General features: G+C 57.3%; 85 protein-coding genes (2 of these 85 cut by a window edge). 58 read left to right on the forward strand and 27 right to left on the reverse strand.

What is annotated here, in order from left to right; translation table 11 throughout:
- The 24 genes from GNZ13_RS31945 to GNZ13_RS32060 form a co-directional block, all read right to left on the reverse strand.
- Nucleotides 1-175 carry the 5' portion of a hypothetical protein gene (locus tag GNZ13_RS31945; protein ID WP_172172019.1) on the reverse strand. The gene continues 53 nt to the left of window position 1, outside the view, so the window shows 175 of its 228 coding nt (coding positions 1-175); the start codon lies at nucleotides 173-175; the stop codon falls past the left edge of the window.
- Nucleotides 172-462 carry a hypothetical protein gene (locus GNZ13_RS31950; RefSeq protein ID WP_172172021.1) on the reverse strand — a complete coding sequence of 97 codons (291 nt, stop codon included), beginning with the start codon at nucleotides 460-462 and terminating at the stop codon, nucleotides 172-174. The genes GNZ13_RS31945 and GNZ13_RS31950 overlap by 4 nt, the downstream gene beginning before the upstream one ends.
- 295 nt (nucleotides 463-757) lie before the next feature.
- On the reverse strand, nucleotides 758-1,594 hold the full coding sequence (locus GNZ13_RS31955) for a prohibitin family protein (protein WP_172172023.1): 837 nt from the start codon (nucleotides 1,592-1,594) through the stop codon (nucleotides 758-760).
- A gap of 107 nt (nucleotides 1,595-1,701) precedes the next feature.
- Nucleotides 1,702-2,451 (reverse strand): 3'-5' exonuclease family protein, encoded by a 750-nt coding sequence (locus GNZ13_RS31960; protein ID WP_172172025.1) that lies wholly within the window; start codon nucleotides 2,449-2,451, stop codon nucleotides 1,702-1,704.
- Nucleotides 2,405-3,337, reverse strand: coding sequence for an ATP-binding protein (locus tag GNZ13_RS31965; RefSeq protein WP_172172027.1), 933 nt, complete (start codon nucleotides 3,335-3,337; stop codon nucleotides 2,405-2,407). The genes GNZ13_RS31960 and GNZ13_RS31965 overlap by 47 nt, the downstream gene beginning before the upstream one ends.
- Nucleotides 3,338-3,463: 126 nt before the next feature.
- On the reverse strand, nucleotides 3,464-4,861 hold the full coding sequence (locus GNZ13_RS31970) for a coiled-coil domain-containing protein (protein ID WP_172172029.1): 1,398 nt from the start codon (nucleotides 4,859-4,861) through the stop codon (nucleotides 3,464-3,466).
- A complete protein-coding gene (locus GNZ13_RS31975) occupies nucleotides 4,858-5,052 on the reverse strand; it encodes a hypothetical protein (protein ID WP_172172031.1) in 195 nt (64 codons plus the stop codon). The genes GNZ13_RS31970 and GNZ13_RS31975 overlap by 4 nt, the downstream gene beginning before the upstream one ends.
- Complete coding sequence (locus GNZ13_RS31980) at nucleotides 5,049-5,210, reverse strand: hypothetical protein (protein WP_172172033.1); 162 nt, start codon at nucleotides 5,208-5,210, stop codon at nucleotides 5,049-5,051. Before GNZ13_RS31980 ends, GNZ13_RS31975 begins: the two co-directional genes overlap by 4 nt.
- Nucleotides 5,207-5,383 carry a hypothetical protein gene (locus GNZ13_RS31985; RefSeq protein ID WP_172172035.1) on the reverse strand — a complete coding sequence of 59 codons (177 nt, stop codon included), beginning with the start codon at nucleotides 5,381-5,383 and terminating at the stop codon, nucleotides 5,207-5,209. Before GNZ13_RS31985 ends, GNZ13_RS31980 begins: the two co-directional genes overlap by 4 nt.
- The gene (locus tag GNZ13_RS31990; protein ID WP_172172037.1) at nucleotides 5,380-5,655 is read right to left on the reverse strand and encodes a hypothetical protein; all 276 of its coding nucleotides are present in this window, start codon (nucleotides 5,653-5,655) and stop codon (nucleotides 5,380-5,382) included. The genes GNZ13_RS31985 and GNZ13_RS31990 overlap by 4 nt, the downstream gene beginning before the upstream one ends.
- Nucleotide 5,656: 1 nt before the next feature.
- Nucleotides 5,657-5,863 (reverse strand): hypothetical protein, encoded by a 207-nt coding sequence (locus GNZ13_RS31995; RefSeq protein ID WP_172172039.1) that lies wholly within the window; start codon nucleotides 5,861-5,863, stop codon nucleotides 5,657-5,659.
- Nucleotides 5,864-5,871: 8 nt separating this feature from the next.
- Nucleotides 5,872-6,105, reverse strand: coding sequence for a hypothetical protein (locus GNZ13_RS51700; RefSeq protein ID WP_216675105.1), 234 nt, complete (start codon nucleotides 6,103-6,105; stop codon nucleotides 5,872-5,874).
- Nucleotides 6,106-6,290: 185 nt separating this feature from the next.
- The gene (locus GNZ13_RS32005) at nucleotides 6,291-6,554 is read right to left on the reverse strand and encodes a hypothetical protein (protein WP_172172043.1); all 264 of its coding nucleotides are present in this window, start codon (nucleotides 6,552-6,554) and stop codon (nucleotides 6,291-6,293) included.
- Between the two features lie 108 nt (nucleotides 6,555-6,662).
- Nucleotides 6,663-6,803 carry a hypothetical protein gene (locus GNZ13_RS32010; RefSeq protein ID WP_172172044.1) on the reverse strand — a complete coding sequence of 47 codons (141 nt, stop codon included), beginning with the start codon at nucleotides 6,801-6,803 and terminating at the stop codon, nucleotides 6,663-6,665.
- A 1-nt stretch (nucleotide 6,804) separates the two neighbouring features.
- The gene (locus GNZ13_RS32015) at nucleotides 6,805-7,179 is read right to left on the reverse strand and encodes a hypothetical protein (protein ID WP_172172046.1); all 375 of its coding nucleotides are present in this window, start codon (nucleotides 7,177-7,179) and stop codon (nucleotides 6,805-6,807) included.
- Nucleotides 7,179-7,322 carry a hypothetical protein gene (locus GNZ13_RS32020; protein ID WP_172172048.1) on the reverse strand — a complete coding sequence of 48 codons (144 nt, stop codon included), beginning with the start codon at nucleotides 7,320-7,322 and terminating at the stop codon, nucleotides 7,179-7,181. The genes GNZ13_RS32015 and GNZ13_RS32020 overlap by 1 nt, the downstream gene beginning before the upstream one ends.
- Nucleotides 7,319-7,639 carry a hypothetical protein gene (locus tag GNZ13_RS32025; RefSeq protein WP_172172050.1) on the reverse strand — a complete coding sequence of 107 codons (321 nt, stop codon included), beginning with the start codon at nucleotides 7,637-7,639 and terminating at the stop codon, nucleotides 7,319-7,321. Before GNZ13_RS32025 ends, GNZ13_RS32020 begins: the two co-directional genes overlap by 4 nt.
- A gap of 7 nt (nucleotides 7,640-7,646) precedes the next feature.
- Nucleotides 7,647-7,856, reverse strand: a complete 210-nt coding sequence (locus tag GNZ13_RS32030; protein WP_172172052.1) for a hypothetical protein — start codon at nucleotides 7,854-7,856, stop codon at nucleotides 7,647-7,649.
- The gene (locus GNZ13_RS32035; RefSeq protein WP_172172054.1) at nucleotides 7,853-8,032 is read right to left on the reverse strand and encodes a hypothetical protein; all 180 of its coding nucleotides are present in this window, start codon (nucleotides 8,030-8,032) and stop codon (nucleotides 7,853-7,855) included. The genes GNZ13_RS32030 and GNZ13_RS32035 overlap by 4 nt, the downstream gene beginning before the upstream one ends.
- Before the next feature lie 37 nt (nucleotides 8,033-8,069).
- Entirely contained in the window at nucleotides 8,070-8,210 is a 141-nt protein-coding gene (locus GNZ13_RS32040; RefSeq protein ID WP_172172056.1) for a hypothetical protein, read from the reverse strand.
- 760 nt (nucleotides 8,211-8,970) lie between these two features.
- The gene (locus tag GNZ13_RS32045; protein ID WP_172172058.1) at nucleotides 8,971-9,390 is read right to left on the reverse strand and encodes a hypothetical protein; all 420 of its coding nucleotides are present in this window, start codon (nucleotides 9,388-9,390) and stop codon (nucleotides 8,971-8,973) included.
- Between the two features lie 182 nt (nucleotides 9,391-9,572).
- A complete protein-coding gene (locus GNZ13_RS32050; RefSeq protein ID WP_172172060.1) occupies nucleotides 9,573-9,965 on the reverse strand; it encodes a hypothetical protein in 393 nt (130 codons plus the stop codon).
- Nucleotides 9,966-10,109: 144 nt separating this feature from the next.
- Nucleotides 10,110-10,301: a hypothetical protein gene (locus tag GNZ13_RS32055; RefSeq protein ID WP_172172062.1), complete on the reverse strand. Its 192-nt coding sequence runs from the start codon at nucleotides 10,299-10,301 to the stop codon at nucleotides 10,110-10,112.
- A gap of 146 nt (nucleotides 10,302-10,447) precedes the next feature.
- Entirely contained in the window at nucleotides 10,448-10,981 is a 534-nt protein-coding gene (locus GNZ13_RS32060; protein WP_172172064.1) for a helix-turn-helix domain-containing protein, read from the reverse strand.
- 90 nt (nucleotides 10,982-11,071) lie between these two features.
- Here GNZ13_RS32060 and GNZ13_RS51705 point away from each other — a divergent pair, with 90 nt between their 5' ends.
- The 31 genes from GNZ13_RS51705 (at nucleotide 11,072) to GNZ13_RS32205 (ending at nucleotide 26,419) form a co-directional block, all read left to right on the forward strand.
- Nucleotides 11,072-11,368: a hypothetical protein gene (locus GNZ13_RS51705; protein ID WP_216675106.1), complete on the forward strand. Its 297-nt coding sequence runs from the start codon at nucleotides 11,072-11,074 to the stop codon at nucleotides 11,366-11,368.
- Nucleotides 11,369-11,530: 162 nt separating this feature from the next.
- Nucleotides 11,531-11,959 carry a transcriptional regulator gene (locus GNZ13_RS32070; protein WP_328807330.1) on the forward strand — a complete coding sequence of 143 codons (429 nt, stop codon included), beginning with the start codon at nucleotides 11,531-11,533 and terminating at the stop codon, nucleotides 11,957-11,959.
- Entirely contained in the window at nucleotides 11,956-12,633 is a 678-nt protein-coding gene (locus GNZ13_RS32075; RefSeq protein WP_172172066.1) for a phage antirepressor KilAC domain-containing protein, read from the forward strand. The genes GNZ13_RS32070 and GNZ13_RS32075 overlap by 4 nt, the downstream gene beginning before the upstream one ends.
- The gene (locus GNZ13_RS32080; RefSeq protein ID WP_172172068.1) at nucleotides 12,630-12,953 is read left to right on the forward strand and encodes a hypothetical protein; all 324 of its coding nucleotides are present in this window, start codon (nucleotides 12,630-12,632) and stop codon (nucleotides 12,951-12,953) included. The genes GNZ13_RS32075 and GNZ13_RS32080 overlap by 4 nt, the downstream gene beginning before the upstream one ends.
- A 76-nt stretch (nucleotides 12,954-13,029) precedes the next feature.
- Nucleotides 13,030-13,200, forward strand: a complete 171-nt coding sequence (locus tag GNZ13_RS32085) for a hypothetical protein (protein ID WP_172172070.1) — start codon at nucleotides 13,030-13,032, stop codon at nucleotides 13,198-13,200.
- 105 nt (nucleotides 13,201-13,305) lie between these two features.
- Nucleotides 13,306-13,491, forward strand: coding sequence for a hypothetical protein (locus tag GNZ13_RS32090; RefSeq protein ID WP_172172072.1), 186 nt, complete (start codon nucleotides 13,306-13,308; stop codon nucleotides 13,489-13,491).
- A 9-nt stretch (nucleotides 13,492-13,500) separates the two neighbouring features.
- A complete protein-coding gene (locus tag GNZ13_RS32095) occupies nucleotides 13,501-14,265 on the forward strand; it encodes a replication protein (protein WP_172172074.1) in 765 nt (254 codons plus the stop codon).
- Nucleotides 14,262-15,995 carry a DnaB-like helicase C-terminal domain-containing protein gene (locus GNZ13_RS32100; RefSeq protein ID WP_172172076.1) on the forward strand — a complete coding sequence of 578 codons (1,734 nt, stop codon included), beginning with the start codon at nucleotides 14,262-14,264 and terminating at the stop codon, nucleotides 15,993-15,995. Before GNZ13_RS32095 ends, GNZ13_RS32100 begins: the two co-directional genes overlap by 4 nt.
- Nucleotides 15,992-16,438 carry an LPD29 domain-containing protein gene (locus GNZ13_RS32105; protein WP_172172078.1) on the forward strand — a complete coding sequence of 149 codons (447 nt, stop codon included), beginning with the start codon at nucleotides 15,992-15,994 and terminating at the stop codon, nucleotides 16,436-16,438. Before GNZ13_RS32100 ends, GNZ13_RS32105 begins: the two co-directional genes overlap by 4 nt.
- A 307-nt stretch (nucleotides 16,439-16,745) precedes the next feature.
- Nucleotides 16,746-17,216, forward strand: a complete 471-nt coding sequence (locus GNZ13_RS32110) for a hypothetical protein (protein ID WP_172172080.1) — start codon at nucleotides 16,746-16,748, stop codon at nucleotides 17,214-17,216.
- A complete protein-coding gene (locus GNZ13_RS32115) occupies nucleotides 17,216-17,950 on the forward strand; it encodes a hypothetical protein (protein WP_172172082.1) in 735 nt (244 codons plus the stop codon). The genes GNZ13_RS32110 and GNZ13_RS32115 overlap by 1 nt, the downstream gene beginning before the upstream one ends.
- On the forward strand, nucleotides 17,947-18,291 hold the full coding sequence (locus GNZ13_RS32120) for a hypothetical protein (RefSeq protein WP_216675107.1): 345 nt from the start codon (nucleotides 17,947-17,949) through the stop codon (nucleotides 18,289-18,291). Before GNZ13_RS32115 ends, GNZ13_RS32120 begins: the two co-directional genes overlap by 4 nt.
- On the forward strand, nucleotides 18,288-19,046 hold the full coding sequence (locus tag GNZ13_RS32125; RefSeq protein ID WP_172172084.1) for a hypothetical protein: 759 nt from the start codon (nucleotides 18,288-18,290) through the stop codon (nucleotides 19,044-19,046). The genes GNZ13_RS32120 and GNZ13_RS32125 overlap by 4 nt, the downstream gene beginning before the upstream one ends.
- On the forward strand, nucleotides 19,043-19,243 hold the full coding sequence (locus GNZ13_RS32130) for a hypothetical protein (protein WP_172172086.1): 201 nt from the start codon (nucleotides 19,043-19,045) through the stop codon (nucleotides 19,241-19,243). Before GNZ13_RS32125 ends, GNZ13_RS32130 begins: the two co-directional genes overlap by 4 nt.
- Entirely contained in the window at nucleotides 19,240-19,692 is a 453-nt protein-coding gene (locus tag GNZ13_RS32135) for a hypothetical protein (RefSeq protein ID WP_216675108.1), read from the forward strand. The genes GNZ13_RS32130 and GNZ13_RS32135 overlap by 4 nt, the downstream gene beginning before the upstream one ends.
- Nucleotides 19,689-20,123: a hypothetical protein gene (locus GNZ13_RS32140; RefSeq protein ID WP_172172088.1), complete on the forward strand. Its 435-nt coding sequence runs from the start codon at nucleotides 19,689-19,691 to the stop codon at nucleotides 20,121-20,123. The genes GNZ13_RS32135 and GNZ13_RS32140 overlap by 4 nt, the downstream gene beginning before the upstream one ends.
- Nucleotides 20,124-20,262: 139 nt before the next feature.
- Nucleotides 20,263-20,904: a recombination protein NinG gene (locus tag GNZ13_RS32145; protein WP_172172090.1), complete on the forward strand. Its 642-nt coding sequence runs from the start codon at nucleotides 20,263-20,265 to the stop codon at nucleotides 20,902-20,904.
- Nucleotides 20,901-21,353 (forward strand): hypothetical protein, encoded by a 453-nt coding sequence (locus GNZ13_RS32150; RefSeq protein ID WP_172172092.1) that lies wholly within the window; start codon nucleotides 20,901-20,903, stop codon nucleotides 21,351-21,353. Before GNZ13_RS32145 ends, GNZ13_RS32150 begins: the two co-directional genes overlap by 4 nt.
- Complete coding sequence (locus tag GNZ13_RS32155; protein WP_172172094.1) at nucleotides 21,350-21,940, forward strand: hypothetical protein; 591 nt, start codon at nucleotides 21,350-21,352, stop codon at nucleotides 21,938-21,940. The genes GNZ13_RS32150 and GNZ13_RS32155 overlap by 4 nt, the downstream gene beginning before the upstream one ends.
- On the forward strand, nucleotides 21,937-22,191 hold the full coding sequence (locus GNZ13_RS32160) for a hypothetical protein (protein WP_172172096.1): 255 nt from the start codon (nucleotides 21,937-21,939) through the stop codon (nucleotides 22,189-22,191). Before GNZ13_RS32155 ends, GNZ13_RS32160 begins: the two co-directional genes overlap by 4 nt.
- A complete protein-coding gene (locus tag GNZ13_RS32165) occupies nucleotides 22,188-22,454 on the forward strand; it encodes a hypothetical protein (RefSeq protein ID WP_172172098.1) in 267 nt (88 codons plus the stop codon). The genes GNZ13_RS32160 and GNZ13_RS32165 overlap by 4 nt, the downstream gene beginning before the upstream one ends.
- Nucleotides 22,455-22,631: 177 nt before the next feature.
- A complete protein-coding gene (locus GNZ13_RS32170) occupies nucleotides 22,632-22,841 on the forward strand; it encodes a hypothetical protein (protein ID WP_172172100.1) in 210 nt (69 codons plus the stop codon).
- Complete coding sequence (locus GNZ13_RS51710; RefSeq protein WP_216675109.1) at nucleotides 22,838-23,278, forward strand: HNH endonuclease; 441 nt, start codon at nucleotides 22,838-22,840, stop codon at nucleotides 23,276-23,278. Before GNZ13_RS32170 ends, GNZ13_RS51710 begins: the two co-directional genes overlap by 4 nt.
- Nucleotides 23,279-23,390: 112 nt before the next feature.
- The gene (locus tag GNZ13_RS32175) at nucleotides 23,391-23,792 is read left to right on the forward strand and encodes a hypothetical protein (protein WP_172172102.1); all 402 of its coding nucleotides are present in this window, start codon (nucleotides 23,391-23,393) and stop codon (nucleotides 23,790-23,792) included.
- Entirely contained in the window at nucleotides 23,789-24,097 is a 309-nt protein-coding gene (locus tag GNZ13_RS32180) for a hypothetical protein (RefSeq protein WP_172172104.1), read from the forward strand. The genes GNZ13_RS32175 and GNZ13_RS32180 overlap by 4 nt, the downstream gene beginning before the upstream one ends.
- Nucleotides 24,098-24,229: 132 nt before the next feature.
- Nucleotides 24,230-24,499 carry a hypothetical protein gene (locus GNZ13_RS32185; RefSeq protein ID WP_172172106.1) on the forward strand — a complete coding sequence of 90 codons (270 nt, stop codon included), beginning with the start codon at nucleotides 24,230-24,232 and terminating at the stop codon, nucleotides 24,497-24,499.
- Between the two features lie 2 nt (nucleotides 24,500-24,501).
- Nucleotides 24,502-24,879, forward strand: a complete 378-nt coding sequence (locus tag GNZ13_RS32190) for a hypothetical protein (RefSeq protein WP_172172108.1) — start codon at nucleotides 24,502-24,504, stop codon at nucleotides 24,877-24,879.
- Between the two features lie 3 nt (nucleotides 24,880-24,882).
- Nucleotides 24,883-25,080: a hypothetical protein gene (locus GNZ13_RS32195; RefSeq protein ID WP_172172110.1), complete on the forward strand. Its 198-nt coding sequence runs from the start codon at nucleotides 24,883-24,885 to the stop codon at nucleotides 25,078-25,080.
- Complete coding sequence (locus tag GNZ13_RS53600; protein ID WP_268959203.1) at nucleotides 25,077-25,199, forward strand: hypothetical protein; 123 nt, start codon at nucleotides 25,077-25,079, stop codon at nucleotides 25,197-25,199. Before GNZ13_RS32195 ends, GNZ13_RS53600 begins: the two co-directional genes overlap by 4 nt.
- Complete coding sequence (locus GNZ13_RS32200; RefSeq protein ID WP_172172112.1) at nucleotides 25,199-25,396, forward strand: hypothetical protein; 198 nt, start codon at nucleotides 25,199-25,201, stop codon at nucleotides 25,394-25,396. The genes GNZ13_RS53600 and GNZ13_RS32200 overlap by 1 nt, the downstream gene beginning before the upstream one ends.
- Nucleotides 25,397-25,939: 543 nt before the next feature.
- On the forward strand, nucleotides 25,940-26,419 hold the full coding sequence (locus GNZ13_RS32205) for a Hin recombinase (protein ID WP_172172114.1): 480 nt from the start codon (nucleotides 25,940-25,942) through the stop codon (nucleotides 26,417-26,419).
- Nucleotides 26,420-26,465: 46 nt separating this feature from the next.
- On the opposite strand, the gene GNZ13_RS52905 is transcribed toward GNZ13_RS32205, so the two are convergent.
- Nucleotides 26,466-26,783, reverse strand: a complete 318-nt coding sequence (locus tag GNZ13_RS52905) for a hypothetical protein (RefSeq protein WP_236002283.1) — start codon at nucleotides 26,781-26,783, stop codon at nucleotides 26,466-26,468.
- A 156-nt stretch (nucleotides 26,784-26,939) separates the two neighbouring features.
- On the opposite strand from GNZ13_RS52905, the gene GNZ13_RS32210 reads away from it, so the two are divergent.
- Genes GNZ13_RS32210 through GNZ13_RS32230 form a run of 5 tightly spaced genes read left to right on the forward strand, consistent with a single transcriptional unit; the run spans nucleotide 26,940 to nucleotide 31,765 of the window.
- Nucleotides 26,940-28,052, forward strand: a complete 1,113-nt coding sequence (locus tag GNZ13_RS32210) for a hypothetical protein (protein WP_236002284.1) — start codon at nucleotides 26,940-26,942, stop codon at nucleotides 28,050-28,052.
- Nucleotides 28,049-29,617: a DUF1073 domain-containing protein gene (locus GNZ13_RS32215; RefSeq protein ID WP_172172116.1), complete on the forward strand. Its 1,569-nt coding sequence runs from the start codon at nucleotides 28,049-28,051 to the stop codon at nucleotides 29,615-29,617. Before GNZ13_RS32210 ends, GNZ13_RS32215 begins: the two co-directional genes overlap by 4 nt.
- Nucleotides 29,614-29,934, forward strand: coding sequence for a hypothetical protein (locus tag GNZ13_RS32220; protein WP_172172118.1), 321 nt, complete (start codon nucleotides 29,614-29,616; stop codon nucleotides 29,932-29,934). The genes GNZ13_RS32215 and GNZ13_RS32220 overlap by 4 nt, the downstream gene beginning before the upstream one ends.
- Nucleotides 29,935-29,938: 4 nt before the next feature.
- A complete protein-coding gene (locus GNZ13_RS32225) occupies nucleotides 29,939-31,468 on the forward strand; it encodes an SGNH/GDSL hydrolase family protein (protein WP_172172120.1) in 1,530 nt (509 codons plus the stop codon).
- Nucleotides 31,469-31,477: 9 nt separating this feature from the next.
- Nucleotides 31,478-31,765 carry a hypothetical protein gene (locus tag GNZ13_RS32230; RefSeq protein WP_172172122.1) on the forward strand — a complete coding sequence of 96 codons (288 nt, stop codon included), beginning with the start codon at nucleotides 31,478-31,480 and terminating at the stop codon, nucleotides 31,763-31,765.
- 1 nt (nucleotide 31,766) lies between these two features.
- Here GNZ13_RS32230 and GNZ13_RS32235 read toward each other — a convergent pair whose 3' ends face one another.
- Complete coding sequence (locus tag GNZ13_RS32235; RefSeq protein ID WP_172172124.1) at nucleotides 31,767-32,015, reverse strand: hypothetical protein; 249 nt, start codon at nucleotides 32,013-32,015, stop codon at nucleotides 31,767-31,769.
- Here GNZ13_RS32235 and GNZ13_RS32240 point away from each other — a divergent pair.
- The 15 genes from GNZ13_RS32240 to GNZ13_RS32310 all read left to right on the forward strand — a co-directional run bounded on the left by GNZ13_RS32240 (nucleotide 32,014) and on the right by GNZ13_RS32310 (nucleotide 44,312).
- The gene (locus GNZ13_RS32240; protein ID WP_216675110.1) at nucleotides 32,014-32,868 is read left to right on the forward strand and encodes a phage head morphogenesis protein; all 855 of its coding nucleotides are present in this window, start codon (nucleotides 32,014-32,016) and stop codon (nucleotides 32,866-32,868) included. The genes GNZ13_RS32235 and GNZ13_RS32240 overlap by 2 nt on opposite strands.
- A 1-nt stretch (nucleotide 32,869) precedes the next feature.
- Nucleotides 32,870-34,687: a DUF2213 domain-containing protein gene (locus GNZ13_RS32245; protein WP_268959204.1), complete on the forward strand. Its 1,818-nt coding sequence runs from the start codon at nucleotides 32,870-32,872 to the stop codon at nucleotides 34,685-34,687.
- 24 nt (nucleotides 34,688-34,711) lie between these two features.
- Nucleotides 34,712-35,833 (forward strand): gp53 minor capsid family protein, encoded by a 1,122-nt coding sequence (locus GNZ13_RS32250; RefSeq protein WP_172172128.1) that lies wholly within the window; start codon nucleotides 34,712-34,714, stop codon nucleotides 35,831-35,833.
- A gap of 66 nt (nucleotides 35,834-35,899) precedes the next feature.
- Nucleotides 35,900-37,000 (forward strand): DUF2184 domain-containing protein, encoded by a 1,101-nt coding sequence (locus tag GNZ13_RS32255; protein ID WP_172172130.1) that lies wholly within the window; start codon nucleotides 35,900-35,902, stop codon nucleotides 36,998-37,000.
- A gap of 108 nt (nucleotides 37,001-37,108) precedes the next feature.
- Complete coding sequence (locus GNZ13_RS32260; RefSeq protein WP_172172132.1) at nucleotides 37,109-37,594, forward strand: hypothetical protein; 486 nt, start codon at nucleotides 37,109-37,111, stop codon at nucleotides 37,592-37,594.
- Nucleotides 37,591-38,073 (forward strand): DUF4054 domain-containing protein, encoded by a 483-nt coding sequence (locus GNZ13_RS32265; protein ID WP_172172134.1) that lies wholly within the window; start codon nucleotides 37,591-37,593, stop codon nucleotides 38,071-38,073. Before GNZ13_RS32260 ends, GNZ13_RS32265 begins: the two co-directional genes overlap by 4 nt.
- Entirely contained in the window at nucleotides 38,073-38,684 is a 612-nt protein-coding gene (locus tag GNZ13_RS32270; protein ID WP_172172136.1) for a hypothetical protein, read from the forward strand. Before GNZ13_RS32265 ends, GNZ13_RS32270 begins: the two co-directional genes overlap by 1 nt.
- A gap of 13 nt (nucleotides 38,685-38,697) precedes the next feature.
- Entirely contained in the window at nucleotides 38,698-39,321 is a 624-nt protein-coding gene (locus tag GNZ13_RS32275; protein WP_172172138.1) for a hypothetical protein, read from the forward strand.
- Between the two features lie 2 nt (nucleotides 39,322-39,323).
- The gene (locus tag GNZ13_RS32280) at nucleotides 39,324-39,707 is read left to right on the forward strand and encodes a phage collar protein (protein WP_172172140.1); all 384 of its coding nucleotides are present in this window, start codon (nucleotides 39,324-39,326) and stop codon (nucleotides 39,705-39,707) included.
- Between the two features lie 223 nt (nucleotides 39,708-39,930).
- Nucleotides 39,931-40,644: a phage neck terminator protein gene (locus tag GNZ13_RS32285; protein ID WP_172172142.1), complete on the forward strand. Its 714-nt coding sequence runs from the start codon at nucleotides 39,931-39,933 to the stop codon at nucleotides 40,642-40,644.
- Between the two features lie 85 nt (nucleotides 40,645-40,729).
- On the forward strand, nucleotides 40,730-42,463 hold the full coding sequence (locus GNZ13_RS32290; RefSeq protein ID WP_172172144.1) for a DUF3383 domain-containing protein: 1,734 nt from the start codon (nucleotides 40,730-40,732) through the stop codon (nucleotides 42,461-42,463).
- Between the two features lie 99 nt (nucleotides 42,464-42,562).
- Nucleotides 42,563-43,207: a GIY-YIG nuclease family protein gene (locus tag GNZ13_RS32295; protein WP_172172146.1), complete on the forward strand. Its 645-nt coding sequence runs from the start codon at nucleotides 42,563-42,565 to the stop codon at nucleotides 43,205-43,207.
- Nucleotides 43,208-43,274: 67 nt separating this feature from the next.
- Nucleotides 43,275-43,703 (forward strand): phage tail fiber protein, encoded by a 429-nt coding sequence (locus GNZ13_RS32300; RefSeq protein WP_172172148.1) that lies wholly within the window; start codon nucleotides 43,275-43,277, stop codon nucleotides 43,701-43,703.
- A 1-nt stretch (nucleotide 43,704) separates the two neighbouring features.
- Nucleotides 43,705-44,145 (forward strand): hypothetical protein, encoded by a 441-nt coding sequence (locus GNZ13_RS32305; protein ID WP_172172150.1) that lies wholly within the window; start codon nucleotides 43,705-43,707, stop codon nucleotides 44,143-44,145.
- A gap of 32 nt (nucleotides 44,146-44,177) precedes the next feature.
- On the forward strand, nucleotides 44,178-44,312 hold the full coding sequence (locus tag GNZ13_RS32310) for a transcription elongation factor GreA (RefSeq protein WP_236002294.1): 135 nt from the start codon (nucleotides 44,178-44,180) through the stop codon (nucleotides 44,310-44,312).
- Nucleotides 44,313-44,319: 7 nt separating this feature from the next.
- Here the strand turns inward: GNZ13_RS32310 and GNZ13_RS32315 are convergent, their stop codons facing one another.
- Complete coding sequence (locus GNZ13_RS32315) at nucleotides 44,320-44,655, reverse strand: hypothetical protein (RefSeq protein WP_172172152.1); 336 nt, start codon at nucleotides 44,653-44,655, stop codon at nucleotides 44,320-44,322.
- 64 nt (nucleotides 44,656-44,719) lie between these two features.
- Here GNZ13_RS32315 and GNZ13_RS32320 point away from each other — a divergent pair, with 64 nt between their 5' ends.
- The 7 genes in view from GNZ13_RS32320 to GNZ13_RS32350 are tightly spaced (at most 56 nt apart) and all read left to right on the forward strand, a layout consistent with a single transcriptional unit that may run on beyond the window.
- Entirely contained in the window at nucleotides 44,720-46,618 is a 1,899-nt protein-coding gene (locus GNZ13_RS32320) for a phage tail tip lysozyme (protein WP_172172154.1), read from the forward strand.
- Nucleotides 46,618-47,217, forward strand: coding sequence for a phage baseplate protein (locus tag GNZ13_RS32325; protein WP_172172156.1), 600 nt, complete (start codon nucleotides 46,618-46,620; stop codon nucleotides 47,215-47,217). The genes GNZ13_RS32320 and GNZ13_RS32325 overlap by 1 nt, the downstream gene beginning before the upstream one ends.
- A gap of 3 nt (nucleotides 47,218-47,220) precedes the next feature.
- Entirely contained in the window at nucleotides 47,221-47,559 is a 339-nt protein-coding gene (locus tag GNZ13_RS32330; RefSeq protein ID WP_172172158.1) for a phage baseplate plug family protein, read from the forward strand.
- Nucleotides 47,559-48,419, forward strand: a complete 861-nt coding sequence (locus tag GNZ13_RS32335) for a baseplate hub protein (protein WP_172172161.1) — start codon at nucleotides 47,559-47,561, stop codon at nucleotides 48,417-48,419. The genes GNZ13_RS32330 and GNZ13_RS32335 overlap by 1 nt, the downstream gene beginning before the upstream one ends.
- On the forward strand, nucleotides 48,412-49,134 hold the full coding sequence (locus GNZ13_RS32340) for an oxidoreductase (protein ID WP_172172163.1): 723 nt from the start codon (nucleotides 48,412-48,414) through the stop codon (nucleotides 49,132-49,134). Before GNZ13_RS32335 ends, GNZ13_RS32340 begins: the two co-directional genes overlap by 8 nt.
- Nucleotides 49,135-49,136: 2 nt before the next feature.
- Nucleotides 49,137-49,487 carry a hypothetical protein gene (locus GNZ13_RS32345; RefSeq protein WP_172172165.1) on the forward strand — a complete coding sequence of 117 codons (351 nt, stop codon included), beginning with the start codon at nucleotides 49,137-49,139 and terminating at the stop codon, nucleotides 49,485-49,487.
- Between the two features lie 56 nt (nucleotides 49,488-49,543).
- A protein-coding gene (locus tag GNZ13_RS32350; protein ID WP_172172167.1) for a baseplate J/gp47 family protein crosses the window boundary here: on the forward strand, nucleotides 49,544-50,266 show its 5' portion. 684 nt of this gene lie beyond the right edge of the window; the window shows 723 of its 1,407 coding nt (coding positions 1-723); it begins with the start codon at nucleotides 49,544-49,546; its stop codon lies off the right edge, out of view.

Genomic DNA, 50,266 nt, shown 5'->3' on the forward strand with positions numbered 1-50,266 from the left:
CAAACTCGCCCGGGTCGTCCCATTCCGCCGTATCGGCGTTGGCGATTTCGCGGAGGGTTTGCTCTAGCAGGGTGATGCGGGCATCCTTCGCTTCGGTGAAATCCAGAATCGCATGACGATCGGCGGGAGTGATTTCGCGATTAGCATCGCGGATAAGTTCAATCAGATCACTCACTTTGCATCTCCATTGACAAGGCCCCGAATAGCGTTCTCGCAGTCCTGAACTGCCACGTTGTAGGCGATGTCATCGGCAGAGTCGGTCGGATCGACAAGGCGCTCCGCGTGAACCGCCTCCCGACTTTCCTCCAGCGCGGCGCGGCGGGATGCTTGCCACGCTTCACTCGCTGCCATGCGCGCCATGCGAAAGACGCTCGCGCCTTCGTCATCATCCTTGGCGGCCTCAGACAAAACGCGATACCACGCGGTGCTTTTGATGTGCGCTTCGATCTGTTCATCGGTCATGGTCATGCTCCGTAATATTTAAGCGAGTCATTCCATCGCGCCCAACGGTCGTGACAGGCCGGACACACCGCGCGATAACCGCCTTCGCTGCAACCATCCGCAACCGGGCCGCAGTAGTACGGCACGCAATGCAACCAGTCCCCGATAGCGGGACACATGGCGCACTCAATGGCCATTGGCGGCGTCATGTTGTGGATGTGAATCAGGCCGCGGTCATCGCTCATGCTTAATCTCAAAAAAGAACCGGCCCGTACTGGCCGGCATAAACGCCGCGCGGAGGGCCGCACGATCGGGGTTACTTGCTACCGAGTTGAATCATCGGCATAGCGCCGCCCATCATGTAGGTCGGATAATGCCCATCCCATCGTTCCACCTTCATTTTCTCGATCAGCGCCGGGTTGGCTTCGAGTGACTTGCCCATCAGTTCGTTGGCCTTCGCGTTGTTCTCGGCAACCCTTAGCGCGGCTTCGGACTCGACCACGCGTTTCTGCGCTTCCCACTTCGTCTGCACGATTTCGTTTTCGACGCGCAACGCGTTCTGCTGGGCGGTAATCTTTGCCTCGATCGCATCGTTGAACTGTTTGCTGAACTGGAAGTTCACGATGTTCACTGCGCTCACGTTCACGCCGATATTCTTGAAGCGTGTCAGCAATGATTCACGCACCTCCTGACTCACCTGGTCGCGCTTCTGGATCAGGTCGGTCGCCTCGTATCGGGCTGCAACGGCTTTCACAATATCGTGTACCGCAGGGTCCATGACTTGCGTCCACGGATCGCCGCCGAGGTTGGAATAGATGCCGACTGCCGCGGTGGGGAGAATGTTGAAGTTCACCGACACCTTCATGTCCACTTGCTGAAGGTCTTTGGATGATCCCGCGACGTCGGATTCGGCCTTGTACACGCCGATGTAGACGTTGTGCATCGACTGCGAGATCGGCATGCGGAAGTGAATGCCGGGGTCATAGACCGATGCAGTTGGAGCACCGAACGTTGTCATCACGCCCACATTGCCCGCTGGCACGGAAGCGAACGGCCAAAGGATGAAAAGCGCGATCAGCAATATAACGGCGCCGACTGCACCGACGATGATCTTGATACTTCCTTGCGGGACTTCTCTGGTTGCGGTAACCATACTATTTTCCTTCTGTGGTTGAAAAAATTAGAGGCTCCCACACCACCCAGCCTAGAGATCAACGCCAAAGGCTTCATCTATTCGGATGGGCGGGAGCCGGGAAGGGGTTAGGCGGCTTCAGCGAACGTCATGCGCCTGTACACACCGCGCGTGCGCTCAATATCGCCACCGCAGTATTTCGCCACCTCAGCGATACGTCCGGCCTTCACGAAATCCCACACAAGGGAGCCGTCAATTTCCTCGCCGATCTCCGAGCCCTTCTGCTGCAATCCCATCGCTCCGACCAACTTGTCGAGTTTGACCGGGTTTTTAACGCCGCCCCAACGCGCCATCGTGTCAAATACCTTGGCGTCGTCCCATGGCTTGGCAGAGAACGGGATGAATGGCGTAGGCTTCACGCCCAACATGACCGCGCGTTGAAACAGGAAACGAAAGTCGAACTCCACGATGTTGTGACCGATGAACAGCGGACGGTCGCCAAGATTGACCGAGCATCGTTCATGGATCGCGTCAAATGCCTCGCGCAGCATGTCGGCTTCTCGGTCGACCCACTCAGGCGACCAGATCATCAAGGGCTCCTCGCCGTTGAATGCGAGCCCGATGACGGCAACGTGACCAAGTGCGCCGTCAAAGCTCGTCTTGCGCCACGCCTCTTCGACCGCAGCAGGCTTCTTCTCGGCCTCCCACGTGGCGATGGATTCCGCCTTGGTGATGTTGCCGGGGCAACTAACGCCCTTTGCGATCTGTTCACGGACGCCAGACAACTGGCTCGGGCAGGTTTCAATATCAAGATAAATTTCCATGGTTTCCTCAGTAGGGAATATCTTCGTCTTCGAATTCGGGTTGCGGCTGCTCAAGTTGCTTCTTGCGCTTGTCTTTAGCCGCAACAAAGGCGTCCTCGGATAGCTTGTCTTTGCGCTCGCGTGCCAACTTCACGGCGGCCTTATATTCGGCGACCAGTGATTCCATGTCGGCGGCACTTTCAATCGCGGCCTGCCAGTCGGCCAACTCCTGAGCGGTCACTCCTTCTGGGGCGGGTTCGGCTCCGCTCTCCAGCCACTCGCGCAGCATCACGCCGGTTGCTTCGCTGATCTTGAACGGATCGCGGTCCATGAACAGACCAGTGCGATCCTTCGACGTTTGCACAAAGTGCGTGTCATGCACCACATCGAGAACAACCGTCATTTCGTACTCGAAGCCGTCGCGCTGCTCTGCCTTCATGCCGAGCTTCACGACCTGTTTCTTGCCGTTCTGCCCTTCTGTCTGCGCCGTTTCGGTCTTACTGCGCATCGTGATAATCACGTGCATGGGAGATCGCTGGATAGCGTCGATGAATGCCCGATGGCGAGGCGTGATATCGCTCCATGCGGACCATGAATTTCCCTTGTATCGGGCCTTGGCGATCTCGTCGACCAACTCCAGACACCCGCCGACACCGGACCATTCATGCGTGGTGGAATCGATAATCAGAACGTCATACCCACCTTGCTCGGCTTCACGCATCGCCTTGATGAAGTTCTCCGGCGCGTACGGCGGATCAAGGTCTTGCGAGTCGAACTCGACGTCATACTTGCGGTTGTCCGCGTACAGCGACGCCGAACCCTTTTCGGTGTCAATCACCGCGATCTTTCCGCCCAATCCTTTGGCTATCAGCAGTGCTCCAAGGGTCTTGCCAGATCCGCTCGGGCCGGTTATGCCGAGGCGAAGTTTCGATTTTTTGCGTACCGCTTTCGTGAATGCCATTTTGATTCTCCTTGCTGGGCGCACTGGCTATCCCTTGCTGCGTCCCAAACATTGGTTGATGTGTCTCGTACCACTCCATAGCCTCTAGGGCTTCCTGCATTTCCCATCCGGGACCATCGTCGTCAGTCACGCTGCCTTCTCCTCGGGCGCCTTAAACGCCGCCGCATTGAATTTTTCGAGCCAGCCGACAACGACAAGCGGCTTCACATCGAAGATATCCGCCAGCCTTGTGACGATTGCCTCGTCACCCGGGCCGTTCTTCTCGAACTGCACGCGGACTCGGCGGATCTGTTCGCGCTCTGCTGCGTCTTTCTCCGCTTGTAGACGTGCGGCCTCTGCTGCTTCCGCTTCGGCGACGCGCTGGGCTTCGATTGCTGCGGCGCGTTCGGCTTCCTCGCGCTGGCGACGGGCTTCGACGTCCTCGGCCTCTTTCCGCTCGGCATCGACCAACAGTCGGCGAATCTCCGCAACCGCAGTCGTCTTGGCACTTTCCGCTGAACTGGCCAGAATACCGAACCGCTCCGCATCGATCTCCCACGCCTCAGTCTCAGCCAGCGTCTCGCGGATGCATTCGATGGTTCCACCCTTGCGCACGCCCAAGCGGCCTGACTGGGCGATGATTACCTGCTGCTGGATGCCCTGAATCTCGGACATGGCAGCAGCCATCTTGTCGGCGGCTTCCTGCTGGGCACGCAAACTCGCCTGTTCTGCCTCATGTTGGGCCAGCCACGCTGCGTTGGCAGCTTCGCGTTCCGCAGCCATCCGGCGTTCGTGCGCTTCCTGCTCTGCCAGCATCGCCGCTTGCGCCTTGGCTCGGGCAATCCGCTCTTCGTCGGCGATACGTTGGCGCTCAAGTGCTGCCACCCGATCACGTTCAGCCGCTTCGGCGCGTTCGCGGGCCAACGTCTCCCGTTCAGCCTCCAAGGCTGCCTGTTGAAATTCATGCAGGCGCATTGCTTCCTGCATCTCCCGCAACTTCTTGACGGCGTGGTCGCGCTCAACCTGACCTTCGCCGGCAAACTCCTGATAGTCCTCCAGCGAAATCACCGTTTCTGACAAATGATCCGCAGCCGCGCCGATTTCAGCGGAAGACTGACCCACCATCGAAGCGGGCATGTTGCGCATCCCGTCGATCACGGCGCGGATTGCATCAACCCGGGCTTTCTCGACCGCCAACTTCTCCAGCCGCTCAGCCTCGCGCTCCGCATCAAACGTATCGCGCAGGTTCTGCAAGCGACGTTCTTCGTCAGCCGTAATCGCTGTCAGCCGGTCAACCTCCTGAATCACGGCCTTCGAGAACTTGGTCGCATCGTCCCGAGCATCCTTGCCAGCCTTCTCGATGGCAATGCGGGCGTTTTTGAGCGTCATGTACGCGGCGTGCGCCTGCTCACGGCCTGCCGGGTTGACGATCTTCGTGATGTCGGCGTACTTGGTCGACAACTCGATCAAGGCTTTTTCGTGCTCGGCGGTGCCTAGCGCGACTGCAGCGCGCTCCGGCACGGTCAGTTCTGTGGATTCGGTCATGCCGCCCTCCGTTCAGGTGGAAGCGCAGCAAACCGCGCCTCGTAGTTTTCGAAATAGCCCGCGAATGTCTCGCGCAGCTTTACCTTGTTGACGGCGTCCGCTGCGTAATAGCAATCCGCGAGCGCTCTAACGAAACTGCCGCCCTGAATCTCCATCATGTGCAGGGCGTCGTCATAGATTTGTTGGCTCACGTCGCTCCCCTAACCGAAAGCAGTTGAAGCCGCAGCGCCGCCGTGTTATCCCGATCCGCCTTGTCGGCCATGCAGAGCGTGACAAAGGCTGCGAGGATCATTCCGGCGAGCGAGACACGCGGGTGCCGTCGATAGAAATTGTCGAATTTGCGAATCACTTCGCCCTCTCCCCATACGGCACCGCACGCCGCTGAACCCGGTTAGCTGGCGCCAACAAATACTTGTCACCCAGCGCTTCAATGGCCCGCTCGCGGCGTTCTTCAATGCTGTCTACGTACTCAGCCATCTGTTTGAGTGCGGCTTTGCGTTGTGCTTCGAATGCGTCGATCATTTCGGCTCCTCGCATTGTTTGAGCGCAAGCATCAGCATCCCGCCCACCATATGCTGGCTGTGGGCAATGTTTGCGCTCAGGTCATCACTGACCATCTTCGGGATCGGCCCCGCCATTTCATTGATAAACTCGGCGACCCATTCAAGACGACCGGCGAGGCGATCCATGTTGACTTCGCGCAATACCATCGCGACGTCTTCGATGTTGCGAGTCGCGTTCATGATCTTGTGCGCTCGCGCCATAATGCTTAGATGCTCGTCTGTATCGAACATGTCACCCTCCACATAAAACGTCGAATAGCCGATCACCAAAGAACCCAACCATCACCAGCGTCGCCAATCCCGCACCCGACAGGAAAATCAATACGCCGATAGCTAGGTCATCGGTGATATCAGGGTGACGGATTGGCTCGCGATTGATGCCGGCGACGTTTCGGACTACGCGGCCAGAGAGGCGACGTAGGAAATAGGGTCTTGTCATGATCAGTCTCAGTCGGTGTAAGCGATGTACTTGAACTTGCCGCCGCCGAAGTAATCGAACCGGCCGCCAAAGGTGCCGCGTACTTTTTCCTCGACCTCTGCGCGCGTCATGTCAGGCGGGTAGACGCCTTCCTTAATCATCGAAGCGTTAGAGTGCGGCTTGCTGTGCCAATCGAGCTTGGTAGGATCAAGCGGGCGCGGACGCCATGCTTCATACACAAACGACTTCGTGTTCGTCGTCACCACATAGTCGTTAATGATTTCCTCTCTCGCTTCCCAGTCGCACTCCGGGCAATGGAGATACGTGCTTATGCATGCGCTGCATGGCGGAGAAATGTGGCAAGAGCAGTTGTCAGGCTTTGTGAACTCGATTCGACCATCGCAGCCTTCTCGCCCGCACACCTCGCCTTCTTCATGGCCGATAGCGCTCATCGCAACACCCCAAAAATACGATCGAAAAGTGTGTCGACTTCGCGCAGGCATTTATCGTCGCGGAATGCCTCGAAGTCTTCCCATTCGGCTGCGCGCTCGTATTCCGTTAGCGGCTCGACCGGATCAAACGATTCTTCCTGCCTCTTGCGGTCCAGGCGCTCGAATTCGAGCCAAGCTCGCTGGTTTGCGTGCTGTCCCATGATTTGCACTCCGTAATGTTTTTGAAGGTTTCTCGCCTTCAGCGGATGACGCTGCGACACAGGCTATCGGTGTAGTCGTCGCAAGGCTAGCCAGGCACTCACGGGCTCCGGTTAAGGCGCAGTGCCATCCGTTGAAGGCCCCGGTTTAAGCGCCGGGTCCGCTCTAAATCACTGCCACCACTCGTGGCCTTCGCCCTGGCAATGGTCACACTCCATCAGGCCATCGCTGAAGTCATCGCGACCAGATCCGCCGCACTTCGGACAGAAGCCACCATTTGCGGGCTCGTCGAGGTCTTCGTCATCGTCCATGTCAGTCGTACCAGCCGGAGCGCTCAAGTTCCTCTTCGGCCTCCTCGTTCTGTCGCCGGATGCATGCGCCGCACACGTCATACAGCCGGCCATACGAGCCTTCCTCGTAGTCGCGGCGCGGGCGCAAGTCGGTCGCCTGCCGTCCGCACCAGTCACAGACACCGGTCGCGCGCTCGGCGGCCGTCTCGGCCATTTCGCGCTTATAGGCGGCGTGGCACTCGTCGCACATGTCGATCAACTCGCAGCCGAACGAGTCGGTTTCACCCTGCACGCGGTGCATTGCTGGGCGGTCGGAATGGTCATCGCACATCACGCCATCTGGCACGGCATGGTGCGCGCCAGGTAGCGTGCTTATCGGTCCAGTAACTTCAGCCATCATTGCTCCCTCAATCGTTTAATCCCGCGTTGCTCGATTTCATCCCTGCGATCCGTGAGGGCGGCAGCCTTAAGCATCGGCCAGACAACGACCGCCATCGCCAGGGCGAACAGGCCGTAGATCGTGAAAATGGTTGAGATCATGGCTGGCCCTTCGCGTGTTCGCGCAGCCTCGCCTCAATCGAAGCGATGTGCTGTCTCATGGAATCCACGCGGGCTGCGTATAGTTTCTTGACGCCCAGCATCACCATTTCAGTTCCGCGAATCGCGATGGCAGCGTAGTTGCGTCCATGGTCGATTTCTGCGAGGCCGAAAGAACGCCCCTTCTCGCCGATCCGAACGTGGACCGTCTGCTGATGGCCGCTCAGGTTCAGCAGCGACGCTTCATATTCCAGCATGTCTAGATCGGAACGCGCCTTGTCAAGCGCCTCGGCCAATTTCACGATGTTCTGTGTGTTCATTTCATCCTCAGCAAATAATCAACCCTTCAGCCTCGGCCGCCGCAGTGCGCTTTGCCGATTCCCAGCAAGGTTCGCAGCTGGCAAGCGACAGTGACCAGCTGGGCCAATAGGATTTACAGGAACGCGCTTCGACACCCTCGCGCAATGTCTTGCACTCATCGCACAGGTCCAGAACACGCACCGTCATCTGGCGATTGCGGAATTGGTCATCAGTCACGGCAAAACCCTCCCAGTAGCCGCCTGCACAAACTCACGCATGATTTCCAGTGCAAGCGATTCATTACCGACATACAGAGCGTCAAAGATGCGAGGAATGGTGGTTTCGTCAGCGCCGACCGGCTTCAATCCGCGACGAACGATTTCCTGCTCAAGCTCGCACGTCTCGAAATCCATCAGGTCAACGTCTACGTGGACGTATGGCATCGCTCCCTCACTGCAAACAAACCTGGCTGTAATCGACACTGCGGACCAGAATCGAGTTGACGTACTGGTCGTAGTGATTGGCAAAACGCAGGATGTAATTGCTGATCTTCGGGGCATAGGCCCGGAAGCCGTAATCGCTGTAGAACATGATGGTCTCCTGAAGGAGTACTAATCGCGCCACATAAAGCAGCGCTCCGGGTAATCTTTGGTGCAGTGTTTACGGAGGCGCGCTGTGCTATGCAGGGAGCTATCTACTGGTGTTTCCTGCCGTAAGAACCGGGGCTAATATCCACCGGGCCAGCAGGCCTTACGCCGATTTACTATGCGGGGAACACAACACGCTTTCGTGAAAACTGCCTCTTCGGACCCGTCCGGCTACACCCAACTTGGCTGGCTCCGGCTCAGGTCCGTGTTACCCCGCAACGATCACCCGAATCCTGTTCCGGCGACTGTTGCGGTTGCCCCGATTACTACGCGATCGGCGGCCCCTCCTTGGTTCGCGCCCCTTGCGGGGAATGGTTGCGTTGTTCTGCTTTCTCGCGTCGACCATGACGACAACGGCTCGACAGATATCTCCGGTGTTCTGGCCTTACGTGTCGTGCGCTATAACAGTGATAAAGAACCTCTTGCCCTACCAGGCGACGCCATGCGCCTGTGTTCCTCTACTGCGGCACTTCTACTGCTCTGGTGGTATGGGGCCAGTGCTGATCTCTGGCTTGCTGGATGGCACTAAACCAGCCCTTGTACGCGTCTACTATCCGTATCTACCATCTATGTCCGCTCGGTCTGCAACTCCATACATGCACAGCAGCCGGATTCATCTCGGTGCGCATCAGCCTGCGCATTCCCATCCCATCAGAACAGTTACAGCCCGTAGCCGCGATACTCTGCGGCGTTGGTTTCGACCTTTATGCTTCTTCTTTCGCGCAGAACTCGCCAAAGTCCTTCACATTGCCCTCAAACAGCGTTCCGCTATAAGAGTCCACCTTGACGGCGATACCCGGCTCCGCGTCGCTGCCGAATGCCTTATTGGTGACGATCACGTGATACGTGTAGTCCTGACCAACATCCGCCGCTTCGACCGGATAGATGTAAATGCCGCCGATACCATCCTTGAAGTGGGCGATCATCTGCGCAGAGAGGCAACCCGCGCCGTTAGCTGCTTCGCCGGCCTTCTCGCCCGAAATGCCGTTGATGATCTTCATGTCCTTCATGAACTCGAACAGCGCGGCACCGTGGCCGGACGGGTAGCCGTCGAACTGGCGATACATGTTGACGAGCTTTTCGCCGTCAGAAGTTGTTACGAACGTCAAAGACCGCGTGCCCATCATTAGCTCCTTAATATTGTTTGTGATGCAAATCGGTACTGCGTTTAGCAATGCGCCCCAATCAACTCCCCAGCCATCTCCCTCACAAGAGCGCCAACGTCTTCGCAGTCGAGGAGGCCGATGGCGCACAATAAGGCTCGAGCGAGTGAGGACATTTCGGTTCCTTGGTTAGGGGTTGATCTTTAGGCATCCGCGACCAATGCCATGCCGTACATGTCAACGCCGAGCCGATATAACTCGTCCTCTCCGGTGACAACGCGTTCCGAGAAAACGCAGATGCCTTCTGCATCGGATGCGTAGAGGCGAAACGCGTACTGCGAAATCCACACGACTGTGTCGGGCAGCTTGCGGCCGGTATGCTTCAGAACTGCAGCCTTGACGTGCTCGGTTTTGGCGACTTTGGCATTCCATGCGGCCACGGCAGCATCCGTTTCCGGCAACGATTCCATGCCAGCGAACTCGCCGAATTCAAAATGCGCTTGCTCCCAGGCTACGAAGATGTCGGCGTGGCCAACCATCTTTACCCACGCGCCATCGCTGAAGGTCACTTTCCAAACTCGGCGGTCTGCGTTCATGTCCGTCTCCTAGGTTCGGTGGGTGGTGCGTGTTCGGTGCTGCGACTCAGTAATTCCAGTGTATGTCGCTAAACATTTTTCGTCAAGTAACCTAAACCTAAAAGACGAAAAAAATCCCGCCGAAGCGGGAGCGGTTGTGGATTTTTAGAACTCGTCGGCCACCTCCGCAGCAAGATAGATGAACTCCGCGAGCCGTCGCACCTTCATCCGGCATTGCCGGCATTGCTCGGACTCCACGGGAACAACGTTCTGTTTTGCGGGGATGATTTTACGTCTTGCTTCGCGAACAACTTCTAACGGCACGATCAGTGCGCTAGCGTTATTTTCCTCGCCCATGAGAACCCCTCGAATTATGGACAAGCATTGAACTTTGGCCGCCAACTTACAGTTGGTCAGACATTATTCAGCAGCGCGCAAACGTTAAACTATAGGGTAAACCCTTGGTAAGGGTATTCTTACTTAGAATTTAACGTCATAAAGAGTTATGAAGAATGCTCTTTTTTGATGGGTAATCTTGTCTTGGGCCCGCGCAGAATGTGGGATATCTGACCGATGACGTGCTCACGTTCCTCGCCACCCGCCTTGTCGATCTTGCTCAAAGACTCCACGATAGCGCGCATTTCGGACGTTAAATAGTCAAGACGCGCCATTTTTTGCGCTTCTTTGAGCCGGTGGACTAGCGCTGTTATCGCCTGTGCGAGTTCAGCCCATTGCGGGCCCATGCTTTCGACATCTTCGAGTTCGGCAAGAAGCCGGTTCAGGTCGGCGCTGCGCGGCTGGGCGACAAAAGTACTGTCCGGTCCCTTCTCCGGCGACTCTCCCCGCATCACCCAGCCAGGATTGTAGCCGTGGACGCGCGCGATATTCCGTGCCGCGTCCAAGCTGATTGAAGCCGTAGTTCCCTTGAGCCATTGGCTTACAAGGCCCTTGCTCACCCCCGCATCGGCCGCCAGCTCGATCTGCTTGCGCTTCGTGTCCCGGATGATTTTCCGGATGCGCTCTGATAGTTCTTTCATGTGTAGGAATCTAAACGAAAATTGGTTTAGGTATCTTGCTGTTTGACGTTTAGGCGGCTATACTGCGGAAACGCATTCAGTGAGACAGTGATGACCCTTTCCAAAGAACAAGCCATCAGGATTTTCGGCACACGCAAGGCGCTGTGTGCTGCGATGCGCCTGACTAATGCGCGCATTTCGCAATGGCCGGATCAACTCGACCAGAAGACCACGGACCTTGTTATTGGTGCGGCGGTGCGAGTCGGTAAGGCGATTCCGGAGGGCTTCTCGGCACCGATCACCGACAACGATGGCGGGATTGCTGAGCGCATCAAGACGGTGGACGACGCTCAGAACAATCCGGGTGGTACGAGTCGCAAGACCAGAGAGGCGCGGATGCAGCAGTAACGATTCACGCATCAGCTGACGCGGACCGGCGTTAGTACTGCGAAAAGTAGTGGTTGAGTTAGGCATAACGGTTTTCATAGTTGTTGGATCGATAAGCCGCGTTAAGTGGCACTGCAGCATGGGACGAATAGTCCCTTTTTTTGCGGTTTGGGGGATATCCAAGTGAGTTCAACTCTTTGTCGTCTGGTTGAGGATCAGCCAGAACTGCCTCTTTCAAGGAAGCCGGAAATGATTGAGATGCCTATCGAGATGATCCGGGCAAAACGCAGCAAGGGCGCGGCCTTCACCCTTGCGTGCGATGCCAGCGGGCTCGAAGACAAAGAGATTGCCATGTCGCTCAACATCGATGCCGGCACGTTCTCCAAGATGAAGAAAGGCATGGCGACGCTCGACGCCGATCTGCTCGTGCAGTTCTGCAAGATCGTCGGCAACCAGATCTACCCCGAGTGGCTCGCCTACCAGGTAGGTTGCACGCTGGTGATGATCCAGTCTGAAGCGGAGCGTCGCGCCGAAGAGGAGCGGGCAAAGCGCGAAGAGGCCGAGAAGGAAAACAAGCTGCTCCGTCAACTCTTGCAAGGAAAAGCAGCGTGAATGCTCTTATCCCCAATCTCGAACAAACGATGTCGAGCCGCGAAATCGCGGAACTGACTGGCAGCTCGCACGACAACGTACTCAAGACCGTCCGCGCGCTGGTCGAAAAGGGTGTCGTTTTCGGAAACGAGACCCCTTACGTTCACCCGCAGAACAAACAGACCTATTTCGAGTTCCATCTCAACTATCGCGACACGATGGTTGTGGTGTCCGGTTACAGCGTCGAATTGCGCGCCAAGATCATTGATCGCTGGCAAGAACTCGAGGCCAAGGTGGATCAACCCGCCATCAACCTCAACGACCCCGCATTCCTGCGCACTGCCCTGCTTCAGTACACCGAGAAGGTGATCGAATTGCAGCAGACGATCACTGAACAGGCGCCGGCCGTCGAATTCGCTCACGCAGTCCGTAACACCGAGGACTCGATCAGCATTGGCGACATGGCGCGGCTGCTCGGAACCGGTCAGAACCGCCTGTTCCGGCGCCTGCGTGATGACCACATCCTCATGTCGAACAACCGCCCGTATCAGCAATACCTCGACCGCGAATATTTCCGTGTGATCGAGAACGTCTGGCGCGACTCCGAAGGCGAGACGCACCCGACATTCAAAACCGTCGTCACGGGTCGTGGGCAAGTCTATCTGCAACGCAAGTACGGCGCGGAGGCCGCATGAACGTCAAACAAGGCGACCTGGCATTCATTGTCGGCGGCTCCAAGTTCGCCGGACGCATCGTGGAAGTCCTTTCGCGCGCACCGATTGGTGTTTCTTTCGCGCTTCCGGACGGGTTCACGCAATGCGCCCAGGAATATGAGTGGGTGATCAAGTTTGTGGGCTCTCCGGTAGATGCTCCTGTGGGGCTGAATGGTCAATACATGCGCTCACGGAAAGCCTTCTATGGATGCGCCCCGGATCGCAAGCTTCGCCCTATCAACGGTGTTCCGGTCGATGAAGACGTCACCGAGGACATGAAGGAACCATCATGCGCGGATTAATCGTTTTCGCCTCCCTTGCACTACTCCTGACTCTTCTGGCGTGGGTAGTGGGAGTTGTGCATCAGGTGTGTGCGCTATGAATGCCGACCAAGCCCGCGAGCAGCGCATACAGGAACTCGGCGTGAAGCTGTGCGTCGCCGAGACGATCGAGGAACGCATTGCGCTCTGGAGCCAGCTACGCGCCGAAATAAAGGCTCGTACGCCGGCTCAAATAAAGCGCATGGAGTCGGACAAGGGGCTGAGATGAAAACGGCGCTTAAGCGGTCTCTCATGTGGGCACACAACCATGCACTGGTGCCGGCGAGCATCGTGACATGGGCAATGAAGAAGTTTGACCTGAAGGAGTTCTGAGATGGAAATGATGCAAATCGAAGTCACGACCGATGAAGCCGGTTACCTGTTCCTTTCGCAACAGGATGGGGATGAGGGCCAAATTGTCTGCCTGCACCCTGACCAGGTGCCTCTCGTGTGCGAATGGATGATGCAGGCCATTGGCGCCAAAACTGAAATTCGTGAGTCGACGCGGTTTGAAAACTAAGGCGGTCGTGTGGAAGAAGCGTCACCGCAGCTGGAAGACGGTTACACCAAGCTCGCAAACGAGCTACTGGAAGCGCTTATCGGTGCGGGGCTAACGGCGAGGCAATGGGCGGTTGTCATGGCGATCATACGGAAGACATATGGTTTCAACAAGAAGGCAGACGAGATTGGCCTGTCTCAGTTGGCCGCTATGACTGGCATCGACAAGACCCACCTGAGCCGCACGGTCCGTGAACTGGAGGCCGCCAAGGTGATCCACCGTCAAGTCGGAACCCATGCTCATAGCCTGAGCATCAACAAGAAACATTCGCAGTGGGGGTTGCTGAAAGAGCAACGGGTTGCCGAATCAGCAACAGTTGCTGAAAGAGCAACTGTGACCAAATCAGCAACTGGGGGTTGCCGAATCAGCACTGGGGGAGTTGCCGAATCAGCACATTTAGGGTTGCTGAATGAGCAACCACAAAATACGACCCAAAAGACAACCCAAAAGACAACTCCAAAAGAGATTGCACCGAGCGGGAAAATCTCGCTCGATGCCGAAGGTGACTGGGTCGGAATTCCTACCCGTCTCATGGCGAAATGGCAGCAAGCCTATCCGGCCCTTAGCCTGGATGCGGAGCTCTCGAAAGCCTCCGCTTGGATCATCGCCAATCCGAAAAACAAAAAATCGAACTACGCGCGTTTCCTGACGAACTGGCTCACCCGGGCGCAAGACAAAGCCCCGAAGCAAGGCGGCGGGAATGAACAAGACAATCGACCGAAGCTCGTGCTATGAAAAACTTTATCGATTTTGGGATTGACGTTGGCGGCCACACGACCGGGGAACACAAGGCGCTTTGCCCGCAATGCTCGCACACGCGGAAGAAAAAGAACCTCAAGGTTCTGAACGTCAACGTGGACAAGGGTGTGTGGAACTGCTGGCATTGCTCGTGGAGCGGCACGCTCAAGGGCGGCGAATGGCAGAAGCCCGAAGTGCGCAAGGTCTACACCAAGCCCGTTTTCGTCAAGGTCGACAAGAAAACTGATGAACTGCAGGCGTGGTTCGATACGCGCGGCATTTCCGCCGAAGTCGTGCAACGCAACCAGATCACGCTGGGTAAGGAATATTTCCCGCAAGTCGAGGAAGAGCGCGGCTGCGTGCTGTTCCCCTACTTCCGTGGCGAAGAGGTCATCAACATCAAGTACCGGACGCGTGACAAATTGTTCCGGATGGCTTCTGGTGCCGAGCGAATCCTGTACGGCATCAACGATATCAATCCAGAAGTGCTGGTCTGGGTTGAGGGCGAAATCGACAAGCTATCCGTCGAAATGGCCGGCCTGACGAGCTGCGTTTCCGTCCCTGACGGTGCGCCGGCTGCTGATTCGAAGTCGTACAGCAACAAATTCGATTTCCTGACCGAGAAGGCGCTTGAAGCCGTCAAGCTGCATATCATCGCCGTCGACAGCGATGAGCCCGGCGTTCGGCTCCAGGAAGAACTGGTGCGCCGGCTGGGTCGCGAAAAATGCCTGATCGTCGTTTGGCCGAAGGATTGCAAGGATGCTAACGAAGTCCTGCTGACGCATGGCGTCGAGACGCTGGCCGACTGCATCGCCAATGCCCGCGCGCTGCCGATCGAAGGAACGTACAGCGTCGACGACATTATCGAATCGATCTTCAACGATTACGAATACGGCCCGGAACGCGGCGTGTCGACGAGTTGGGCAGAGATGGACGACACGTACCGCGTTATGACTGGCGAATGGACGCTCGTAACGGGCATCCCAGGGCATGGCAAGTCGGAATGGCTGGATGCCCTTGCCTTGAACCTGTCGAAACACTACGGCTGGAATTTCGGCATCTTCTCGCCCGAAAACCAGCCGCTCAAGTACCACGTTGAAAAGTTGACAGAGAAGATTGTAGGAAAGCCTTTCTCCGAAGGATTTACGGAGCGCATGTCGTTCAAGGAAATGGGCGAGGCGTTGAAGTTCGTCAACGATCATTTCCATTTCATGCTGCCGGACTATCCGACCGTCGACGGCTTGCTTGATACGTCTCAGCAATTGGTGCTTCGCCACGGCATACGCGGCCTGATTATCGATCCGTGGAACGAGATCAACCCGGCCCGTGACGGTAACGTTACTGAAACGGACTATATCAGCCAGGCGCTGACGAAGATCCGCACATTCGCGCGCCGGAATCAAGTGCATGTGTGGCTCGTTGCTCACCCGACGAAATTGCAGAAAGACAAGACTTCCGGCGCCTATCCGGTTCCCACTCCGTATGACGTAAGCGGCTCGGCGCACTGGCGCAACAAGGCAGATAACTGCATTACGGTCTACCGCGACATGGTGCAGCACGGCTCGCCGGTACAGGTGCATGTGCAGAAGGTCCGCAAGAAATCCAACGGCAAAGTCGGCATGGTCGAGTTCGATTACGACCACATCTGCGGACGTTACAAACCATATAAGAAGAATGTTTTGCCCAATACCTACAGCATGCGCAAAGTCCAGAAGGAGGCAGCGTGAGCCGCTTTATTAACTGTGCCGAGACCGCGAAGATCATTCGCCAGATTCTCAAAGAGTCGTTTCCAGGCGTGAAATTTCGCGTGCGCAGCAGCACGTATGCGAATGGTGCATCCATTCAGGTTGACTGGGACGGCGCGCCGAACTGGCGGCAAGTCGAATCGATCACCGACAAGCTTGAGGGTTCGTATTTTGATGGCCTGATCGACTACAAGGGAAGCATCCACCACATGATGGATGGCGAACTGGTGAGCTTTGGTGCCGACTTCATCCATGTGTGCAACCGCGATGAAGGCCCGGTGCTGGATCCGCAACCCAGCAAGACCGCTGCGCGAATTTTCATTACGCACGATGACGGCTACAGCCGCGAAGTCGGTTCCGGCGTGGATGCAGTGCTTGAGCGTGCCGAACCTTTCCGGCGAGACGACGACTGGATTCCATTTTGATGACCGCCAGCATCAGTAAAGCATTCGGGCCGGAATCGGCGGAACAGATCAAGCAGGGCCTCAAGGCTCTTTGGGAGAAACGGAAATGAGTCACATAACTTGCCAGGCAGAACGCGACGAGAACGCCAAGATATTCGCATGCCCATACCGCGCCGTGAAAGTCTGGCGCGACGTCGAAGACGACTGGACCGGCGAAACGCGCAGTGAGTGCTTCGAAGAAAACCAGTGCGGCGAAGAGATTTGGCTGTCACCGGCCAAAGGCCAGTGCAAGCGCTGCGGCTTGGTTCTTACATACTGAGGAGGCTATATGAGCCGCAGCCAAAAACCGAGACGCAAGTACAACCCCAACAAGCTACTTGACCGGATCGTCGACAAGTCCCCACTCATGCCGAGCCAGCGGCGTGACTTGGGCCTCGCCTATCACATCGCCTTCGAGAACATGCTCAAGCGTGGCTCTGAGGAAGATTGGTACATCCTGGCGTCGACCATGAACGTCGCACTCGTTCTCGCCGAGAAAGACTACGGCTCCGAGTACATCCCCGAAGTCAAGGCCGCGATGGAATCCCTGATGGATTGCAAGTATCGAGCCGATCGTACCGGACGTTGGGCCTTTGATGGCGACGGCTTGCAGGCTATGCGCCGCGCCCTGGAGTTGCATGACCAACAGTGCGCCCTCGCCACGCGCGCCGAGATTAAGGCGGCGCTTCAGGCAATTGTGAAGCGGGCGAACGAAGGGCACATGTATGCGGCTGAGCAATGTCATCTGGAGGCAGCGTAATGGGCGGACGACTTTGGACCAAAGAAGAAGACGCAATTCTTGCGAGTTTCTGGAAAGGCGGTGGCGAGATCGTTTCGCACCTTTCGAAACTTCCCGGACGGACTGTCGACGCTGCACAGATTCGCGCCCGATATCTCAAGCTGGGTTCCAGATACAACATGTGGACCGATGAGGAAGATGCCGTTCTTCGCGGAGTCTGGACGATGGGATGTTCATTGAAATCGCAACTCCATCGCCTGCCGAATCGAACATGGAAATCGGCTCTTGATCGCGCGCGTGTACTTGGCCTCCCTAAACGCAAGGCGAGCGAGTACGTATCCAAGTATTCGTGGGCCGAAGAAGTCATCACTCGAGAACTTGAACGGGGTTATCCGATGACAGCGCGTCAGATTGAGGCCCGCACGCCTGCATCTTACGAGAGAGCCACACAGATTTTGCGCGCCGGTCACGGGACCAAGTATCGAATCTCGGGATGGTTGCGTAGCAATCCACTTGGCAGCGGATGTTGGACTGCGATTTGGGCGATGGGCACAGAACCCGATGCTCCCAAGCCCGAAAAGAAGCCGCGCTCAATGCAATGCCGCGAGTACCGGACCCGTAAAAACATCGCGAGCGGAAAAATCAACCCATTCGCGGTCGCAATGAACCAGGTCTCCGCCCCCACTGGCACAACGGGCCGGGTTTTTAAACAGGACATGGTTGTTCATTTGCGGGATGAGGAGATTGCGGCATGAATATCCACCGTCACCAGTTCGTAAGTCATTGCCCGAACAACGATCAGGCGATTATCTATGCGCTGACAATCGAAACGGATGCGGTGATCTATGTCGAGCACATCACGACCGCGACGGCGCTCCATAAGCGAGCTTTTCATGAGGCAATCGCTGACGACCTGTTCGCCCGCTTCGGTGGCCGGCAAGTCATCACAGCCCATCACCATGGCGTAGACGTCGAAACTCGCCGCGGCTTTGAGTTGCGGGATTGCGGGCGTCTGATGCAACGGGTTCAGGTTGGTTCGACAGTCTACGAGAAAGGTGTTGAGGCGAAATTTGCGATTGAGGCGGTTTCGCGATGATCCCTTACCACGGTCTACCAATAACACCAGCGACAGCAGCGGCGCGCGCCATTTTCGGCGGTCACGCGTTTATTTCGGCTCGCTACCCCGATCAGCTAGCGCTCGCGCTGGAGATTGCGCAATCAATTGCGGTTGATCATGGCGGCTTCTCTGCATGGAAGAGTGGTGAGCCCATCACCGATTGGTCTTTCTATTACGAATGGATTGCAATGTTGCATCGCTATCCACCGTTTGACTTCGCCGTTATTCCAGACGTGATCGACGGCTCAGAAGCGGAAAACGATGCGCTGCTCGAAGAATGGCCTTGGCGAACTAATGCACCCTGGGTCGGCGCTCCAGTCTGGCACCTGAATGAAAGCCTTGAGCGGCTTGAGCGTCTCGCTTTTGCGTGGCCTCGCATCTGTCTTGGCAGCTCGGGGGAATTCGCGACGGTCGGCACCGAAGCCTGGTACATCCGTATGGCCGAGGCAATGGATGTGTTATGTGACCGCGACGGACGCCCGATCTGCAAAATCCACGGCCTGCGCATGCTGAACCCAGATGTGTTCACCCGCTTTCCATTCGCGAGCGCCGATAGCACGAACATCGGCCAGAACATCGGAATTGATTCTGCATGGCGCGGCACTTATACCCCAGCCACCAAAGAATCCCGCGCGATGGTCATGCGTGAGCGGATTGAGAAAGAACAGTCGCCGATTTTCTGGGATCGCAAGTCGGCGCCGATTCAGATTGGATTTTCATTGGAAGCCGCATGACCCCCTACCCCGTAATAGGCTTTACCCGCCCCGCCGAACTGTACGAATTCGCCAGCAACCATGGGCTTCATGTGGGAAGTATGGACAAACTGGAACGATTCGCCGCAGCCCTCCAGCAAAAAGCCATCTCGCAAACGCTGTCGGCAGATGGGCCGGCGATTGAGGTCAGGGTGATTGATGTGGGGGTGGGGGAATGAGCCAATACGACAAACTGGTGACAAGGCTGCGTGATGGCATGGGCGCTATTTTTGCCAACGAAGCCGCCGACGCGATCGAAGATCAAGCCACTCGCATCGCTGCGCTTGAGTCGTCGCTTAAGTTGGCCGATTCAGAGGTTGACCGGCTGAGCGCGATTATCAACTCGCCGCAATCGAACGACTTCCTGCGTGCCGTCAGCACCGAGGCCGAGCACCAGCGTCAACGATGGGGTAGCGAGCACGATGCGGGGAAAACGCCGGCCGACTGGTTCTGGCTACTTGGTTACCTGGGCGGGAAGGCTCTGCATGCGTATGCCGCTGGCAATGCGGATAAGGCAGAGCACCACGTAATCACGACAGCAGCCGCTTGCGCAAACTGGCATCGCAACATGTGCGGCGAAACGGATATGCGTCCCGGCATCGATACGCCGAAAGGAGAAGTGGTATGAGTGATATCGCTGCTGTTTCAGGTGCCACGACGACGATCAAAACGCTCGCGGATGGAACCTTTAGGCTTTCGATAGACATCGAGCCGCGCCACGCACAAGCGGCGTTCGCCCTCTTCGGATCGCCCGGTACGCCGGTAGCGCTCGCGCGCATCACGAATGAGGCGGCAACCGCTTTCGATCAGCGCGAGCCGGAACCGGAGAAGCCCAGGGGCGGAGCCCTCGCCAAGCTCGCTGGCATGTGGTCAAACGCCACGCACTTCTGGGAATTCTGCGATGTCGACAATGCTGACGATGCCGCTGAGTGGATCAGGACGACATGCCTCATTGAAAGCCGCGCCGAGCTCGACAACAGCATGATTGCAAAACAGAACTTCGAGAAGTTCGTGCGCGGTCCGTACATGAAGTTTATGCAGGCGCGAGGTGGAGCGTGAGTCACATCCTCGCAATCATCTATTTCGCCCTGTACGCCATTGCGTGGCCGATCTATCTCTCCGGGCGCGTCCGTGGCACTTTGCTACTGCTGTGCATCGGTATGCCCGTAGTCTCGTTTTTCTTTGGGCAATACGCAGCATGATCCGCACCTCCCTACCCCTCAAGAAATCGCTGAAGCCCAAGCGGTGCCGGTCTTGTGGCGCGAATTTCAATCCCATCTCAAGCATGAGTAAGGCGTGCAGCGTGCCGTGCGCGATGGCTTTGAATGATGCGGCAAAGGCAAAGTCGGCAGCAAGGGCGGCGAAGGACGAACGGAAATCTCTCGCGGAGCGGAAAGCCAAGCTTAAGACGCGTCGCGAGTGGATTGCCGAAGCACAGGCTGCAGTGAACAAGGTGGCGAGACTGCGCGATCTACTGGCTGGGCATGGGTGCATTTCGTGTGGTGCTCGCCCGCAGCAGAAGTTCGGCGGAACGTTTGATGCGGGTCACTACAGGAGCGTGGGTAGTGCTCCCCACATGCGCTACTACCTGCCAGCCATTAGAGGGCAATGCGTTCGCTGTAATCGAGACCTCGGAGGCTCGGCCGTTAATTTTCGCAAGGGCCTCGTCGAGCGCATCGGCATCAACCGCGTCGAGGAAATCGAATCCATGCAGTGGACTGCAAAGTGGTCCGTGGAGTACTTAGAGCGACTCAAGAAGGTCATGAACAAGAAGGCTCGAAGGCTGGAGAAGCGGATTGAAGCCAAGAGTGAAGTTAATCAACTGGAGGCTGTCGAATGATCAAACGCAAACAACTTTTCCGCCATCGCCCCGCCGAGGGCACCATTGGCGACTGTCACCGCACCGCCATTGCTTGCCTACTCGACCTGGAGCCGGAAGCGGTGCCGCACTTCGGTGAACTGTATTTCAATGATCCCGATGGCGCGCGATTCAACAAGGCTTTTGAGGACTGGCTGTCCGGTCGCGGACTCAGAACGGCGATCATTGTCTATAACGGCGACTCGCTCGATAACGTGCTGGCGGCAATCGGTGCGCAGAACAAAGGCGCTTATTACCTGCTCGGCGGCACCAGCCTGACGGGCGTGAATCACACGGTAGTGTGCTGTGGCGGCGAGATAGCGCATGACCCATCCATTGATGACGTCGGAATCGTCGGCCCATGCGATGACGGGTATTACTGGGTGACGTTCATCGTGCCGGATTTCATGTATGCGAAGGAGGCAGCATGAAAGCAAACTGCTTCAAGAGAATGTTAATCGAACTCGACCATGCCGCCGCAGCGGAACACTCGGTCATCAATCACCACGTGAATGGCATGGAGTATCTGTGCCTGCACCGCTCCGACAAACTCACGGTGAAGCTGTATTTCATCGATCCAACGAACATCGCGCGCCCGGAAAACGCCTATCTGGTGACTCCGCACACGCATCGGTATTCGTTCGAGAGCACCGTTCTCGCCGGGCAGCTTCAGCATCTCACATTCCGCCAGTGCGCCGGCTCGCGTTATGACGTCTCCGAGTATTCACCGGAAACGCGAACGCGGTCCGGCCTCGGTGAGTGCGACCTTGAAATAAGGAGCCGCGACCTGCACGACGTCGGTAGCGATTACTGGTGCGGCACAAGTGATATCCACACGCTGGTTGTCCCGCATGCGCCCGTCTTGCTGGGCCTCGTTCAGTTCGGCGACATCACTATGAAGTCGACCGTTTATCTCCGCAAAGGAGCACGAATGGACTACCCGGAATCGCGCAAGCCGACAGCCGACGAAGCACTTGCACTTCGTAATCGGGCGCTTGAAATGATGGAGGCAGCATGATCGACCTCGATGAACTAGACCGCATCAACCGCGCCGGAGACCGGTATGGGCATATCACGCCAGGGAAGGTAGCCGAACTGATCGCCGAGGTGCGGAGACTCCGGGAGGATAAGGCGAGGCTCGACGCTGGTTGCATCCTGACGACCGACTATGACGAGTTCGGCGATAGGCATTTCACTGAGCGGCGTGGCCTAAACCTGCGCCAGATGATCGACAACGCTATGGCGCTGGCCGCAAAGGACCAGTCATGACCATCCACCGCATCGTCTGTGCCGCAAACCGTAAGCGCTTCACCGGACAAATTGTGCTTGGCATCCGCCATTGGGACTTGTTCATGTCGGAGGCCTTGGATTCAGAGGGCGATCCTGTCGATCAAGGCTTCGTGGATAACCGCGGCAATTTCCTGCTTCGCATCGAGGCGTGGAAAGTCGCCGAGGCCGCTGGGCAGATCATCCGTCGCGTCGGTGGCGATGATACGAACGGCGGCACGTTGTATTCCGAGAACCTTTATTGAGCAAGGAGCCCGCATGAACCAGGACGCAAACCGCGAAGACCGCATCGAGCACAAAGAGACCGCCGACAGCATCGTTTGGGGTTGCCATCGCGCCTATTTGAAGGTCTGCGTTAGTTGCGGCTCCCGCTCCGATCCCTATGGGAATATGGCGTGCCCTTGTGGGCGGACGGGGGAATCATGCTCTACCTGATCGCTCTCCTTGCTGGAGCAATCCTCGGAATTTTCGCTTGCACTCTGCTATGCGGCGTGTTCCTCGCCTTCCGCCCGACACCGCCAACGCTGTATGGAAGGCGAAAGCCAGCCCCGCCAGAGGTGGCGCAGATGCCGGTGGTCGAGGCGGGATGTGTGGCTTATCAGTTTCTGGGGGTTACTGGGGAAGAACAATGAAGACTCAATGTATTTTGACTTCGTATTGCAAGAACGCAAAAGGGTATGGGGTTCGGCGGATCGACGGCAAGAATTTTCTTGCTCATCGACTTTCTTACGCAGAAGCCAATGGGTTGGTCACAGAAGATCTAGCCGGAATCGTGATCAGGCACAAATGCGATAACCCAGCCTGGGTGAATCCTGACCATTTGGTTCCAGGGACGCATAAAGATAACTCAAGGGACATGGTTGAGCGGGGCCGTCAAGGGAATACTAGGGGCGAACGGTCGGGTAAGGCGAAATTGAAGGAAAAGGAGGTCATTGAGATTTTGAGGAGGCTGTCTGCTGGAGAATTTGGGACAGCCTTAGCGAAGGAGTATGGAGTTGGTAACACAACGATCTATGAGATCAAATCAGGAAAGCATTGGGCACATTTGCAAGAAAATCAGTCAATCTAACTGGCCTCGAAGATGAGTGAAACCGCTGGGGATTCAACGGGGTAGCGTCGTAAGTCGTACTAAATTCGTAGTATAATTTTGCAAGCTTTGTTTAACTGGATCGGGGTGTTGAATGACGCTAGACGAATCGCAGCAAGTCGAAACTCTGCTAGTGGAGTGGCACCGCTGGCAGAGCGCCTATTTCCCTGCCCTTGGCACCCCGCGCTGCGATCCGACATGCCGCGGATACCAGACCGGCAATCAGTGGCTCACCCCGAAAGAGAAGGCGGAACTGGCCGATCAGAAAATCTGGCGGGCCAATTCGGAGATTGTGGATGTTCTCGTTGACACGCTGCACTGGACGCACCGTGCCGCTATCCAAACGAGCATGCACAATAAGCGCGTCGGGTATGACGTGTTCTCGAATCCCCGGATTAGCGCGGAGGAGTCGCACGAGCTTTATCAGGAAGCGAAAACGCTCCTGTATCCAAAATTTGTGATGCGCGGGCTGGTTAAGGTGACGGAGGAAGTATGAGGGAAATCGAAAAGCTGGAGTCGCAGTTGCGCGGGCTGATGGAGGGCGAATTCTCAAGCATGACCATCTCGTTCAATAGTCATGCGTCCGGTTATGTCAATGCCCGAAGAGCGATCGAAGAAGGAGAATACGGTCATGCCGATTGGGTTTCTGACGAAGAATGCCAGAAGGCTGCTGAGACGAATTCCGTCTGGGAAATCCACTGGTACCCGCAAACTCCCATAGGCTTCTATGCCGTAGCCGCATCTACCCTTGAGGCATGCCTGAGAAGGGTGCTCGAAGAGCCTTGGAGCACTGCAGATTAAAAATATTTCTCGAAAGTGCTTGTAAACCCTGAAATTTTCTGGCATGCTTGACTTGTGGAGCCCAAAAAGCCTCTACAGAATTCATAGCCCGCCAGGTGGAAGCCTCGCGGGCTTTTCTATTTGGTGCCCGCCATGTCATCCATTACCTTCCAGTCGAACTCGTTTGGCCGGGACCCGATGGAACTTGCCGCTGCCAGTCAGGCCCGCGAGCGTCGCCAGCCCAAAGAGCCGCGGCGTGAGGTGACAAATTGTCAAATCACCGAATTTCCGAGACGCTGGGAATCGCAAGAGTGGAGCCCCGCCCGCCAACGAGCAGAACAACTGTTCACCGGCATGGCCGACGAACGCACCGCGCCGAGTGCTGCACGGCGGGCGGCGGAATCGCTTTTTGCGGGGGAGTGAGCATGAAACCAGTCAAACAGACAAAGCTGTATAGCGCTGACGGCATACACAACGGCAATTGCCTTGCGGCGTGCATCGCATCATTGCTTGATCTGCCGTTGTGGATGGTCCCGCCCTTCGAAGACATGTTCGGGCGCGGCGATCACACCTCGCGCATGATCGAATGGCTCAACCATATGTTCAAGCTTGAACTCGTCTGGGAAGACGGTCACCCCGTCGATGAGTTGCCTGAGTTCTATATTGCTGTGGGCCGGTCGCCGCGTGGCGTGCATCATGCCGTCATCTACAGCAAGGGCGAGATGGTGCATGACCCGCACTACTCTAACGACGGGATTGCCGAAGTTGATAGCGTGAAGTATCTCGCGCCGCTTGGTGCATGAGCCATGGACGACATGAGCGAACGGGATCAGGCAATCATCGCCGAGTGGACTCTGGATACGTTCGATGCCGCAGTGCATGCTGTCCTGGTCACCCCGCCATGGCGCCCGACTGATCACGCCTATGGTGTGCTGCGCGGATATCGCGAAGCTGGCCTAACACCCGCCGAAGCCGCGCAGGCATTCTTTAGCACAAGACAATGACCGAAGCCCAACAGTTAATCGACAGCCTCGAAGCCGATATCCAAAGGATGCGGATTGACGATGCGCTGAAGGCGTCGATGATCGCAAAACTGGATGCACTTCGTCGGATGGTGCTGTGATGACTGACAAGACATTCAGGATGGACGTACCTCTCGGCTTCGACGGAGATGGCTACCAGGCCGCAATTGAGTTGTATGTCGCTGGCCTGGTTGGGCGTGAATGCACCACGGAACTGCGTGACGAGGTGTACGAGAAAGCCTGTTCCATGGCCAAAGATTTCGTGAAAGTCGGAGAAGTGATCGTCAGTTTCGACTGATTCCCCCGCTCCCACCGTCAGCATGGGTCGGCCATGCAGCGTTAGACGGACGATGGTGAGCCCTAACACGGGTGGTAGCTCAGGGAGCAGGCCGGATTCCAAATCCGAGCCGGGTGACGTTCGATTCGTCCGCTGCCCGCCAGAGGAAAGCTCCGGTACGCAGGCCGGCGAGTCAGGTTCGAAGCCTGGCGTCTTCACGCATGACGATTGAGATAGCCGTATGGGGCATTCCGGCCGGATGCCAGTACTTGCCGGCGTCAGTCGTCAGTCGTGAAGGTGAAGCACCACCGGTAGCGCGCTCCGATCGGAGGCCATAGCGCCATGCGTACCGGTCGCATTAGCTCTCTCCCCAATCTCCTCGCGCCGACCTCATCGGCGTTTGCCCAGTGGGTTGGGCTATTTTATTTGCATGTCTGAGTGAAAAGTGGCGGTCGCTCGCTCTGTCGGAAGTGGTAATTACTCAAAGGCGTAGATATGGGCAGACCATCGAAGCTGACGGATGCTCAGTGGGAAGAAATCCGCAGACGCCTTCTCGCAGGTGAGGTGGGCCGCGAACTCGGGCGTGAATTCGGAGTCGCTGAATCGGCGATCCGCAAGCGTTTTGGTGCGCAGATCAAGCAAATAAAAGACGTTGCAAATCAAATAGTTGCGACCGAAGTAGCGCTTAAGGCACTCCCAGTAAGTGCGCAGATAAGTGCGCATGACTATGCCGCGCAATTACGCGCCATCACAACGCATACGGTAGGCGCTGCGCAATATGGCGCCGCCATCTCTCACCGGCTCATGGGCATTGCTCACGGGAAGGTGATGGAGATCGATGACGCAACGCCGCTAGGCGAAGAAAGCGCCCAGACCCTGAAGGGCATTGCGGTCCTTACGCGAATGGCGAACGAGTCGAGCGAGATCGGCCTCAATCTGTTGCGCGCGAACAAGGATGCTGGCGGCAATCCTTTGCGGGAAATCGACATCACTCCGGAGAGCGGCCTGACTCCAGAAGAGGAGTATCTGAAATTCATAGGCTGAGATGGCGCACGATCAAATAACAATCGACTGGCGCAATCCGGACTATCTACCGATCTACGAACAGCGCAAGAGGCTGATTGCGAAGATACGCAACAAAGAGGTCAGTCTCGCCAATCTGAAGCAGTTCTACAAAGCGCATCCGGTCGAGTTCATCTCGACGTTCGGAATGACGTTTGACCCGCGCAATATCGAAGTGGGATTGCCGGGAACGATACCGTTCCTGATGTTCCCCAAACAGGTCGAGTTCATAGAATGGTTGCGGGACAGATGGCTCGCGCGCGGTGACGGACTGGCCGAGAAGTCGCGCGACATGGGACTGTCCTGGCTGTGCGCGGCCTTTGCGGTGTGGATGTGGACATTCCATCCTGGCGCCGTGATTGGGTTCGGCAGTCGCAAAGAGTCATACGTAGACGACTCGAGCGACCCGAAGTCGCTGTTCTGGAAGGTGCGGTTCTTCATTGCTCGTCTGCCCAAAGAATTCAGGCCGGCCGGCTACGTCGAGAAGACGCACGCGCCGTTCATGAAGATCTCGAACCCGGAAAACGGGGCGATGATCGTCGGTGAGGCAGGCGACAACATTGGCCGCGGTAACCGGACCTCGATCTATTTCAAGGATGAGTCGGCCTATTACGAGCGGCCCGAGAAAATCGACGCGGCGCTGAGCCAGACATCGAACTGCAAGATCGACATTTCGACGCCGAACGGCATTGGTAATCCGTTCTATGCCAAGCGGCACGGCGGCAAGATCCCCGTGTTCACGTTCAACTGGCGTGACGACCCGCGCAAAGATGACGCCTGGTATCAGAAGCAGATTGACACGATGGACGCGGTCCATGTGGCGCAGGAAATCGACATCAACTATGCGGCATCGGTTGAAGGCGTCCTGATTCCGAATGCCTGGGTGATGGCAGCGGTCAATGCGCATCTGGCACTGGGAATTGAGCCGACCGGCGCGCGCGAAGGTGCGCTTGATGTGGCTGACGAAGGTCGCGACAACAATGCCTTCTGCGGCGCGCACGGCATTTTGATTGAGATGATCGAGGAATGGTCTGGCTCGGGCGGTGACATTTTCGCCACGGTCGAGAAGGCTTTCCATCTGAGCGACCTGCACGAATATCGCCGGTTCAAGTACGACGCCGATGGTCTGGGTGCTGGATGCCGCGGTGATGCGCGAATCATTAATGAAAAGCGGGCCGAGAAGAAGATCGAACTGATTGAGGTCGAACCGTTTCGCGGATCCGAAGCCCCGTTCAATCCTGATGGCGAGGATGTCAAGGGCCGCAAGAACGCGGACTTCTTTGCCAACCGTAAGGCACAAGCCTGGTGGGCGTTGCGGACACGGTTCCAGAAGACCTATCGCGCAGTGGTCGAAAAGCAGCCCTTTGACCCCGACGAAATCATCTCCATCTCAAGCGACATGCCATTGCGACGGAAGCTGATGACGGAACTGAGTCAGCCGACGTACTCGATTAATACCGTAGGCAAGGTGCTGGTCGACAAAGCTCCTGATGGCACGAAAAGCCCGAACCTTGCTGACAGCGTTGCATATCGCTTCGCCGAGGTGAGTAAGCGACCAATGGTCATCACCAAAGACGCACTTAAACAATTCGCCCACATGGGTAAGACCCGATGAATCGCCGCCAACGCAAAAAAGCACAGATGGCCGCGCAGCACGTGGCTCCTGTGCCGGCGAAGCCTGCGGGCATGAGGGTGTCGTCCGACGTGGTGATGAGCATGCGCCACAAGCCGGCCACGAAACCGCGGAAGACTGCGCTCGAGCTGTTCGCGCCGTATGAGCCGATGAAAGGCGTACTGCCATCTGGCAGTAGCGGCAAACAGATCGCGATGGACGCCGGCTTCAATGCCAACAACGCGTCGACGAATCTCGGACTGCTCGACAACGTCAATGCTGTCTTTGATCAGGGTTATGCGTTCCCCGGGTTCCAGATTCTTGCGTCATGGGCGCAGATCCCCGAGTTCCGCCGTCCCGCCGAGGTGTACGCGCGGGAAATGACTCGCAAGTGGATCAAACTCCAGGCGGTTGGCGAGGAAGACAAGTCGAACAAGATCAAGCGCATCGAAGCCGAGTTCAAGCGCCTGAATGTGCAGGCCGTGTTTCGCGAGGCGATCGAGCAGGATTGCAAGTTCGGCCGCTCGCAGATCTTTATCGACCTCGGCATGCAGTCCGACCAGATCGATTCGAAGGAGTTGATGACGGAACTGGTCGAGTCGCCGGCCAAGGTTGGACTCGGCTCAATCAAACGCCTGGCTGTCGTTGAGGCCAACTGGTCATACCCGAACCGGTATAACGCGAACGACCCGCTTGATCCGACGTTCTACAAGCCGACGAGCTGGTTTGTCATGGGCAAGGAGATTCACTCCTCGCGCCTCCTGACGATCATCACGCGCGACGTGCCGGATATCTTCAAGCCAGCATATGCCTTCGCTGGGCTGTCGCTGTCGCAGATGATGAAGCCGTACGTGGATAACTGGATTCGCACACGGCAGTCCGTGTCAGACTTGGTACACGCGTTCACCGTCTGGGTGCTCAAGACGGACATGGCTACCATCCTGAGTGCAGGCGGCGCTGACAACCTCTACAACCGCCTGCAGGTGTTCAACCTGGCGCGGGACAACCACGGCGTGAACGTGGTCAACAAGGAGACGGAAGACTTCGCCAACGTCTCGGCATCCTTGGCGGGTCTGGATAAGCTTCAGGCACAAAGCCAGGAGCAGATGTGCGCGCCATCAGGTCTGCCTCTCGTACACCTGACCGGCATCACGCCTTCTGGCCTGAATGCGACTTCGGAAGGCGAAATTGAGGTGTGGCAGGACAATGTTGGCGCAACCCAGCAGATCTATACGCCCGCGCTGTCGAAGATTCTGAATCTTGTTCAGTTGTCGCTGTTCGCCGAAATTGATCCAGGCATCGGATTTGAGTGGGTGCCGCTGCGCACGATGAGCCCTGAGCAGCGTTCAACGATTCGCAAGGTGGATGCGGAGACCGATGACATGCTCATTGGTGCTGGTGTGCTGACGCCCGAAGAATCCCGTACGCGTATTGCGAATGAGGAAGACTCGCCGTATCACGGGCTTGAGACCAACGTCGATCTGCCCGACGTGCCGGAACCCGAAGAGGGTCCGCTCAATCGCGCCGAGAAAATCAGCGGACAGCAATCAACGAAAGGTGACGAATGAATCTCCAGATTGGTCCGACAACCCCATGGGTTGCCCAGGCTGGCCCTCAAGGCATCACGGCAACGCCGCTCGGATTCCAGCAGATCACCACCCTGTCGACTGCGCAGTCCTTGACCGTGCCGGCTGGTGCCTTGCTGGCCGTCATCCAGGCATCCACGCAAGCTATTAGCTGGCGCGATGATGGTATAGCTCCTACTGCCACGGTCGGCATGTCGATCGCGACTGGTAACGAGCTCCAATACAACGGCAACCTGTCGGCAATCCAGTTGATCCAGGTGACCTCTGGCGCGATTGCCAACATTAGTTACTATCGTTGACGCCATGCCTTACACAATCAACGCTGGTGGCGGTGGCGGATCAACGGCCACAACAACGCCGCAATCGCAGGAACGGCTCATTGCTGGCCCTGCGCTTTGTTACGCGAACACACCAACTGCGGCAACTACCCAGGCCCAGAATACAGCACAGCCGATCCAGTTCATTGGCGGAGCCACGAGATTCCGGCCTGAATTTGACGGCCGGTATGATCCGGGCATTACCACGCAATCGGAAACGGACATCACCGCACCGGTTGCAATTACTGGTGTGTTCTGCTATCCGTACGCGTGCTTTACAGGCTCGATCACCACCACAGTACTGACGGTGACTGGCACTCCACAAGGCGCGCTGGCCGTTGGGCAAACGTTGCAAGGCGGAACGATTGCGGCAGGTACGACGATTACGGCCCTTGGCACCGGCACTGGTGGGGCGGGGACCTATACGGTCAGCATCTCGCAGTCCGTTACCAGCACGCCGCTCCTTAATGCGGAAACAATTCATACCGTACTTACATTCCAGGGCCAGACGACAGGCACGCTAAATCCTGGTGCAATCGGGTATGCCGCTGACTACATCGAACTCGAGGCCGCCGCAGGAACATGGGGGCGCCTGAGACTATTTGCGCAGGTCGCCAACGGTCAGAAGCTTCCGCGTGGATTCAACTTCAACAGCGTGATCTTCCCGGGTGCGCAGGTCAGTTCGACCACGACCGAAACGGATCAAACACAGGCCTTGTCATTTGCATGGCCGGCTAACGTGGCCGCGGGATTCTACGCTTTCAGCGCAAACCGATTCGTCGGCGTCGGACTCCAGCGCGTGCCTTCCGTTGGTTTCATGGGTGATTCGATTACGCATGGAATTGGTTACACGAACAATCTGGGCCTTGGTGATATCGGCCAGATGCTGAATGGCGTTGCCAATACGGCGAATTTCGGGTATCCGAGCGAACGGATGCAGTTTGCCGTCCTCGGAAATAGCTCGAAATCACGTGACCGGTTGTTCCGCGTATCCGATATTGTCACCGTTGCCGAGGCTACGAATGACTTCCACAATGGCCAGACGCTGGCCCAGGTACAGGCAAACAACCTGGAAATGTGGGCGCGTTGCATGCGTAGGAAAGCCGCAGTCATTCCATTGACGGTTACACCCCAGTCGACGTCAACGGATGGATGGGTAACAGAGGCCAATCAGACGCCACTGTCGGCGTGGGTGGCGGGTGGTGCTGCCCAGCTTTACAACGCATGGCTGCGTGATGGCGCCGCGGTAACTGGGACTCTGGCGACGGGCTTCGTTGCTGCGGCAACCGGCTCGAGCGGTGCGGGAATTCTCCGGATTGGGCAAACCGGGCATCCGGCAATCTATCTGCTGGATCGGGCAATCAGCATGGAGTCAATCGTGACGCCCGGCGTGTGGATTGCGAACGGCTCGCCCGATGGCATTCACCCGTTGCAGCTCGCGGTCAATGCCGAAATCGCCTCGCAGCAAACTGGTTTGAGAGCAGTCGTCGCAGCCTACGGTGCAACCCTGTCCTGAGGAAAATCCATGTACGCAGGCACACCGGGCGGCTCCCAGACAGTAACAGCGGCAGTCGCATTGTCGGCATCAAGCCCGCAGTTGACGATTTACAACAGCGCCTCCGCGATCACCCAGGCGCTCCCTACGACCGGGCTCGTTGATGGACAGAAGCACATGCTCAAGTGCATGGGGGCGGGTGGCCTGAGCGTCACAGGAAATATCGACACCGTAGCGGCCACGACCGCCACTATTGCCCAGTTCGCCGGAAATACTTTCGTGTATTCGGTCGCATTGGCGACTTGGGCGAAGTTCTGACCTAGCCGTACTTGATCGCCCTGATCCGCCTAACCATCTCGGTTAGCTCCAATTCCATCGCATCGAACCGCGGTTTGCCTGCGCTATCGGTCAAGCCGTTTTTCAGCAGGAACATATCGAGTTCGGTGTCCAGCAGGTCGGACAGATTGAACCGGGCTGAATACTCATCGTTCTCGCCAACGTACACAACCACGCGTTGCGGCTCTTCGTGGTCATAGCCCACGTAATCCACTTCGATACCTTCTTTCATGCCCGCTCCGAAACTCGTTTCGCCGACTGGGAAACCTATTCTACTCCGACCGGTTCGACCCAATGCCGGGGTCGAGGCGGCATACAACAAGCAGTTGCAGCGCTGGATCGAGATGATGCACAGGTCTCTCGTGTATTTCATCCAGGCGCAGTACCGGGCTAATCCCCCGCCTACACTCGCGCAGGATGCTGGCTGGGAGGCTTTCCGCGATGGTAGCCCAGCCAATGCAATGCGTCGTGCGATGCACCGCATGTCGAGACGATGGCTGAAGGCGTTCGGCAAGGGTTCGGAAGATCTGGCCAAGTATTTCGTCGACAAAGCGGCCGGCGCCACAGACTTGCAATTGAAGGATGTGCTGAAGAAGGCCGGATTTACAGTTGAGTTCCGTGCGACGTATGACGTCAATAACGCCATGCAAGCGGCAATCGGCGAGAACGTAGGGCTGATCAAAAGTATCGCATCCGAGCATCTGACTCAGGTCGAAGGCTTGGTGATGCGCTCCATGCAACAAGGGCGCGATCTCGGGACGCTGACAGAAGAACTGACCAAGCGGTACGACATTACGAAGAAACGTGCGTCTTTTATAGCGCGCGACCAGGCTAACAAGATGACGGCTGTCATCAACCGCACGCGTCAACAGGAACTTGGCATCACCCAAGCTCGCTGGCGGCATTCGCACGGCGGCAAGAAACCCCGTCAATCCCATATCGCAGCCAGTCAGGCCGATGGCGGTAAGGGCAAGGTCTACGACACCGCGAAAGGTTGCGAGATCGACGGCGAGTACATCTGGCCGGGGCAATTGCCTAACTGTAGGTGTACGGCGCAATCTATCATCCCAGGATTAGAGGACTGAAATGGCCGAGCGAATCAAAGGCGCCGGCATCATGCTGATTACGCCGCAGGATGAAGTCCTGTTTCTGCTGCGCGCACCGGGTGCCAATCACCCTGGAGAATGGGATCTTCCTGGTGGCCGCTGTGATGCCGACGAAACACCAGAGCAAACCGCCATCCGCGAGACCCAGGAAGAGATCGGAAGCCGCCCATACGGTGAACTGACAAAGATCGCCGACACGTCGAGCAAAGACGATAGCGGGTCGGAAGTCGACTTCATCACATTCCGGCAATTCATCCGGCACAAGTTCAAGCCGAAGCTTGACCCGGGTGAGCATACAAAGTTCGTTTGGGCCTCGCTCAAAAATCCTCCTGAGCCGCTTCACCCCGGCGTGCGCGAAGTTGTGAATATGGCGCTCGGTGTGAAGGTCGAAAAGGCCGCGATGGATGGCTTGGCATTCGATCGCGCAAGCGTGCGTACCGTGGACGAAGATGGCCGGATGCGCGTGGAGATTAGCCACCTGTCGAAAGCGATGGTGTGCCCATATCTCGGCAGTGAGATCCCCGAGTATCAATCACTCGGCCTCACCCCGGATCGCGTCTACATGCTGCTTCGCGATCCGGAGGAACTGAAGAAGTCGGTTCCTACATGGAACAGCGTTCCCCTGCTCAATGAGCATGTGCCAGTCAGTGCTGCCGATCACAAACCCGATTCGGTCGTTGGCGCAACCGGCAGCGATGCCGCATTCAATCCGCCCTACCTCGACAACTCTCTCGTCATTTGGGCGCAAGACTCCATTCGTGGAGTCGAGACCGGGCGTCAGCAAGAAATATCGTGCGCCTATTACTACGACCCCGACATGACGCCGGGCACCTATGAGGGTGTTGCGCACGACGGGATCATGAGAAATATCAGGGCGAATCACATTGCCCTGGTAGAAAAGGGCCGAGCAGGCCCGGATGTCCTTGTTGCAGATTCAATCAACCAAAACGGAGCTATCCGAATGAGCAAGCAGTCCCTCAGCAAGAAAGCCGTCTTAGCCAAAGGGGCCTTGCTGGCTGTCCTGCGGCCCATGATGGCATCCGACGCCGCGATCGATCTGAATCCGATCCTTGCCGGCGTGAAGAAGAAGAACTGGCTGGACAAGAAGCCAGGGATCTTGGCCGCAATCAAGCCGCACCTCGCAGCCGATGCCGACCTCGGTCAGATCGTCGAACTGCTCGACAAGCTGGATGGGGAAACGCCCGACGACGACAACGTCGCCATGGACGATCCGGTCGATCCGAAGTGCGAACAGATTCTCGCGATGCTCCGCGGCAAGATCAGCGACGAAGACCTGGCACAGGTACAGGCCGCATTGAGCGCGCCCGCAGCTGCCGCCCCCGCGGCTACGGATGAGCCTTCGCAAACGGCCAATGCCGCAAACGCAAACCCCAAGGACGGCACGAACAAGGCGCCGGTTCCGGGTGCCAGTGATGACAAGGACGACAAGATGGACAAGGCCGCGATGGACAAGGCGATCAAGTTGGCGGTTGATGCGGCTCGCCGCGACACTGAGCAGGCCACGATTGCCCGCCTGCATGGCATTCAGGAAGCCGAAGAAGCCGTCAAGCCATACGTCGGCAAGCTGGCCGCAATGGACAGCGCCGATGCGGTCTACAAGGCAGCGCTCGAGATTCTGAAGGTCGACGTCAAGGGTGTGCATCCGAGCGCATACAAGGCCGTGCTGATGGCCCAGCCAAAGCCTGGCGACGAACCGCGCCGGGTCATCGCATCGGATAGCGCTACGCCTCCGTCCGACATGGCGGAGTGTTTCCCGAACGTCCACCGCATCGGCTAATCCAATTCAGATCAGGAGTAAGACATGGGCTTCCCGCGTCAAGTAAATGTACTCGCAGCGCCGGCAGTGCTCGGCGATTTCTGCGATTCCAATCCCCGTAGTACCGTCGATGCAAGCTATGGTGCCTTTGTTGCCGGCGCCAACGGCTTGGCAGTGGGTCTCTTCGCATGGGCCGATCCGACCAACACGATTCTGAACAATTTCGGCCCGGGTGCGCCGACCGGCTTCATTCACCGCGACCAGCAAGCGCTGATTACGGCGTTCCTCGGCGATGACTCGCTCACGATCCCGGCTGGCTATCAGGCTACCGCATTCAACGCCGGTGGCTTCTGGGTGGCGAATAGTGGCACAACGACCTCGGCGGTCGGCCAGAACGCGTACGCGAACAACGCAACGGGCGCGGTAACCTTCGGTGCCGCAGGTTCGCCCCCGACCTCGGCGAGTGTGACGGCATCGATTGCGGCCAACACAACCACGGCCGGCACGATCGCACTGAACAGCGTTACGGGTTCGATCGCAGGCACGACGCTCACCGTTACGGTGGTCGGTACCGGCGCACTCGCTCCGGGCCAGACGCTGTCGGGCACCAACGTCGACCCAGCCACGACCATCGTTTCGCAACTCACCGGCACGACCGGTAGCACGGGCACCTATACGGTGTCGGTCAGCCAGACCGTGGCAAGCACCACGATCACCTCGAGCGGCGCAACATTCACGGTCGGCGGCACGGTGACGGGTGTGTTCGCTGTCGGACAGACCCTTTCGGGCGCGGGTGTCACGGCTGGCACGACCATCACGAACCTGATTTCGGGCACGGGTGGCGCAGGAACGTATGCGGTCAGCATCGCACAGACCACTTCGAGCACGACCATCACTGCATCCGGTGGCGTGCTGACGGTCACGGTTGTTGGCTCGGGTGCGTTGGCACTGAACGACACAATCAGCGGCGCAGGCGTGACGGCAGGTACCTATATCTCCGCCTTCATCACGGGTACCGGCGGCACGGGTACCTACGCTGTGAGCGTCGGCCAGACCGTTGCATCGGAGACGATCACGGTTGCCGCCGGTACACAAACGAAGTGGGTTGCCGCTTCGATCGGCGCACCGGGTGAGCTCGTCAAGATGGTCTCGTGGCTGAACGGCTAACGCAAAACTGACAACCGCATGCGGCCGCCTTTGGGGCGGCTTTTTTATTGCTCAAAGGAATTCAAAATGGCCAAGATGGCATATGACATGTCGCCGCAAGACCAACGCGCAGCGATCGAGTATCACAGGCAACAATGGTTCATCGACTTCGGCGATGCGCAGATGTTCTGCCGTCCCGAATGGAAGCAGAATATCAGCCTCGCGATGGATGCGCAGCCGCAACTCGTGACGGTGGCGAACTCGGGTATTCCGGCTTACCTGACATATTTTCTCGACCCGGATGTTTTGCACGTTCTGACCGCAAAGAATCAGGCAACCGAGATCTTCGGCGAGAAGCAGAAAGGCGATTGGACTTCGTCGGCGCTACTGTTTCCGGTTGTTGAGCGTTCGTACGAAATCTCAAGTTATGGAGATTACAACAACAACGGGCGCGCAGGTATCAACACGAATTTTCCTGAGAGACAACCGTATCTCTACCAGACCATCTGCGAGTACGGTGACCTCGAAATCGAGCGCGCCGGCCTTGCGAAAATCGGTTTCGTCGCCGAACAGAAAGAAGCAGCAATCGACGGTCTGAACAAGTTCCAGAACCTGACGTACTTCAAGGGCGTTGCCGGTCTGCAGAACTATGGCGCGCTGAATGACCCGTCGCTCTATCCGGCCGTCGCTCCGATTCCGAAGGCGAATGGCGGTCTCGCGTGGCTGAATGGCACGGCGCCGAATGCATCGGCGAACGAAGTGCTCGCAGACGCCCAGCAGCTCGTCACGCAATTGATCAACCAGTCGAGTGGCCAGATCGACGTGCGCAGCGAGTTTGTATTGGCAATGTCGCCGAAGAGCGAAATGGCGATGACGTTCACCAACTCGTTTAACGTGAACATGTCGGACCTGTTGCGCAAGAACTTCCCGAACCTTCGCGTTCAGACTGCGATCCAGTACGGCGCTCTCACCGCACAGAATCCACAAGGTTCTGCGCTTGGCGAGATCGTCCAAATCTGGGCGCCCCGTGCAACCGGGCAGGACTCCGGCTATACGAGCTTCAACATGAAATTGAAGTCAGGCCGAATCATCCCCGACATGTCGTCCTTTAAGCAAAAAATGAGTCAAGGCACGAACGGCTTCATCCTTCGCCAGCCGTTTGCCATGGCAACGATGATCGGTGTCTGACCGATTGCAGTAAAGCGCGCCCCTAGGGTCATTCCCAAAAAGCCGACCTGACCGTATCGGCCTGGTGGCGCGCCCTCTTTTGTTCGGTCACTTCTGATAGGCGGTCACATGGCAACGCAAGAATCGACAATCACCCTGAAGAAAAATAACGACGTTCCGAGCAATGCAACGGTCACGGTCGCCTCGAAGTTCCCGATGGACTTCACGCTGCGTCTATTTGACTTTGTCAAACGCTATGAGCCCGTAATGGGCGGCGGCCAGCGCGAATTCAAGATTGCGGAACCTCGTCACGGCAGTAAAGATTTCATCGTGCAGGGCAATAGCTGGCCGCAGAACAAGGGCCCGCATCAGCAGATCAACTGCGGTTACGCGATCACGCACGGCATCCCCAAGGCATTCTGGGATGAGTGGTTGGAACAGAACCGCGAATCCGCTTTCGTCGTGAACGGCATGCTGTTCGCCCACGCAGAAACAGCAAGCACGATGGCAGAGGCCAAAGAGAAGGAAAAGGAAAAGTCGGGGCTTGAACGGCTGGATCCGAAAAATCTTCCGAAGGGCATCGAAACGGCGGATGAAATGCGCCGCGCGTCATGAGCACGCCGGCCAGCAATATCGTTGTGTTCTCGTACGCCGATTGGAGTGCTGCATATCCTGAGTTGGCGGCTTATGTCACCCAGCCGCAGGCGCAGGGATACTTCAACCGCGCGCAGTTGATGTGCGATAACACCGCTACAAGCATCGTCATCGACGCAAGTCAGGGCGGCCAGCGCGAGACGTTGCTCAATATGCTGGTCGCCCACATAGCCGCGCTGAATGCCCCGCTCAATGGGCAGGCTTCATCGCCGCTGGTCGGGCGCATCAGCAATGCGACGCAGGGCAGCGTGTCCGTACAGACGCAGATGGATTTCCCGCCCGGCTCCGCGCAATGGTTTAACCAGACGAAGTACGGTGCCGAATATTGGCAGGCGACGGCGCAGTACCGATCGATGCAATATGCGCCGGGCGCCACTTCCCAATTCAATCCTTGGGGTAGTGGCTCATGGGGCCGCAGGGGCGGATCGCGGGGGTTCTGATGGGTATCAACTTCAAGGGCGGCGACAAACTCGAGCAGAAATTGCGAGAGATTGCTGAGAAGGTCGGCAAGGCCAATACAGTGAAAGTCGGATTTCTTGAAGATGCGACCTACTCTGACGGCACTCCTGTCGCCCTTATTGCTGCCACGAATGAGTATGGCGGCACCGTCAACGTTCCGGAGCATGACGTTACGCTCCATCGCAAGATAGACAAGAACGGAAATTTCGCCGCAGGCACCTTGGACGAGGAAGGCAATCGAATCGGCGCCAGCCAGTTTGTCAAGACGTCCCGATCAAACTATGACACGGTGCATCACGTCGAGGCCTACACGATCACGATTCCGGCGCGCCCCTACTTCCGCGGAATGATCCAGAAGAACAAAGGTGATTGGGGCCCGCAACTCGGCAAGATCATCAAGGGCGCGGATTATGACTCGGCGGTTGCGCTGGGCCGGCTCGGTCAGTTGGTGAAAGAGCAGTTGCAGGAATCGATCCGCGATTTCAGCGATCCGAAGAACGCTAAATCCACCATTGCAAAGAAAGGCTTTGATAAGCCATTGGTCGAAAAATCGGTGATGTTGAACAGCGCCGACTTCGAAGTCAACGAATAGGAGCATCCATCTCATGGGCATCACCGTTTTTAGTTCTTCGCTTGGCGACGTCCAGGTGCCGTTTTCTTCGAATGGCACGATGCAGTCGTCCGCCGCTCTCCAGGGTGGCCAAGCCGCTGGCTTTGTCCGTAGTTGCGGCAACGCGAGTGTACAGGTCAGCGCTGCCGGCCAAGGCAATGGCGCAGACACAACCGATGACGTCTTGTTCACGTATGCGCTTCCCGCCAACGCGTTGGACGCCGCGGGCCGTCAGATCACGATCACTGCCGCTGGCAAGTTCGCATCGACCGCCAACAACAAGCGCATCAAGATCTGGTGGGGCACCACGACGCAGACCGTGGGCGCTGCTGTCGCTGGCGGCACACTGATCGCCGACTCAGGCGTTGCAACGACCAACGGCGGCGGATGGTCGGCAAGCGTTCAGGTCCAGAAGTATGGTGCCAATGGATCGAACACGCAGATTGCGACATGCGCCGCCGTTGTGGCTGGTGCTACGCACCTCGGTACGTCCGCGCCAGCGACGCTGACCGCTGTCGAGAGCGGCGTGATCAACATCACGATCACCGGCTCGAGCCCGACCACGGGCGCTGCGAATGATGTGGTGGGTCAACTGTTCGATATTGCGTACAACAACTAAGCATGAACCTCTCTGGCATCGTCGGCAATTATGTCGCCGCGGTCAATCCGTGGGTAACGGCTTCGATCCAGGCGTCGACCGGCTATTCCACGAGTCCGGATGGTGATCGCGTGCCGTCCTACGCATCGCCGGCCTCGATTCAGGTTCAGATGCAGGCGATGACGTACCGCGACCTCGTTCAGATCGAGGGGCTGAACATCAACGGCGAAAAGCGTTCGATGTACATCAACGGCACGTGGGAAGGTGTTGCAAGGCCGGACGGACGCGGCGGTGACCTGATCACGCTGCTGGATGGGTCAGTCTGGCTGGTCGTGCAGGTACTTGAGAACTGGGGCTATCAGGACGGCTGGACCAAAGTCGCTGTAGTTCGTCAGAACGGGGGCTAGCCATGAACACATGCGATGGGTGCGCGCACTATGCGCCAGGCGACCCAGAGGGGCGATTCAAGTTCGCAGGTACATGCGGGCTTATTGAAGACAGAGCCTTTCCGCGCGACGAAGGATCGGAATGTTCCGAGGTCGGCGTCGATGTCTGGACGGACGTTCCGGTTTCTCAAGGTCTTTACGTTGGACCGAAGTTTGGTTGCATTCACTGGCTGTCTAACGAAGCATGAGCGCAACACTATCTCTAACCGAAGTACAGACGCTCACAGCGCTGCGCAACTTCCTGTTGGCAGTGTTGCCGGCTAACACGGAGGTAATTCGTGGTCTTGATAACCGGGTCCCGGAACCGCAGGGTGCGAACTTCGTTGAGATGACGCCGATCCTGCGCGATCGGCTCAGCACGAACGTCGACTCATACACGGATGCCGCTTTCATCGGTTCTATTGCTGGCACGACCCTAACCATCACCTCAGTCAGCACAGGCGCGCTCACTGTTGGAAGTGTGCTGCTTGGCAACAACCTCGCTGCAAACACCGTAGTGACCGCGTTCGGCACCGGGACGGGTGGAGTTGGAGCGTACACCGTTAGTCCGTCGCAGACAGTCGCCAGCCAGATCATCGCGGCGGGTGTGAAGTCGATGTTGCAGCCCGCGAAGGTGACTGTGCAGCTCGACGTGCACGGGCCGGCGAGCGCGGACAACGCCGCAATCATCACGACACTTTTTCGCGACGAATACGGCGTGACCGCTTTTGCTTCGTCCGGGTTTGACGTGACGCCACTTTATACGAGTGACCCTCGCCAGATGCCGTTTCTTAACGGCGAGCAGCAGGTGGAGGAAAGGTATGTGGTTGATGCGGTCATGCAGACCAATCCCATCGTCACCGTGCCTCAACAGTTCGCCGCAGCAGTCTCGCTCAGCGGCATCAACGACGTAGCGTAACTCCCGATTACTGACCCGGCCAAGCGCCGGGTTTTCGTTTCCAGGCCACCCATTGCGGTGGCTTTTTCATTTCCCCGGAGCAAACATGACAATACCCGCCAGCGCGATTGCGCAAGTAACTCCTGGCGTCGTCAGCGCTGGTGGGTCCGCGCTCATCCTGAATGGCGTCGTTCTGACTGCCAGCACGCGCGTGCCGGTCGGCTCAATCCTGCCGTTCTCGAGTCTGACTGCCGTGCAGAACTATTTCGGCGCCCTCTCGACCGAAGCGAGCGTTGCGGCGAACTATTTCAGCGGCTACACGAACTCGACCGTGAAGCCGGCTCTGATTTACTTCGTGCAATACGTATGGCAAAACCCGGTTGCAGCATATCTACGCGGCGGCTCGCTCGCTGCGACGACGCTGACGCAGTTGCAGGCACTCTCCGGCGTCCTGACGGTCACGGTCGACGGAGTATCAAAGACGTCCAGCACGATCAACCTGTCGGCGGCATCCAGCTTCTCGAATGCAGCAGCGCTGATTCAGGCCGGCTTCACGACCAACCCTCCGGTGGTGACGTTCGACAGCCAGAGCTCGGCATTCGTGCTCACGTCGCCCACGACTGGCGCGGGTGCCGCTTTCACTGGCGCGATCGCCACGACGACCCTCACTGTCTCGGCCATCACTTCCGGCACGTTGCAAGTCGGTTCGGTGATCTCGGGTGTTGGTGTTACTGCAGGTACGTATATCACTGCCTTGGGTACTGGCACGGGCGGGATCGGCACGTACACGATTTCGGCATCGCAGAACGTATCGAGCGAGGGGATGACGGCCAATGCGTCGTCGATGACGTTCGCGACCGGCACGCTCTCGGCGGGTCTGAATCTGACGCAGGCGACCAGCGCGGTCCTGTCGCAAGGCGCCGCACTCTCGACGCCCGCCACTGCGATGCCTGCGATTACCGCCATCACGCAGAACTGGGCGGCGTTCATGACCACGTTCGAGCCGGTGCTCGCTGACAAGCTGGCGTTCTCGGCATGGGTGAATTCGCAGAACAACCGGTACGCCTATGTCGCATGGGATACCGATGTGAACGCGATTGTGGCGAACAACACAACGGCCTTTGGTCCGCAGATTATCGCCAATGGTTCTAGCGGCACGGTTCCGATCGCTGGCGATCCTGCAGCAGCTACTGCGGCCGGCACCACGCTCGCCGTGCTGAATCTGGCTATCGCAGCTTTCTTCCTTGGCTCGGTTGCCTCGATCAACTTCGGTCAGCAGAACGGCCGGATCACGTTTGCGTTCAAGTCGCAGGCCGGCATCACGCCGAACTGCACGAACCAGACGACCGGCGCGATTTTGATTGCGAATGGATATAACTTCTACGGGAGTTACGCAACCGCCAACCAGCAATTCCAGTTCTTCAATCCGGGTTCGATCTCGGGGATCTTCCAGTGGGCTGATGAATACATCAACCAGATCTGGATGAACAGCCAGTTCCAGCTCGCATTGATGACGCTGGTCACGGGCGTGGGCAGCATTCCCTACAACGCCCAGGGCTATGCGCTGATCAGCGCCGCACTGCAAGACCCGATCAACCAGGCACTGAACTTTGGCGCGATCCGTTCAGGTGTGGCGCTTTCGGCTCTGGAAATCGCCAACGTCAACAATGCTGCCGGCCTGGCAATCGACAAGACTCTTTCATCCCGCGGCTGGTATCTGCAAGTGCTCGATCCGGGCGCACAAGCCCGCGGCGCGCGCACGACCCCGGCTTGCACTTTTTGGTACACCGACGGAGGCAGTATCCAGACCATTAATTTGGCCTCGATAGACGTGCAATAACGCGATATGATGTAAGTGTGCGGGATAGGAGGCATCCGACAAGCCAGTTCCCTAGCTGGTTTCCCGCACCATTCACTAGGGTTTGCTTAGGGGCAAACGATGAACAACGATACCGGGATCTATACGATCACCAGTCCGAGCGGTGGCCAGTATGTCGGTTCCGCAAAATCCTTTAAGACGCGCTGGGCAGTCCATCTTGGGGATTTGCGCCGCGGCACGCATCACAGTTCCGCGCTTCAGAATGCATGGAACAAGTATGGCGAAGGTGCAATGACCTTTGCGAAGATCGCACTCTGCCCGATTACCGATTTGCTGGCCGTCGAGCAGGCGAGAATTGATGCTTTGCGCCCGGAATACAACATAGAGAAGATTGCCGGAAGTTCCTTAGGAACCAGGCGATCGGACGCAACCCGTGCGAAATTATCCAAAGCGAAAAAAGGAAAGAAGCTCACCATAGAGCATCGCGCGGCGGTATCAAGGGCGCTATCCCAGAGGACGGGGGAGAGAAGGAGTGCTGAAGCCCGCGCAAATATTGCAGCCGCAAAAGTTGGCGAGAAGAATCCTCGTGCTCGCGCTGTCATATGTATAGAAACAGGCCAGAGATTTATAAGTGGTCAGGCCGCTATAGACTGGCTTAGAGCCAATGGCCGACCTAAAGCTTCGCACGGTCATATCTATTACTGCTGTCAAGGCAAGATCAAGTCTAGTTTTGCGTACGGTTACCATTGGCGCTACGCCGATTAGCCGAAATACTTTTTGAATATTAAAGCCACCTCCGGGTGGCTTTTTTTATTGCAGTGGGAGCTAACACATGGATATAACCTCCGCGAACTCAACCTCGGCTCTGATCATCACCGGCCTGTTCCCTGTCGCGCAGATCCTGCAGGGTTACAGCACCGACGATGCATTCGCAGCCGACGATGTTGCGCCGGCGCAAGTCATGATGGGCGTCGACGGCAAGCAGTCAGGCGGGTATGTGCCCTACCCGGTCAAGCTGGACTACACGTTCCAGGCTGACTCGCCGTCGCTCGCATTGTTCGATGCCCTTCTAGCGGCGCAGGCGGCCACACGCAGTATCTTCCTGATGACGAACTTCATCTCTTTGCCGTCCGTGCGCGCAGCGTACACGTTCAACAAGGGGATTCTGACGTCGGCCAGCCCGCTGCCCAAAGCGGCAAAAGTACTCCAGCCGCGGAAGTTCTCGATCACGTTCGAATCCATGAACTGGGCGCCGATCTGATATGGCCAGAAAAACTTCAATCGTAACGATCAGCACCCGTGGGCGTGATATCGGGAAGGTGTTTCACATCACCGAACTCTCGTCCGCGCAAAGCGAAGAATGGGCCACGCGCGCGCTCTTCGTGATGATGAACTGCGGCGTCGATATTCCGGACGATCTTCTGTCTGCCGGCCTAGCTGGCATCGCGGCGATCGGCATCAAGTCCCTGTCGCGGGTTCCCTATGAGATGGCCAAGCCGCTCTTTGACGAGATGTGGGAGTGCATCAGGATTCAGCCTGACCCGAACATCCCGAACGTGATTCGTGCGCTAGTGGAAAGCGACATCGAGGAAGTGTCGACCCGCCTGACGCTACGAAAAGCGGTGCTTGATCTGCATCTGGATTTTTTTCGAAGCGCCGCCCCCTCGCAACAAGAAGCGGCGGCGGCAGTAGCGAAGATCTGATCGAATACGCGAATATCCCGCGCTCGATCGGCGTGATCGTTTCCCGCAAACTGGCCACGCTGCATGAACTGCAAACCGTGTACGGTGCCCAGGATCTCTACGATCTGCTCGAAGTGATCATCGTGGATGACTACAACGCGCGCATCATGAGCGAACGCAAGGAATAGCCGCCATTCACTGGAATGGCTTGGGCTTGCCGTGCGGATACAGGCAGGCTTGATAGATTTGATTGGCCAGCGCAGGGCCGCCAGCATCCACAAATGCTGGGTCGGAATAGACCGAATTGACGATCTGCTTGCCTTGCTCCACCGAAATACCCCAGCCAGATGAAGCCGTGATCGTGTTCAGTGCGGTTTTCGGCGGCCAGTTACTATCTCGACCCTCGGCGACCATCTGATAGGCCATTCCGAGCTTCATGCAGTGGTCCTGCTGCTCCGGCGTGTATGGAGCCTGCTGCGAAAAGGCAGAAAAAGGCACCAGTAGCGTCACGAAAACAAACATATTTTTCATCAGATTTGCTCCTGTAAATGTCGCCATTCAGGGCGAAGAGTGGTGGTAAGTCTAAGGGATTAACATGGCTACGGTGATAGATGCGCTCGTTGTGAGCCTAGGCCTTGATGCGAAAGGCTTTCTCGCCGGCAAAAATCAGGCAACCGATGCCACCAAGAAGCTGTCGGCCGAAGAAACGAAAGCAGCCAAGGAGATGGAGGCACTGAATAAAAACGCAGCCGAGTCATTCAAGAAGGTCCGCAATGAAGTATTGGCATTGCTCGCGATCTTCACCGCCGGCATGGGGCTGAAGGATTTCACGGAAAGCACCATTGGATCGGCGGTGAATCTGGGCTATATGGCCAAGAATCTGCAGATGAGCACGCAGGACCTGTCCGCATGGCAGCGCGCGGCAGAACGTGCCGGTGGCAGCGCGGAAGGCATCACCAGTGCATTACAGGACTCTCAGCAGCAGATCGCCGGATTTCGCCTGGGCAAGGTCACCGACCAGATCCAGATGTTTCTCCGCTTCGGCGGGAAGACCGGGGATCTGAAAGACGGAAATACCTATCTGCTCGCGCGCGCCAAAATCGTTCAGGATCTGTTCAAAGTCGATCCGGCTCGGGCCAAATATGTCGCTCAGGCAATGGGCATCAGCGGTGATGAGTTCAACTTCATCAAACAGGGACCGCAAGCGATTCTTGCCTTGGTTGCCGCTCAGGAAAAGAACTCGGCCATCACCGAGAAGCAAGCTGAACAAGCCCTGAAACTCAAGAATGCGTGGCTTGATCTTCGGGACCGACTGGAATATGTCGGTACGACGGTGCTGCTCCAGCTCATGCCAACGTTCGAACTGTGGCTCCAGAAGCTTCAGAAACTGGCCGATTGGGTGGCGGATCACAAGGCGGACATTGCCCAGTGGGTTGATGGCGCTGTCGCGTCAGTGCAGAAGTTCATCACCACGATCGATAAGGCCGCAGATTCCATTGGCGGCTGGAAGAACGTGCTGATCGCACTGGCGGCCATCAAGATCCTGTCCATGACCACCAGCCTGCTTAGTCTGGCTGGCGCGCTGACGGGGGTAGGCGGTGCGCTTGGCGGACTGGCTGCTGCGGGCCCGGTTGCCGGCCTGGCGATACTGGCTGCTGCGGCTGGCGTGGCGATCAAAACGATCAAGGATTCAACGGAGCCCGGTCATTTTGTGGGCCGCACCGCCGGTTCAAAGCATGGTAATGAAATTCGCCCGCAGGACACGAACGCATCGCTCTGGAATGACATCAAGAAAGGTGCGAAAGAGTTTTTCTCGATGGATAAAAGGAAGTTCGTTTCCCGTACGAGTGGCGCCGAACAACAGCGTGAGCGCGCCGCCTTCGACTATTTCAGGAGCCAGGGATGGACGTCTGAGCAGGCGGCTGGGATTACGGGTAGCCTGGTACAGGAAAGTGGAGTCGATCCATCCAACCAGAACAAGCAATCTGGCGCATATGGTGCGGGTCAGTGGCTCGGTAGTCGCGTTGCGGACTTCAGGAAATGGTCCGGTCACGATCTGGAAGGCTCAAGTCTCGAAGAGCAACTTGCCTTCATGCAATACGAATTGACGAAGGGCAACGAGCAGGCGGCCGGCCGTAGGTTACGGGGCGCAAAGACTGCAGCAGAAGCGGCGGCAATTCATGCGCAGTATTACGAGCGTCCGGGCACTGCTGAAGCCAACATTGGCAAGCGCCAGGCCTATGCGAACAGCATCTATGCGTCCCTCGGCCAGGCGAATGCTTCGCAGATCGCATCCCAATCGGTTGACGCGCGTTCTGCAGGCCAGTCAGCCGCGAGCATTTCGCACATGACCTCGAGCGCAGAGACCAACATCAACGGGCCGATCACGATCCATACGCAGGCAACCGACGCGCAAGGCATCGCAAAAGAGTTCGGCAAGGCCGTCGCGAAATATAGCTTCACGGTGCCGCAGGCAAATACAGGGTTGACGTAATGGTAAACGGAATTCCGGCGCTGCTTGGGAAGGTTGCCAATGTCGCGACTGTGGGCCTGTTGGTCGTAGCGGACGCCACCAACATCCTCAACCTGTTTTCCGGCCCGAAGTGGGGCATCTTTAATCAGGATGGAAGTATCGCGGTCAAGCCGGATTCGATGGTTAGCCTGGATTTCAAGCGTGAGTGGAAGATCCCGAATTATCCGGTGGAACAGGGATCTTTCCAGTCCTACAACAAGGTTGCGTTACCGGGTAACACGAGAATCCGGCTGTCAAAAGGCGGAACGGATGCCGATCGGAGCAATTTCCTTACCCAGGTAGCGACGGTGGCCCAATCATTGACACTGTTTAACGTTGCGATGCCAGAAGGAACGCTGATACGGAACGTCAATTTCGTCGACTATTCCATCCACCGGACATCGACGGATGGCGTCGGCCTGATCTTGATCGATCTGGAGCTCGAGGAAATTCGAGTTACCGCAACTGCGACATTTGCCAACACAACAGCGCCGAGCGGGGCCGATCCGGTCAGCACTGGCAGCGTGCAACCACAGCCCCCGACCACGGCGCAATCCGCCGCAGCAGGTTCTTTCAGGTAAGCCATGCAGATCATTCCGATCCAGGACGTCTATTCACAGACCATACCTGCGGTCCAGCTCGCCGGGCAGAATTGCAAGATCAATCTCTACCAGAAGTCGACCGGATTTTACTGCGACCTGTACATCAACAATGCACCGATCATCACGGGCAGAATCTGCCAGAACCTGAACCGTATCGTGGGTAGGCTGTACATGGGTTTTGTGGGCGATCTGATGTTTTGCGATACGCAGGGCAGTCTCACCATCCCTAGTACCGGTCTTGATCCTTCGTCGCCCGGTCTCGGTTCCCGCTATCTACTCTGCTACCTGTCGACTACGGATCTCGGTCCTGGAGTGGGTTGATGACCTTTGCCCAGAAAGCGATAGCGCTCACGATCAGCCTTGGTACGGGGCAGTTCGGAGAGACGGGCGCCGATACGGTGACGTTGACCGGACTGCGAGTCAGGGCCGAAATCCAGCAGTTCGGCGGCGATGCAATGCCGCAGGTTCAGCTGCTGGTCTATGGCCTGCCGGCTGCAATGATTAACCAGTTGACGGCGATCGGATCGATCAACAATGCGGTGTTATACAAAAATTCAGTTCTGATCGCAGCCGGTGATTCAGGGTCGGCGCTGACCACGATTTATAACGGCACCATCTGGCAGGCCTGGGGCGATTACAACCAGCTACCGGATACCGCACTGAACATCTCCGCGGTTGGCGGCCTGGCCGCATCCCTGAAGCCGGTCGGGGCCTCAAGTTATCCAGGCACAGCCGATGTCGCCGCGATCATGCAGGACCTGGCGAAGACGATGGGCATCAACTTCGTGAACAATGGCGTATCGGTCAAGCTGTCCAATCCGTATTTCCCCGGCACTGCCCTGTCGCAGGTTCGCGAGTGCGCGCGCGCGGCCGACATCTATTTCACGATCGACAACGGCACACTGCAGATCTGGCCAAAAGGTGGTGCGCGCAACAGCACCATCCCGCTGATTTCTCCGTCGACTGGCATGGTTGGCTATCCGACCTTCTCAAGCAATGGCCTGATGGTGACGACGATGTTTAACCCGTCTGTCGTCATTGGGGGCGTGATACAGGTGCAAAGCTCGATCACTCCGGCTTCCGGAAAGTGGATAGCAACCCAGATCTCGCACTCGCTCGAAAGCGAGACGCCTGGCGGGCAATGGTTCACGCACATTCTTGGAGTGCCGTTCAATGGCTGAAGCCGGATATTTGGGCACCGCCGACGCGACATCCAATGGGTCGGACTACAACGCCACGACATTCCTCGTCTGGTCGATTCTGGCGCGCGTGCGGACCATGCAAATGGTCAAGGTGGTGAAGGTCACAAACGCGGGCGGAATTGCACCGGTTGGCTTCGTGGACCTCCTGCCGCTGGTGAATCAGCTTGACGGTTACAACCACGCCGTGCCGCACGGGACGATTCATCAATGCCCGTACTTTCGCCTTCAAGGTGGAGCGAACGCGATCATCATCGATCCGCAAGTGGGAGATATCGGTTGGGCTGGGTTCGCTGATCGGGATATCTCGAGCGTGGTAGCTAACAAAGGACAGGCTAACCCGGGCAGCAAACGCATGTTTTCCATGGCGGACGCAGTTTATTTCGGCGGAATGCTGAATGGCACGCCGACGCAATACATCGCCTTTGCGAGCGGTGGGATTACGGTCGTGTCGCCCACGAAGATCACGCTTCAGGCCCCGGTCATTGAGGCCGACGCCTCGACGTCTTTCTCGGTCAACTCGCCTTCCATTGTTCTCAACGGTCCCGTCGCCCAGGGCGGCGGATCGTACGCAGGTAATGCTACCTATGCGGGAACGCTGACGGTCACGGTAGACACTGTAATCGCTGGCAAGTCGTTCATCGCGCACACGCACCATGAGAACGGCGCGGGCAGCAACACCAATCCGCCGAACTGAATATGAATACGTTATTTCTCGACCCGGTTTTGTGGGACCTGACGATCGACAGTTCCGGCAACATTGCCATGGCGTCTGAGCCATACAGTCTGGCTCAGGACGCGGCATCCGCATGTCGCACGTTTCTTGGTGAGGTGTACTACAACACCGTCATCGGAGTCCCCTATTGGCAAGACATACTGGGTCAATTCCCTGCCCTATCTCTTGTAAAAGCCGACCTGGTCAATGCTGCACTGACAGTTCCCGATGTTGATTCCGCTCAGGTATTCATAACCGGTGTCGTCAATCGCCAGTTGCAAGGACAGGTGCAGGTAACGGATAGCTCTGGAAACACGACGGCAGCCAGCTTCTAGCCTGCGCACACCGAAATAACCAAGCCCGCTTCGACGGGCTTTTTTGCGTCCACTCTATGGCAATTTCCACCAACGTTCCGAGCGTTACGTTTGGCGCGACAGGCCTTGTATTGCCCGCCGAATCCGCCATCCTGACGGGTGTCACTGCGGATATCAATGCCGCGTTTGGCGGAGGCCTGAATCCCGGACTGAACACGCCTCAGGGCCAGCTTGCATCAAGCCTCGCCGCGATCATCGGCGATTGCAATGATCTGTTTGCTCAATACGTCAATGCCGTCGACCCGCGGTACTCGACCGGCATCATGCAGGATGCGCTCGCGCAGCTTTATTTTCTGGCGCGCAATCCGGCACTGCCTACGACGCTGCAAGTGACATGCATTGGCCTGGTTGGCGTCGTGATTCCGATCGGTGCGCTGATCAATGATACGAACGGAAACATCTACGCTTGCACGCAGGCCGGGACGATTCCTGCTGGTGGGTCGATCACGCTGGCATTCGCGAATCAGGTCACTGGGCCGATCGCTGTGCCGTCCAGTGTTTCGATCTACAAGTCGATTCCTGGCTGGGACACGGCGACATTCGTCTCCGGTGTTGTAGGTCAGAACGTCGAGACCCCTTCGGCATTCGAATTTCGGCGCCAGCAATCAGTTGCGATCAACGCGACTGGTTCGCTGCCGAGCATCTATGCGAACGTGTTCGCGGTGCCTGGCGTGCTGGATGTGTATGTGGCCGAAAATACGTCGGGCGTAACGAGTGGCGCGGTCTTTACTGGGTCCATT

This window comes from Paraburkholderia elongata (assembly GCF_013177735.1).
In the GTDB taxonomy this organism is placed as follows: Bacteria; Pseudomonadota; Gammaproteobacteria; order Burkholderiales; family Burkholderiaceae; genus Paraburkholderia; species Paraburkholderia elongata.

Coding starts and splice junctions, on each gene's coding strand:
- GNZ13_RS32015 (WP_172172046.1), bottom strand. CDS start 7,179: ATGGCTGAAGTTACTGGACCGATAAGCACGCTACCTGGCGCGCACCAT.
- GNZ13_RS32150 (WP_172172092.1), top strand. CDS start 20,901: ATGATCAAACGCAAACAACTTTTCCGCCATCGCCCCGCCGAGGGCACC.
- GNZ13_RS32275 (WP_172172138.1), top strand. CDS start 38,698: ATGGGCATCACCGTTTTTAGTTCTTCGCTTGGCGACGTCCAGGTGCCG.
- GNZ13_RS32135 (WP_216675108.1), top strand. CDS start 19,240: ATGAGCCAATACGACAAACTGGTGACAAGGCTGCGTGATGGCATGGGC.
- GNZ13_RS32305 (WP_172172150.1), top strand. CDS start 43,705: ATGGCCAGAAAAACTTCAATCGTAACGATCAGCACCCGTGGGCGTGAT.
- GNZ13_RS32210 (WP_236002284.1), top strand. CDS start 26,940: ATGAAGATCTCGAACCCGGAAAACGGGGCGATGATCGTCGGTGAGGCA.
- GNZ13_RS32330 (WP_172172158.1), top strand. CDS start 47,221: ATGCAGATCATTCCGATCCAGGACGTCTATTCACAGACCATACCTGCG.
- GNZ13_RS32050 (WP_172172060.1), bottom strand. CDS start 9,965: ATGAACGCAGACCGCCGAGTTTGGAAAGTGACCTTCAGCGATGGCGCG.
- GNZ13_RS31955 (WP_172172023.1), bottom strand. CDS start 1,594: ATGGTTACCGCAACCAGAGAAGTCCCGCAAGGAAGTATCAAGATCATC.
- GNZ13_RS32100 (WP_172172076.1), top strand. CDS start 14,262: ATGAAAAACTTTATCGATTTTGGGATTGACGTTGGCGGCCACACGACC.
- GNZ13_RS32260 (WP_172172132.1), top strand. CDS start 37,109: ATGGCAACGCAAGAATCGACAATCACCCTGAAGAAAAATAACGACGTT.
- GNZ13_RS31965 (WP_172172027.1), bottom strand. CDS start 3,337: ATGGCATTCACGAAAGCGGTACGCAAAAAATCGAAACTTCGCCTCGGC.
- GNZ13_RS32315 (WP_172172152.1), bottom strand. CDS start 44,655: ATGAAAAATATGTTTGTTTTCGTGACGCTACTGGTGCCTTTTTCTGCC.
- GNZ13_RS32140 (WP_172172088.1), top strand. CDS start 19,689: ATGAGTGATATCGCTGCTGTTTCAGGTGCCACGACGACGATCAAAACG.
- GNZ13_RS32130 (WP_172172086.1), top strand. CDS start 19,043: ATGACCCCCTACCCCGTAATAGGCTTTACCCGCCCCGCCGAACTGTAC.
- GNZ13_RS32025 (WP_172172050.1), bottom strand. CDS start 7,639: ATGAACACACAGAACATCGTGAAATTGGCCGAGGCGCTTGACAAGGCG.
- GNZ13_RS32185 (WP_172172106.1), top strand. CDS start 24,230: ATGTCATCCATTACCTTCCAGTCGAACTCGTTTGGCCGGGACCCGATG.
- GNZ13_RS32010 (WP_172172044.1), bottom strand. CDS start 6,803: ATGGACGATGACGAAGACCTCGACGAGCCCGCAAATGGTGGCTTCTGT.
- GNZ13_RS32220 (WP_172172118.1), top strand. CDS start 29,614: ATGAATCTCCAGATTGGTCCGACAACCCCATGGGTTGCCCAGGCTGGC.
- GNZ13_RS32335 (WP_172172161.1), top strand. CDS start 47,559: ATGACCTTTGCCCAGAAAGCGATAGCGCTCACGATCAGCCTTGGTACG.
- GNZ13_RS32340 (WP_172172163.1), top strand. CDS start 48,412: ATGGCTGAAGCCGGATATTTGGGCACCGCCGACGCGACATCCAATGGG.
- GNZ13_RS31970 (WP_172172029.1), bottom strand. CDS start 4,861: ATGACCGAATCCACAGAACTGACCGTGCCGGAGCGCGCTGCAGTCGCG.
- GNZ13_RS32055 (WP_172172062.1), bottom strand. CDS start 10,301: ATGGGCGAGGAAAATAACGCTAGCGCACTGATCGTGCCGTTAGAAGTT.
- GNZ13_RS32170 (WP_172172100.1), top strand. CDS start 22,632: ATGCTCTACCTGATCGCTCTCCTTGCTGGAGCAATCCTCGGAATTTTC.
- GNZ13_RS32085 (WP_172172070.1), top strand. CDS start 13,030: ATGAATGCCGACCAAGCCCGCGAGCAGCGCATACAGGAACTCGGCGTG.
- GNZ13_RS32235 (WP_172172124.1), bottom strand. CDS start 32,015: ATGAAAGAAGGTATCGAAGTGGATTACGTGGGCTATGACCACGAAGAG.
- GNZ13_RS32165 (WP_172172098.1), top strand. CDS start 22,188: ATGACCATCCACCGCATCGTCTGTGCCGCAAACCGTAAGCGCTTCACC.
- GNZ13_RS32280 (WP_172172140.1), top strand. CDS start 39,324: ATGAACCTCTCTGGCATCGTCGGCAATTATGTCGCCGCGGTCAATCCG.
- GNZ13_RS32325 (WP_172172156.1), top strand. CDS start 46,618: ATGGTAAACGGAATTCCGGCGCTGCTTGGGAAGGTTGCCAATGTCGCG.
- GNZ13_RS32290 (WP_172172144.1), top strand. CDS start 40,730: ATGACAATACCCGCCAGCGCGATTGCGCAAGTAACTCCTGGCGTCGTC.
- GNZ13_RS32215 (WP_172172116.1), top strand. CDS start 28,049: ATGAATCGCCGCCAACGCAAAAAAGCACAGATGGCCGCGCAGCACGTG.
- GNZ13_RS32285 (WP_172172142.1), top strand. CDS start 39,931: ATGAGCGCAACACTATCTCTAACCGAAGTACAGACGCTCACAGCGCTG.
- GNZ13_RS32060 (WP_172172064.1), bottom strand. CDS start 10,981: ATGAAAGAACTATCAGAGCGCATCCGGAAAATCATCCGGGACACGAAG.
- GNZ13_RS31995 (WP_172172039.1), bottom strand. CDS start 5,863: ATGACAAGACCCTATTTCCTACGTCGCCTCTCTGGCCGCGTAGTCCGA.
- GNZ13_RS32115 (WP_172172082.1), top strand. CDS start 17,216: ATGGGCGGACGACTTTGGACCAAAGAAGAAGACGCAATTCTTGCGAGT.
- GNZ13_RS32155 (WP_172172094.1), top strand. CDS start 21,350: ATGAAAGCAAACTGCTTCAAGAGAATGTTAATCGAACTCGACCATGCC.
- GNZ13_RS32300 (WP_172172148.1), top strand. CDS start 43,275: ATGGATATAACCTCCGCGAACTCAACCTCGGCTCTGATCATCACCGGC.
- GNZ13_RS31990 (WP_172172037.1), bottom strand. CDS start 5,655: ATGTTCGATACAGACGAGCATCTAAGCATTATGGCGCGAGCGCACAAG.
- GNZ13_RS53600 (WP_268959203.1), top strand. CDS start 25,077: ATGACCGAAGCCCAACAGTTAATCGACAGCCTCGAAGCCGATATCCAA.
- GNZ13_RS51710 (WP_216675109.1), top strand. CDS start 22,838: ATGAAGACTCAATGTATTTTGACTTCGTATTGCAAGAACGCAAAAGGG.
- GNZ13_RS32245 (WP_268959204.1), top strand. CDS start 32,870: ATGGCCGAGCGAATCAAAGGCGCCGGCATCATGCTGATTACGCCGCAG.
- GNZ13_RS32240 (WP_216675110.1), top strand. CDS start 32,014: ATGCCCGCTCCGAAACTCGTTTCGCCGACTGGGAAACCTATTCTACTC.
- GNZ13_RS31985 (WP_172172035.1), bottom strand. CDS start 5,383: ATGATCGACGCATTCGAAGCACAACGCAAAGCCGCACTCAAACAGATG.
- GNZ13_RS32120 (WP_216675107.1), top strand. CDS start 17,947: ATGAATATCCACCGTCACCAGTTCGTAAGTCATTGCCCGAACAACGAT.
- GNZ13_RS32230 (WP_172172122.1), top strand. CDS start 31,478: ATGTACGCAGGCACACCGGGCGGCTCCCAGACAGTAACAGCGGCAGTC.
- GNZ13_RS32110 (WP_172172080.1), top strand. CDS start 16,746: ATGAGCCGCAGCCAAAAACCGAGACGCAAGTACAACCCCAACAAGCTA.
- GNZ13_RS32080 (WP_172172068.1), top strand. CDS start 12,630: ATGAACGTCAAACAAGGCGACCTGGCATTCATTGTCGGCGGCTCCAAG.
- GNZ13_RS32125 (WP_172172084.1), top strand. CDS start 18,288: ATGATCCCTTACCACGGTCTACCAATAACACCAGCGACAGCAGCGGCG.
- GNZ13_RS32175 (WP_172172102.1), top strand. CDS start 23,391: ATGACGCTAGACGAATCGCAGCAAGTCGAAACTCTGCTAGTGGAGTGG.
- GNZ13_RS32045 (WP_172172058.1), bottom strand. CDS start 9,390: ATGGGCACGCGGTCTTTGACGTTCGTAACAACTTCTGACGGCGAAAAG.
- GNZ13_RS32035 (WP_172172054.1), bottom strand. CDS start 8,032: ATGGATTTCGAGACGTGCGAGCTTGAGCAGGAAATCGTTCGTCGCGGA.
- GNZ13_RS32040 (WP_172172056.1), bottom strand. CDS start 8,210: ATGTTCTACAGCGATTACGGCTTCCGGGCCTATGCCCCGAAGATCAGC.
- GNZ13_RS32225 (WP_172172120.1), top strand. CDS start 29,939: ATGCCTTACACAATCAACGCTGGTGGCGGTGGCGGATCAACGGCCACA.
- GNZ13_RS32020 (WP_172172048.1), bottom strand. CDS start 7,322: ATGATCTCAACCATTTTCACGATCTACGGCCTGTTCGCCCTGGCGATG.
- GNZ13_RS31950 (WP_172172021.1), bottom strand. CDS start 462: ATGACCGATGAACAGATCGAAGCGCACATCAAAAGCACCGCGTGGTAT.
- GNZ13_RS32295 (WP_172172146.1), top strand. CDS start 42,563: ATGAACAACGATACCGGGATCTATACGATCACCAGTCCGAGCGGTGGC.
- GNZ13_RS32145 (WP_172172090.1), top strand. CDS start 20,263: ATGATCCGCACCTCCCTACCCCTCAAGAAATCGCTGAAGCCCAAGCGG.
- GNZ13_RS32180 (WP_172172104.1), top strand. CDS start 23,789: ATGAGGGAAATCGAAAAGCTGGAGTCGCAGTTGCGCGGGCTGATGGAG.
- GNZ13_RS32345 (WP_172172165.1), top strand. CDS start 49,137: ATGAATACGTTATTTCTCGACCCGGTTTTGTGGGACCTGACGATCGAC.
- GNZ13_RS32255 (WP_172172130.1), top strand. CDS start 35,900: ATGGCCAAGATGGCATATGACATGTCGCCGCAAGACCAACGCGCAGCG.
- GNZ13_RS32265 (WP_172172134.1), top strand. CDS start 37,591: ATGAGCACGCCGGCCAGCAATATCGTTGTGTTCTCGTACGCCGATTGG.
- GNZ13_RS32320 (WP_172172154.1), top strand. CDS start 44,720: ATGGCTACGGTGATAGATGCGCTCGTTGTGAGCCTAGGCCTTGATGCG.
- GNZ13_RS32090 (WP_172172072.1), top strand. CDS start 13,306: ATGGAAATGATGCAAATCGAAGTCACGACCGATGAAGCCGGTTACCTG.
- GNZ13_RS51705 (WP_216675106.1), top strand. CDS start 11,072: ATGACCCTTTCCAAAGAACAAGCCATCAGGATTTTCGGCACACGCAAG.
- GNZ13_RS32190 (WP_172172108.1), top strand. CDS start 24,502: ATGAAACCAGTCAAACAGACAAAGCTGTATAGCGCTGACGGCATACAC.
- GNZ13_RS32200 (WP_172172112.1), top strand. CDS start 25,199: ATGACTGACAAGACATTCAGGATGGACGTACCTCTCGGCTTCGACGGA.
- GNZ13_RS52905 (WP_236002283.1), bottom strand. CDS start 26,783: ATGGAATGTCCACATCCACACCGCAAAGGCCGCGCACAGCCAGGACAG.
- GNZ13_RS32270 (WP_172172136.1), top strand. CDS start 38,073: ATGGGTATCAACTTCAAGGGCGGCGACAAACTCGAGCAGAAATTGCGA.
- GNZ13_RS32195 (WP_172172110.1), top strand. CDS start 24,883: ATGGACGACATGAGCGAACGGGATCAGGCAATCATCGCCGAGTGGACT.
- GNZ13_RS32160 (WP_172172096.1), top strand. CDS start 21,937: ATGATCGACCTCGATGAACTAGACCGCATCAACCGCGCCGGAGACCGG.
- GNZ13_RS32250 (WP_172172128.1), top strand. CDS start 34,712: ATGGGCTTCCCGCGTCAAGTAAATGTACTCGCAGCGCCGGCAGTGCTC.